The sequence below is a fragment of the Edwardsiella piscicida genome, from assembly GCF_021733145.1.
Taxonomy (GTDB): domain Bacteria; phylum Pseudomonadota; class Gammaproteobacteria; order Enterobacterales; family Enterobacteriaceae; genus Edwardsiella; species Edwardsiella piscicida.
The window spans coordinates 1,493,605-1,550,411 of the sequence record NZ_CP090968.1; the positions used below are offsets into that span (position 1 = coordinate 1,493,605).

General features: G+C 57.8%; 54 protein-coding genes, 2 tRNA genes and 1 pseudogene (2 of these 57 only partly in view). 28 read left to right on the plus strand and 29 right to left on the minus strand.

Annotation, left to right across the window (positions count from 1 at the left end):
• The 3 genes from L1P05_RS06750 to nanQ form a co-directional block, all read left to right on the plus strand.
• Positions 1–569, plus strand: partial view of an MFS transporter gene (locus L1P05_RS06750; protein ID WP_012848238.1) — the end only. 922 nt of this gene lie to the left of the window's left edge; 569 of the gene's 1,491 nt are visible here — the last part of the coding sequence; the start codon falls outside the window, past its left edge; its stop codon occupies positions 567–569.
• A 119-nt stretch (positions 570–688) separates the two neighbouring features.
• Complete coding sequence (nanK, locus tag L1P05_RS06755; protein WP_012848239.1) at positions 689–1,558, plus strand: N-acetylmannosamine kinase; 870 nt, start codon at positions 689–691, stop codon at positions 1,556–1,558.
• A 2-nt stretch (positions 1,559–1,560) separates the two neighbouring features.
• Positions 1,561–2,028, plus strand: a complete 468-nt coding sequence (gene nanQ, locus L1P05_RS06760) for an N-acetylneuraminate anomerase (protein WP_012848240.1) — start codon at positions 1,561–1,563, stop codon at positions 2,026–2,028.
• A 46-nt stretch (positions 2,029–2,074) separates the two neighbouring features.
• Here nanQ and L1P05_RS06765 read toward each other — a convergent pair whose 3' ends face one another.
• From L1P05_RS06765 to L1P05_RS06780, 4 genes are all read right to left on the minus strand, one after another.
• Complete coding sequence (locus L1P05_RS06765) at positions 2,075–2,653, minus strand: TetR/AcrR family transcriptional regulator (RefSeq protein ID WP_012848241.1); 579 nt, start codon at positions 2,651–2,653, stop codon at positions 2,075–2,077.
• 495 nt (positions 2,654–3,148) lie between these two features.
• Positions 3,149–4,284, minus strand: a protein-coding gene (locus tag L1P05_RS06770; RefSeq protein WP_202944265.1) for an IS3 family transposase whose coding sequence is annotated in 2 segments (ribosomal slippage) — positions 3,149–4,038 and positions 4,038–4,284 — 1,137 coding nt in all. Because the reading frame shifts where the segments join, the coding sequence is not laid out codon by codon here.
• 36 nt (positions 4,285–4,320) lie between these two features.
• The gene (locus L1P05_RS06775; RefSeq protein ID WP_041692503.1) at positions 4,321–5,154 is read right to left on the minus strand and encodes a PHP domain-containing protein; all 834 of its coding nucleotides are present in this window, start codon (positions 5,152–5,154) and stop codon (positions 4,321–4,323) included.
• A 234-nt stretch (positions 5,155–5,388) separates the two neighbouring features.
• The gene (locus L1P05_RS06780; RefSeq protein WP_012848244.1) at positions 5,389–6,531 is read right to left on the minus strand and encodes a hypothetical protein; all 1,143 of its coding nucleotides are present in this window, start codon (positions 6,529–6,531) and stop codon (positions 5,389–5,391) included.
• A 210-nt stretch (positions 6,532–6,741) separates the two neighbouring features.
• Here L1P05_RS06780 and istA point away from each other — a divergent pair, with 210 nt between their 5' ends.
• Complete coding sequence (istA, locus tag L1P05_RS06785; RefSeq protein WP_012846921.1) at positions 6,742–7,764, plus strand: IS21 family transposase; 1,023 nt, start codon at positions 6,742–6,744, stop codon at positions 7,762–7,764.
• Complete coding sequence (gene istB, locus L1P05_RS06790) at positions 7,761–8,543, plus strand: IS21-like element ISSen3 family helper ATPase IstB (RefSeq protein ID WP_012846920.1); 783 nt, start codon at positions 7,761–7,763, stop codon at positions 8,541–8,543. The genes istA and istB overlap by 4 nt, the downstream gene beginning before the upstream one ends.
• A 50-nt stretch (positions 8,544–8,593) precedes the next feature.
• Here istB and L1P05_RS06795 read toward each other — a convergent pair.
• Positions 8,594–9,174 (minus strand): annotated as a pseudogene (locus L1P05_RS06795) (tyrosine-type recombinase/integrase).
• Positions 9,175–9,382: 208 nt separating this feature from the next.
• Between L1P05_RS06795 and L1P05_RS06800 the strand changes: the two are divergent.
• From L1P05_RS06800 to L1P05_RS06810, 3 genes are all read left to right on the plus strand, one after another.
• Positions 9,383–9,850 carry a gamma-glutamylcyclotransferase gene (locus tag L1P05_RS06800; RefSeq protein WP_231295887.1) on the plus strand — a complete coding sequence of 156 codons (468 nt, stop codon included), beginning with the start codon at positions 9,383–9,385 and terminating at the stop codon, positions 9,848–9,850.
• A 405-nt stretch (positions 9,851–10,255) separates the two neighbouring features.
• Positions 10,256–11,608, plus strand: a complete 1,353-nt coding sequence (locus tag L1P05_RS06805; RefSeq protein WP_012848247.1) for a hypothetical protein — start codon at positions 10,256–10,258, stop codon at positions 11,606–11,608.
• 729 nt (positions 11,609–12,337) lie between these two features.
• A complete protein-coding gene (locus tag L1P05_RS06810) occupies positions 12,338–12,826 on the plus strand; it encodes a hypothetical protein (protein ID WP_109963485.1) in 489 nt (162 codons plus the stop codon).
• A gap of 299 nt (positions 12,827–13,125) precedes the next feature.
• Here L1P05_RS06810 and L1P05_RS06815 read toward each other — a convergent pair whose 3' ends face one another.
• The 5 genes from L1P05_RS06815 to pth form a co-directional block, all read right to left on the minus strand.
• On the minus strand, positions 13,126–14,019 hold the full coding sequence (locus L1P05_RS06815) for a TIR domain-containing protein (protein ID WP_012848249.1): 894 nt from the start codon (positions 14,017–14,019) through the stop codon (positions 13,126–13,128).
• Positions 14,019–14,306, minus strand: coding sequence for a hypothetical protein (locus L1P05_RS06820; protein WP_012848250.1), 288 nt, complete (start codon positions 14,304–14,306; stop codon positions 14,019–14,021). Before L1P05_RS06820 ends, L1P05_RS06815 begins: the two co-directional genes overlap by 1 nt.
• Positions 14,307–14,581: 275 nt before the next feature.
• Positions 14,582–15,757: a tyrosine-type recombinase/integrase gene (locus L1P05_RS06825; protein WP_012848251.1), complete on the minus strand. Its 1,176-nt coding sequence runs from the start codon at positions 15,755–15,757 to the stop codon at positions 14,582–14,584.
• Between the two features lie 214 nt (positions 15,758–15,971).
• Entirely contained in the window at positions 15,972–17,063 is a 1,092-nt protein-coding gene (gene ychF / locus L1P05_RS06830; protein ID WP_012848252.1) for a redox-regulated ATPase YchF, read from the minus strand.
• A gap of 149 nt (positions 17,064–17,212) precedes the next feature.
• Positions 17,213–17,803, minus strand: a complete 591-nt coding sequence (gene pth / locus L1P05_RS06835) for an aminoacyl-tRNA hydrolase (protein WP_012848253.1) — start codon at positions 17,801–17,803, stop codon at positions 17,213–17,215.
• A gap of 351 nt (positions 17,804–18,154) precedes the next feature.
• On the opposite strand from pth, the gene ychH reads away from it, so the two are divergent.
• Positions 18,155–18,433: a stress-induced protein YchH gene (ychH, locus tag L1P05_RS06840; protein WP_012848254.1), complete on the plus strand. Its 279-nt coding sequence runs from the start codon at positions 18,155–18,157 to the stop codon at positions 18,431–18,433.
• 50 nt (positions 18,434–18,483) lie between these two features.
• Here ychH and L1P05_RS06845 read toward each other — a convergent pair whose 3' ends face one another.
• The 4 genes from L1P05_RS06845 to lolB form a co-directional block, all read right to left on the minus strand.
• Complete coding sequence (locus L1P05_RS06845; protein ID WP_012848255.1) at positions 18,484–19,620, minus strand: DUF1214 domain-containing protein; 1,137 nt, start codon at positions 19,618–19,620, stop codon at positions 18,484–18,486.
• Positions 19,621–19,836: 216 nt separating this feature from the next.
• Positions 19,837–20,784, minus strand: a complete 948-nt coding sequence (gene prs / locus L1P05_RS06850) for a ribose-phosphate diphosphokinase (protein WP_005293094.1) — start codon at positions 20,782–20,784, stop codon at positions 19,837–19,839.
• A 184-nt stretch (positions 20,785–20,968) separates the two neighbouring features.
• Positions 20,969–21,850: a 4-(cytidine 5'-diphospho)-2-C-methyl-D-erythritol kinase gene (gene ispE / locus L1P05_RS06855; protein WP_012848256.1), complete on the minus strand. Its 882-nt coding sequence runs from the start codon at positions 21,848–21,850 to the stop codon at positions 20,969–20,971.
• The gene (gene lolB, locus L1P05_RS06860; RefSeq protein WP_015461336.1) at positions 21,847–22,473 is read right to left on the minus strand and encodes a lipoprotein insertase outer membrane protein LolB; all 627 of its coding nucleotides are present in this window, start codon (positions 22,471–22,473) and stop codon (positions 21,847–21,849) included. The genes ispE and lolB overlap by 4 nt, the downstream gene beginning before the upstream one ends.
• Before the next feature lie 212 nt (positions 22,474–22,685).
• On the opposite strand from lolB, the gene hemA reads away from it, so the two are divergent.
• The 5 genes from hemA (at position 22,686) to kdsA (ending at position 27,820) form a co-directional block, all read left to right on the plus strand.
• Positions 22,686–23,948, plus strand: a complete 1,263-nt coding sequence (gene hemA / locus L1P05_RS06865; protein WP_012848258.1) for a glutamyl-tRNA reductase — start codon at positions 22,686–22,688, stop codon at positions 23,946–23,948.
• 40 nt (positions 23,949–23,988) lie between these two features.
• Complete coding sequence (prfA, locus tag L1P05_RS06870; RefSeq protein ID WP_012848259.1) at positions 23,989–25,071, plus strand: peptide chain release factor 1; 1,083 nt, start codon at positions 23,989–23,991, stop codon at positions 25,069–25,071.
• Entirely contained in the window at positions 25,071–25,910 is an 840-nt protein-coding gene (gene prmC, locus L1P05_RS06875; RefSeq protein WP_012848260.1) for a peptide chain release factor N(5)-glutamine methyltransferase, read from the plus strand. Before prfA ends, prmC begins: the two co-directional genes overlap by 1 nt.
• Before the next feature lie 80 nt (positions 25,911–25,990).
• Positions 25,991–26,800, plus strand: coding sequence for a transglutaminase family protein (locus L1P05_RS06880; RefSeq protein WP_034168283.1), 810 nt, complete (start codon positions 25,991–25,993; stop codon positions 26,798–26,800).
• Between the two features lie 165 nt (positions 26,801–26,965).
• A complete protein-coding gene (gene kdsA / locus L1P05_RS06885) occupies positions 26,966–27,820 on the plus strand; it encodes a 3-deoxy-8-phosphooctulonate synthase (protein ID WP_012848262.1) in 855 nt (284 codons plus the stop codon).
• A gap of 56 nt (positions 27,821–27,876) precedes the next feature.
• Here kdsA and L1P05_RS06890 read toward each other — a convergent pair whose 3' ends face one another.
• From L1P05_RS06890 to L1P05_RS06915, 6 genes are all read right to left on the minus strand, one after another.
• Positions 27,877–28,014, minus strand: a complete 138-nt coding sequence (locus tag L1P05_RS06890; protein WP_012848263.1) for a hypothetical protein — start codon at positions 28,012–28,014, stop codon at positions 27,877–27,879.
• Positions 28,015–28,116: 102 nt separating this feature from the next.
• Entirely contained in the window at positions 28,117–29,817 is a 1,701-nt protein-coding gene (gene dauA, locus L1P05_RS06895) for a C4-dicarboxylic acid transporter DauA (RefSeq protein WP_012848264.1), read from the minus strand.
• Positions 29,818–30,058: 241 nt separating this feature from the next.
• A complete protein-coding gene (locus L1P05_RS06900) occupies positions 30,059–30,544 on the minus strand; it encodes a heme-degrading domain-containing protein (protein ID WP_012848265.1) in 486 nt (161 codons plus the stop codon).
• Between the two features lie 140 nt (positions 30,545–30,684).
• Positions 30,685–30,774, minus strand: a tRNA-Ser gene (locus L1P05_RS06905).
• Positions 30,775–31,179: 405 nt separating this feature from the next.
• Positions 31,180–31,269 (minus strand) — tRNA-Ser (locus L1P05_RS06910).
• A gap of 173 nt (positions 31,270–31,442) precedes the next feature.
• Positions 31,443–32,612, minus strand: coding sequence for an ABC transporter substrate-binding protein (locus tag L1P05_RS06915; RefSeq protein ID WP_012848267.1), 1,170 nt, complete (start codon positions 32,610–32,612; stop codon positions 31,443–31,445).
• A gap of 343 nt (positions 32,613–32,955) precedes the next feature.
• On the opposite strand from L1P05_RS06915, the gene L1P05_RS06920 reads away from it, so the two are divergent.
• Together L1P05_RS06920 and ghrA are read left to right on the plus strand one after the other, a co-directional pair.
• Positions 32,956–34,431, plus strand: a complete 1,476-nt coding sequence (locus tag L1P05_RS06920; protein WP_012848268.1) for a peptide MFS transporter — start codon at positions 32,956–32,958, stop codon at positions 34,429–34,431.
• Between the two features lie 124 nt (positions 34,432–34,555).
• On the plus strand, positions 34,556–35,497 hold the full coding sequence (ghrA, locus tag L1P05_RS06925; RefSeq protein WP_012848269.1) for a glyoxylate/hydroxypyruvate reductase GhrA: 942 nt from the start codon (positions 34,556–34,558) through the stop codon (positions 35,495–35,497).
• Here ghrA and L1P05_RS06930 read toward each other — a convergent pair.
• On the minus strand, positions 35,491–36,819 hold the full coding sequence (locus tag L1P05_RS06930) for a GGDEF domain-containing protein (RefSeq protein ID WP_226064217.1): 1,329 nt from the start codon (positions 36,817–36,819) through the stop codon (positions 35,491–35,493). The genes ghrA and L1P05_RS06930 overlap by 7 nt on opposite strands.
• 514 nt (positions 36,820–37,333) lie before the next feature.
• Between L1P05_RS06930 and L1P05_RS06935 the strand changes: the two genes are divergently transcribed.
• Positions 37,334–38,071 (plus strand): phosphatase, encoded by a 738-nt coding sequence (locus L1P05_RS06935; protein WP_012848272.1) that lies wholly within the window; start codon positions 37,334–37,336, stop codon positions 38,069–38,071.
• Between the two features lie 48 nt (positions 38,072–38,119).
• Positions 38,120–38,704, plus strand: a complete 585-nt coding sequence (locus L1P05_RS06940; protein ID WP_012848273.1) for a TorD/DmsD family molecular chaperone — start codon at positions 38,120–38,122, stop codon at positions 38,702–38,704.
• A 103-nt stretch (positions 38,705–38,807) separates the two neighbouring features.
• On the opposite strand, the gene L1P05_RS06945 is transcribed toward L1P05_RS06940, so the two are convergent.
• Complete coding sequence (locus L1P05_RS06945) at positions 38,808–39,371, minus strand: lipoprotein (protein WP_015461344.1); 564 nt, start codon at positions 39,369–39,371, stop codon at positions 38,808–38,810.
• Between the two features lie 173 nt (positions 39,372–39,544).
• On the minus strand, positions 39,545–40,753 hold the full coding sequence (gene mdtH / locus L1P05_RS06950; protein ID WP_012848275.1) for a multidrug efflux MFS transporter MdtH: 1,209 nt from the start codon (positions 40,751–40,753) through the stop codon (positions 39,545–39,547).
• Positions 40,754–41,070: 317 nt separating this feature from the next.
• Here mdtH and rimJ point away from each other — a divergent pair, with 317 nt between their 5' ends.
• The 3 genes from rimJ (at position 41,071) to murJ (ending at position 44,041) form a co-directional block, all read left to right on the plus strand.
• On the plus strand, positions 41,071–41,655 hold the full coding sequence (rimJ, locus tag L1P05_RS06955) for a ribosomal protein S5-alanine N-acetyltransferase (protein WP_012848276.1): 585 nt from the start codon (positions 41,071–41,073) through the stop codon (positions 41,653–41,655).
• 38 nt (positions 41,656–41,693) lie between these two features.
• Positions 41,694–42,344 carry a DUF480 domain-containing protein gene (locus L1P05_RS06960; RefSeq protein ID WP_012848277.1) on the plus strand — a complete coding sequence of 217 codons (651 nt, stop codon included), beginning with the start codon at positions 41,694–41,696 and terminating at the stop codon, positions 42,342–42,344.
• A gap of 158 nt (positions 42,345–42,502) precedes the next feature.
• The gene (gene murJ, locus L1P05_RS06965; protein ID WP_012848278.1) at positions 42,503–44,041 is read left to right on the plus strand and encodes a murein biosynthesis integral membrane protein MurJ; all 1,539 of its coding nucleotides are present in this window, start codon (positions 42,503–42,505) and stop codon (positions 44,039–44,041) included.
• Positions 44,042–44,161: 120 nt separating this feature from the next.
• On the opposite strand, the gene argS is transcribed toward murJ, so the two are convergent.
• A complete protein-coding gene (argS, locus tag L1P05_RS06970; RefSeq protein WP_012848279.1) occupies positions 44,162–45,895 on the minus strand; it encodes an arginine--tRNA ligase in 1,734 nt (577 codons plus the stop codon).
• Between the two features lie 278 nt (positions 45,896–46,173).
• On the opposite strand from argS, the gene L1P05_RS06975 reads away from it, so the two are divergent.
• On the plus strand, positions 46,174–46,737 hold the full coding sequence (locus L1P05_RS06975; RefSeq protein ID WP_012848280.1) for a VOC family protein: 564 nt from the start codon (positions 46,174–46,176) through the stop codon (positions 46,735–46,737).
• 7 nt (positions 46,738–46,744) lie between these two features.
• Here L1P05_RS06975 and L1P05_RS06980 read toward each other — a convergent pair whose 3' ends face one another.
• Complete coding sequence (locus L1P05_RS06980; protein ID WP_012848281.1) at positions 46,745–47,887, minus strand: MalY/PatB family protein; 1,143 nt, start codon at positions 47,885–47,887, stop codon at positions 46,745–46,747.
• Between the two features lie 215 nt (positions 47,888–48,102).
• Here L1P05_RS06980 and cutC point away from each other — a divergent pair, with 215 nt between their 5' ends.
• Positions 48,103–48,858 carry a copper homeostasis protein CutC gene (gene cutC, locus L1P05_RS06985; protein WP_012848282.1) on the plus strand — a complete coding sequence of 252 codons (756 nt, stop codon included), beginning with the start codon at positions 48,103–48,105 and terminating at the stop codon, positions 48,856–48,858.
• A 106-nt stretch (positions 48,859–48,964) separates the two neighbouring features.
• Here cutC and cmoB read toward each other — a convergent pair whose 3' ends face one another.
• Together cmoB and cmoA are read right to left on the minus strand one after the other, a co-directional pair.
• Entirely contained in the window at positions 48,965–49,936 is a 972-nt protein-coding gene (gene cmoB, locus L1P05_RS06990; protein ID WP_012848283.1) for a tRNA 5-methoxyuridine(34)/uridine 5-oxyacetic acid(34) synthase CmoB, read from the minus strand.
• The gene (cmoA, locus tag L1P05_RS06995; RefSeq protein WP_012848284.1) at positions 49,933–50,703 is read right to left on the minus strand and encodes a carboxy-S-adenosyl-L-methionine synthase CmoA; all 771 of its coding nucleotides are present in this window, start codon (positions 50,701–50,703) and stop codon (positions 49,933–49,935) included. Before cmoA ends, cmoB begins: the two co-directional genes overlap by 4 nt.
• 271 nt (positions 50,704–50,974) lie before the next feature.
• On the opposite strand from cmoA, the gene L1P05_RS07000 reads away from it, so the two are divergent.
• Complete coding sequence (locus tag L1P05_RS07000) at positions 50,975–52,342, plus strand: amino acid permease (protein ID WP_012848285.1); 1,368 nt, start codon at positions 50,975–50,977, stop codon at positions 52,340–52,342.
• 45 nt (positions 52,343–52,387) lie between these two features.
• Here the strand turns inward: L1P05_RS07000 and L1P05_RS07005 are convergent, their stop codons facing one another.
• A complete protein-coding gene (locus tag L1P05_RS07005; RefSeq protein ID WP_012848286.1) occupies positions 52,388–52,786 on the minus strand; it encodes an MAPEG family protein in 399 nt (132 codons plus the stop codon).
• 131 nt (positions 52,787–52,917) lie between these two features.
• Complete coding sequence (locus L1P05_RS07010; RefSeq protein WP_012848287.1) at positions 52,918–53,739, minus strand: DUF72 domain-containing protein; 822 nt, start codon at positions 53,737–53,739, stop codon at positions 52,918–52,920.
• A 170-nt stretch (positions 53,740–53,909) separates the two neighbouring features.
• Here L1P05_RS07010 and L1P05_RS07015 point away from each other — a divergent pair, with 170 nt between their 5' ends.
• The 4 genes from L1P05_RS07015 to L1P05_RS07030 form a co-directional block, all read left to right on the plus strand.
• The gene (locus L1P05_RS07015; protein WP_015461350.1) at positions 53,910–54,176 is read left to right on the plus strand and encodes an FmdB family zinc ribbon protein; all 267 of its coding nucleotides are present in this window, start codon (positions 53,910–53,912) and stop codon (positions 54,174–54,176) included.
• A gap of 25 nt (positions 54,177–54,201) precedes the next feature.
• The gene (gene aspS, locus L1P05_RS07020) at positions 54,202–55,977 is read left to right on the plus strand and encodes an aspartate--tRNA ligase (RefSeq protein WP_012848288.1); all 1,776 of its coding nucleotides are present in this window, start codon (positions 54,202–54,204) and stop codon (positions 55,975–55,977) included.
• Positions 55,977–56,411, plus strand: a complete 435-nt coding sequence (gene nudB, locus L1P05_RS07025) for a dihydroneopterin triphosphate diphosphatase (RefSeq protein ID WP_012848289.1) — start codon at positions 55,977–55,979, stop codon at positions 56,409–56,411. The genes aspS and nudB overlap by 1 nt, the downstream gene beginning before the upstream one ends.
• Before the next feature lie 98 nt (positions 56,412–56,509).
• Positions 56,510–56,807, plus strand: the 5' portion of a protein-coding gene (locus L1P05_RS07030; protein WP_015461351.1) for a YebC/PmpR family DNA-binding transcriptional regulator. 449 nt of this gene lie beyond the right edge of the window; only the first 298 of its 747 coding nucleotides appear in the window; it begins with the start codon at positions 56,510–56,512; the stop codon falls past the right edge of the window.

The window sequence follows — 56,807 nt, forward strand, 5'->3', positions numbered from 1 at the left end:
ATAGCCCGGCCATCGTGGCGCAGGTTCTGTTCTTCAGTGGCTTCGGCGCGGCGGTTGGCTGCTGTGTCGGCGGTTTTCTCGGTGACTGGCTGGGTAGCCGTAAGGCATATGCCTACAGCCTGCTGGCCTCACAATTACTGATTATCCCGGTGTTTTCCATCGGCGGGACGCAGGTTTGGGTACTGGGTATCCTGTTGTTCTTCCAGCAGATGTTGGGGCAAGGTATCTCAGGGATCCTGCCAAAGCTGATCGGCGGTTACTTCGATACCGATCAACGGGCGGCCGGTCTGGGCTTTACCTACAACGTCGGGGCACTCGGGGGCGCATTGGCACCGATCCTCGGGGCGCTGATCGCCCAGCGTCTGGATCTCGGTACCGCCTTGTGTTCCCTCTCTTTTAGCCTGACCTTCGTGGTGATCCTGCTGATCGGTCTCGACATGCCCTCGCGGGTACAGCGTTGGCTGCGTCCTGAGGCACTGCGCACGCACGACGCTATCGACGGCAAGCCTTTCAGCGGCGCGGTTCCCTTCGGTCGCTACAAGGGCAACGTAGCGAAGAGTAAAGGGTAAGTGGCGTCATCGGCCCGGCAGCACGCCGGGCCTCATTGTTAGGGGCGAGTAGGGACATTACGTATGTCATTTCTTGAACAGGGTTTTGGACATCACTCCGCGCTAAGCGGGGTAGCACGATGAATACGTTAGCGATCGATATCGGCGGGACGAAGCTGGCCTGCGCCTTGGTGGGGGCGGATCGACAGATCCGTGAGCGACGAGAGCTGCCGACACCGGCCAGCCAGACGCCGGATGCGCTACGCGCCGCGCTCCAGACGCTGGTGGCGCCGTTGCAGCGCCAGGCGTCCCGCGTCGCCATCGCCTCCACCGGCATCATTCATCAGGGGATACTGTTGGCGATCAACCCCAGCAATTTGGGCGGATTGCTGCGCTTCCCCCTGGTCGAGACCCTACGTGAGCTGACGGGGTTACCGACATTGGCGCTAAACGATGCCCAGGCCGCGGCCTGGGCGGAATATCAGCCCTTGGCGGCGCAGGTGCGCGACATGCTGTTTATTACCGTCTCCACCGGTGTCGGCGGCGGTATGGTGCGTGATGGGCATCTGGTGCAGGGGCCCGGCGGGCTGGCGGGCCACATCGGCCATACCCTGGCCGATCCTCAGGGGCCGCGCTGTGGCTGTGGCCGGGTGGGCTGTGTCGAGGCGATCGCCTCAGGACGCGGGATCGCGGCGGCGGCACGCGGGGCGTTGGCCGGCTGTGATGCCAAGGCGATCTTCGCCCAGGCGGCGGCCGGGAATGTGCAGGCGTGTCAGTTGCGCCAGCGCTCGGCGCGCTGTCTGGCGCGGCTGATCGCTGATATCAAGGCGGTGACGGATTGTCAGTGCGTGGTGATCGGCGGCAGCGTTGGGTTGGCCGCGGGCTATTTGCAGCAGGTGGCCCAGTATTTAGCGGAAGAACCGGCGCCATATCAGGTGGCGTTACGCGCGGCGTATTATCGCCACGATGCGGGATTATTGGGCGCAGCATGGCTGGCGCAAGGAGAGTGACGATGATGTTGGGCGATGTGCAGGAGCTGAATGGGGCCGGGCTGCACCCGCAGCTACAGTCGGCGTTGTCCCGAGCTTTGGCGGCGACGCCAGCGGATAAGGCGCCGGGGCGCTATGCGTTGGATGGCGACGATATCTTTATGAATGTCATGCAGCTGACCACGCAGTCTCCGCAGGAGAAGGCGGCGGAGTTGCATGCGGACTATATCGATATTCAGCTGCTGTTGCGCGGAGAGGAGCGCATTTTCTACGGGGGGGCCGGTACGGCGCGCGTCTGCGAGGCGTGGCATGAGGAGGAGGATTATCAGCTATGCCAGCAGATTGCTCATGAACAGCGTGTCACGCTGTATCCCGGGATGTTTGCCATCTTTATGCCGGGCGAGCCGCATAAGCCGGGCTGCCGGGTGGGGGAGGCGCAGGCCATCGCCAAGGTGGTGATCAAGGTTCGTGCCCGCCTGCTGACCGCCTAAGCCGGGCCGCCGTAGGCGGCCGGTTGTCCGACCGAGCGTGCTACGCTTAGTGGATCAGGAGCTGCACGACGTCCATGATCTCCTGCTGCGCCAGCGCGACGCGTTCGGGGGTCGGATCCAGGATTAGCTCATCGGCATAGCCATTGATCAGGGCGATGATTTGGCGCGCGCTACGCGAGGTGTCGGCAATGTTAAACTCGCCCACCTGCACGCCGCACAGCAGGAGGTTCTCCAAGGAACGATGCCAGGCGGTGATGATTTGGCTGTAGCTGGCGGCAAACCGTGGATCGCACAGCGAGGCGTTCCAGGCATCCAGGTAGATACGCCAGGAGGCGTCTTGGCGGGCGGGCAGGTTATCGTGAATAAATACGCTGAGTGCCTCGCTGGGCGTCAGGGGCGCCAGACAACGCTCCAGTTCGGCGATCTCATGGTGAAAGAAATGCTCCACCGCACAGATGGATAGGGCGTTCCAGTCCTTGAAATAGTGGTAGACATGACTGCGCGCCAGCCCCGCTTTTTCGGCGACGTCGCGCGTCGATACCGCCGCCATTCCCTTCTCCTTAAACAGGGCCAAGACCGTCTCGATAATCATGTTTTTTCGTTGTTCGGTGGATGGACGCGCCATGGTAACCTCGTTCGTCATACCTCTACGGAATGCCATGCTCTGCACGGCGTTGACGCGTATTATTACATGTCCGGCCGCGAAAACTAATGGTTTGCTATCGCTTGCGCCGCCCGTCAGCCGGAGAGCAGGGCGCCGTGGGCGGTGCGGCGAGGAGTGGCGGTCAAAAGGCCCGGGTCTTGGATTTAGCCAAGCCCTAATGTGGGGGAGAGGTCACTGGTCGCTATGAGCGAGAAGCGGAGGTTGACTCTTTTAACTTCCACCAAACTGATTACAGAAGGAATGACAATTCACCATGAGTGGCAGTCATTTCTGAAATCACACGGACTGGAGGGCAGTATGAGCCGGCGTGGTAACTGTTGGGCGTCAATGCCGTAGCCGAATCGTTCTTCAGTTCGTTGAAAAAATAGCGTATCAGAAAACACGGCTATAAAACTCGAGATCTGGCCTGGGCGGATATCTTTGGACTGCCCCCAAAACCGTAGACAAATTCTGTCCTCACGACGAGGCCCGTTCAAAGGCCTGCGGACTGACGCCGCCAAGGTGACTGTGGCGCCGGGCCCGGTTGTAGAACACTTCAATGTAATCGAAGATATCCGCCCGGGCCAGATCCCGGGTTTTGTATATTCTCTTCCTGATGCGTTCTTTTTTCAGTGAACTGAAGAACGATTCGGCCACCGCGTTATCCCAGCAGTTGCCACGCCGGCTCATGCTCGGTGCCAGGTTATTGGCCCGGCAGAAGCGCTGCCAGTCGTCACTGCCGTACTGACTACCTTGATCGCTATGTACGATGACCTCGCCGTCTGGTTTTCGGCGCCAGACCGCCATCATCAGCGCGTCGAGCGCCAGTTCGCGTGAGAGAGTGGGTTTCATCGACCAGCCGACCACATTACGGGCGAAGAGATCGATAACCACCGCCAGATACAGCCAGCCCTGCCAGGTGCGGATATAAGTAATATCGGTGACCCAGACCTGGTTGGCCCGGACAACGGTGAACTGCCGCTGCACGCGATTAGGAGCAACGACTGAAGGCCTGCCAACGATACGACGTGGAGCTTTATAGCCGCGCACAGCTTTAATCCGGTTCAGTTGCATAATCCGACCCACCCGGTTTTTACTGCAGGTTTCCCCGATTTCGTTCAGATCGCCATGAACCCGCCGATAACCGTATACGCCTCCGCTCAGGGAATATGAGTCGCGGATAAGCATCAGCAGGCGCTGGTTATCTTTATCACGCGCCGAGACAGGGTTATGCAGCCACGCATAGAACCCGGCCCGGGCGACATTCAGTACCCGACACATCGTCATCACACCCCATACAGTGCGGTGCTCATTGATAAAGCGGTACTTCAGTCGGGCTCCCTTGCAAAGTACCGCGCGGCCTTTTTCAGGATATCCCGTTCTTCTTCGGTGCGTTTTAGCTGCGCCCGGAGTTTCAGGATCTCGCTTTTAGCTTCCAGTAAATCCCGGGCATGCTGCTCGCTGTTATCGGGTTTGATGGCCCGTAACCATTTATAGAGGCTGTGCGCCGATACGCCCAGACGCTCAGATACTTCAGTAACGGAGTAACCGCGCTCGGTAATTTGACGAACGGCTTCTTCCTTAAATTCAGGTGTAAATCGTGGTGTGCCCATACGCTCTCCTATGCTCAAACTATAGGGCAAGATCGTCTACTGGGGTGGGGTCAGTCCACTTTCGATGGCGAGTTGTCCATGGATATTGGGGTCACCAGTGAAGTTGTCCGACCGCTTCAGTGAAAGAGCCCCATCAATGAGCGCCAGCCGTAATCCGTCATAAGATGGCTCCGACATTTTTACCCAAGTAAAATGGCTACCCGGGTAGCGTTGATTTCCGGTACCGGACGGATGATGGGAATCGGTTCCAAGAACCTCTGCCCAATTCAAATTCTTGCCAATGTAAAGCTGCGGTTTTGATTTAGCAAGGTCCGTTACTTCCATAGCAAAAACACATTTATTGTCAAGAACCTGCTCTAGTGTGTTGCCCGTACAGACCGTAAAAAGTCCGCTAGCCTGATCTACATGAGCAGGTATTGCAAGCCCTCCTGACCTAGCAATTTCGTCGATCACCTCAACTGCCGAGCATTCAGAGCAGCCATCGCTCTTTCCTTTGGTGGCGCGATACCTGACCGCACCAAGCAGTGAGTCGATATCAGAGGTTGTCTTGTCTTCTCCGAAAATGGCCAGAATATGGATATTCCCCTGAACAGTAAGCTCAACGCCAGGGAATAAGTAGAGTGGTCGATAATCCTCATGACTCTCAGATGCCAGTTCCTTGAGTGCCTGCTTGAGCGGATCAATCCAGGCGCCTGAATTATGGTCCGTCACAGCAACACAATCGATGCCTTGTCGCATGTAGTTGAGCAGCCAATCTTTATGAGTGATCTGCATATACTGGGCCTGATTAGGGCCTTTTCCATAATCGTCCGATGCCGGAGTGTGATTATGGAAGTCGAATTTCCACCACCGAGAACCAATCCAGTTCATTTGTACCGTTCCTGTTCTTTTTATTAGTGCGGCTGCGCGAGGTCGCTAACTTTGCAAACTAGATTACCTTGTAAGGTTAGAAAGTCCAACGTCCGCTGTTCGCTGTGAGTTCAAAACGGACGTGGATCACTTGCTGGATATGCACATCGTGCTCCAATGCGCATATCCCATTATGATTGACAACGTAATACGCCCTTATCAGAGATCGCAGATAGTTAAATTCAAGAAAGCAAGCTAGTCCTTCACCTTCATCGTGAAACCCCGCCAGTCCGGCAGTGAAAGCGCGCCCGTTGCCACTACCCCATCGTGATCGAGCATGCAGACACGACCAGGGTTCAGACTGACTACCTCACGGATATACGCCTGCTCCACACCACAGATCATAAACGCCAAGAGTGCCTTATCCCGCGCATATTGCTGATGGTGAGTCTTTTCACGCTGATACACCTCACTATTCAGATCCAGTATTAATCCGGCTTCATTAGCGTACCTGTGATAGTTCCGCGGTGATGAACAATTCTTGCGGTGCGTGCCATGCACACGTTCCAGCAATGACTCAAGCGCAGATTTCAATGGACCAATATAACGGTTCCACCAACGCAAAATCTTTAGCGCCTCTTTTTTGCTGTTACCGCACCACTTATACACTTTTGCCCCAAGGCCATCATTAACACCAATAGTCACACGCCCAATTCTGTAGGTAGTGGTATGGACCATCTGTTTGCACTGTTTACGGGTCAGTCCGGTATGTTCCATCATGGTTTTATATATCGATGACTTCACACGATAATCGACGTCATACTGTCTGAACAGATGGTTCAGACAGGCCAGATTGCACGCTTCGATGTCATAGTTGAGTAACCCGGTCCGAAATTTAGCTTTGAACTCATTGGGCAGATTCTGGAAAGCTTGATCATAATACCGCCCTCCAAACGTCAGACGATAATGATGGTCGTAAGTGACATATTGTCCCTCAATACGGCCATTGTAGAGATGGTTAAGGCTGCGTATTCCTGCGCGGTAATAGGTATCAGGCTCCCGGATACGTAATGCCTTTACTAGGTTGATGTGCATGTGTCCCCGCGTAACCTTGCCCAAGAACGCCTTTTCCCTTTGTTTTAGGTCAGTCTGACGTTTCTCAACATCTATCGCATGCCCGGGAGCTTTCCCATTCCCCTTAAGTAAAGTGGTGAAACTGACAGACTCACCGGTATCCGCGTCAACCAGATTTAACTTACCCCGGGCAGACTTACACACAGGCCTCCTGGGATTGAACTGCCATGCACTGGTTCTACGCTTTTTCGGGTCTTCACTCGCTTTCCCTTTACGAAACTCAATATCCGGCAGTGTCGGCAGGAAATCAGTCAGCGTGGACATAAAGCACTCCCCCTGGTAACTGATTTCACACTGTCCCAGGAGGCTGGCGTAACTGCTCCGGATATCTCGGACAGTGCATATAGTCCAGCCATCATCGTCTGTTTCCAGCCATATGTGGGCCAGGTGTTACCAACGGTGCGAAAGTGATCCATATCCGACGCCTGAAATTAGATCCAGGGGTTAATCTGCTCTCCTGATTCGGGAGAGCTTATGGTCACTTTTGAGACAGTTATGGAAATTAAAATCCTGCATAAGCAGGGTATGAGCAGTCGGGCGATCGCCAGGGAACTGGGTATCTCCCGTAACACCGTAAAGCGTTATCTGCGTGCGCAGTCTGAGCCGCCAAAATATACGCCGCGTCCCGCAACCGCTTCACTCCTGGATGAATACCGGGACTATATTCGGCAACGCATCGCCGATGCTCATCCTTATAAAATCCCTGCAACGGTCATCGCCCGCGAGATCACGGAGCAGGGTTATCGTGGTGGCATGACCATCCTGAGAGAGTTCATACGTTCACTTGCCATTCCTCAGGAACAGGAGCCTGTCGTGCGCTTCGAAACAGAGCCAGGACGACAGATGCAGGTTGACTGGGGCACCATGCGTAATGGCAAATCACCACTTCATGTGTTCGTTGCCGTTCTGGGGTTCAGCAGAATGCTGTATATCGAGTTCACTGACAATATGCGCTACGACACCCTGGAAGAATGCCACCGTAATGCGTTCAGCTTCTTCGGTGGCGTACCGCGTGAAGTGCTCTACGACAACATGAAAACGGTAGTGCTACAGCGCGATGCTTATCGGGCCGGGCAACACCGGTTCAACCCTTCACTGTGGCAGTTCGGCAAAGAGATGGGCTTCTCTCCACGGCTGTGCCGCCCCTTCAGAGCACAGACTAAAGGCAAGGTGGAGCGGATGGTGCAGTACACCCGCAACAGCTTCTACATCCCGCTAATGACTCGCCTGCGTCCGTTGGGGATCACCGTCGATGTTGAAACAGCCAACCGCTACGGCCTGCGCTGGTTGCACGATGTCGCTAACCAGCGCAGGCACGAAACAATACAGACCCGTCCCTGCGATCGCTGGATCGAAGAGCAGCAGTCCATGCTGGCTCTACCGACGGAGAAAAAACAGTATGACGTGCAGGTAGACGAAAGCCTGGTGACCTTCGACAGGCAGCCACTGCACCACCCGCTATCCATCTATGACACGTTCTGCAGAGGAGCCGCATGATGGTGGAACTGCAACATCAACGGCTGATGGTGCTTGCCGAACAGCTGCAACTGGACAGTCTGATCAGCGCAGCGCCAGCCCTGTCACAGCAGGCAGTGGAGCAGGAATGGAGTTACATGGACTTCCTGGAGCATCTGCTTCACGAAGAGAAACTGGCCCGACATCAGCGTAAACAGGCAATGTATACCCGGATGGCGGCCTTCCCGGCAGTGAAAACGTTCGAAGAATACGACTTTACCTTCGCCACCGGTGCGCCGCAGAAGCAGATCCAGTCGCTGCGTTCACTGAGCTTCATAGAGCGCAACGAAAACATCGTGTTGCTGGGGCCATCCGGCGTGGGGAAAACGCATCTGGCAATAGCAATGGGCTACGAAGCGGTACGGGCGGGTATCAAGGTTCGCTTCACTACGGCGGCGGATCTCTTGCTTCAGCTGTCCACGGCACAACGCCAGGGGCGCTATAAAACAACGCTTCACCGTGGCGTGATGGCACCAAAGCTGCTCATCATCGATGAAATAGGCTACCTGCCGTTCAGCCAGGAAGAAGCCAAGCTGTTCTTCCAGGTCATCGCCAAACGTTATGAAAAGAGCGCGATGATCCTGACCTCCAACCTGCCGTTCGGGCAGTGGGATCAGACGTTCGCCGGTGATGCGGCGCTAACATCCGCGATGCTGGACCGGATCTTACACCACTCACACGTTGTTCAAATAAAAGGAGAGAGTTATCGACTGAAACAGAAACGAAAGGCCGGGGTTATCGCTGAAGCTAATCCTGAGTAAAACGGTGGATCAATATTAGACCGTCGGTGGAGATGTAAGTGGATCACTTTTTACCCGTCGTTGACATCTACTTCAATGCCCAGATAACGGACTGTGCTTTCCAGTTTCTTATGGTCTAACAAAAGTTGAATCACCGGGAGATGCTTAGTTTTCTTGTAGATCAGGTAAGGTTTTGTTCTTCTCATGGAATGTGTGCTGTAAAGCGAATCTTCGAGACCAAGTATTGCTACCCACTCATGAAAAATTCGGTTGTATTTCCGGGTTGATATGTGCTGGTTAGTACCGACCCGAGATCTGAACAAGAAGTCTTTACTGTGAAATTGCCAAGCTTTATCAATGCAGTAACAGCTTCTCTTGTCCCTTTGGTTATCTCAAATTGGACAGGGCTGCCTGTTTTCTGTTGTAGCACCGTAGCTCTGCTTGAAACAGAGCAACCATATGCAACATCAGATACTTTGAGTTTTACCAGCTCACAGCCTCTTAACTTACTGTCCAAGGCCATATTGAACAGAGTCAAATTGCGCGTTTTACCTTCCAGTTCAAGCCTGATTCGAATCCCCAAGATACGAGATATCTGAAGTGGTCTTTTTTGGCCAATGATACGCTCCTTGTTCCACGGTAACGTGTTCATATTCAAATCTCCTGCAATGTGGGAAATTTGAGTATGGTTGTCCCTGATGAGCTAGGAGCTGACGGTATCCGCCACATTCAGCTCTTAAAATATTGATAATTAATAGATAAGAGCAATTTTATTGGATGAACTGTATGAATATATAATCCACCAAAGATATTTTTAATTTTGCGGGAAAACTATGTACTACTTCGCTTACGGATCTAATATGTCAACTTCTCGATTACGAGAAAGAGTCCCCAGTGCAGAGGCTCTTGGATGCTTCGCGCTAGGAGGACACGACTTAAGGTTTCACAAGCCTAGCAAGGACGGTTCTGGAAAATGTGATGCATATTTAACCAAAAACGCTGTCGACATCATTTACGGCGTTTTGTTCAAAATTGATCCAAAGGAAAAGCCAGCCTTAGATAAGGCAGAGGGGCTTGGATATGGTTACAATCAGAAAGAAATAACTGTTACAGCTTCTGATGGATCTTTAGTAACGGCAGTAACCTATGTGGCAACGAAAATAGACAATAACCAAAAACCCTATTCTTGGTATGTGAATCACGTATTAGTTGGTGCTAGGGAGGCCTCACTTCCACCACAATACATTGAAGAAAAAATAGCGTCAATTGAGTCAATCGAAGATAGCAATAAAGAAAGAGACATGAAGCAACGTGCTATACATAGCTAATCATAATTGTCACGGCAAGGGAATTCTGTTCGAGAGAAGCATAATGTCTGCTATGACCTGTGAGTTCAACGGGTCGATGCAACGCCATCCACTCAGTAAAATTGTGTAATCTCAGTGAGCAGGAGAACCTTCAGTATGCTCTAGTTTCTCACTCACATCTGCTCATGCTTTAACTATGTACAATGTAGATAAACTCTTATGTTGATTTATCGCCATGATCACATTTCCGACAGCAAAATTTTGTATATAACCTTACTAGCTGAGATAGTATAGACATAATTACATATGAAGCAGTACCTTAGGGAACACAGAAGGCCGTAACTTGAAAAAAATAAAATTAATTGCACATGATTTTATAGTCATTAAGATGATGGCAATCATATAAGTAATAATAAGGGTTGATAAATGATCAAATTCACAGAAAAGGAAATACAAAATCACATATGGGAAAATAGGAACAATTTCTCCGACCTGCTTATTGAACCTGCAGGTCTTGAGATAATTGAATTCAGCGAAGATCTCTCTAATGTAACAGCACAACTGCTAATAAAAAACAGAATAAATAGTAAACTATCCAATCTTCACTCTAAGCTTTATGGACTGGAATTTATCGGCTGTGAAGTTCCTTTAGAACAAAATTCAAACTCAACAATTAGAGCCGATTTTTTGGCTATATTCTGTGATGATACTGGGCTTGCTGTCATAGAGCTTAAAAAAAGTGAACAAACTGAAAGGCAAGCATTCACTGAATTGTTAGCATATTCAAACCATATGACAACATTATTTCCATCCATGACGAAAAATGACAGTGTGTATATTTTAATATCACCAATGGAAACCAGAATAGCACGTGATGCTGGTTTCCAAAGTTTAATATTTGACAATAGGGATATCATTGCTTTAATTCCAACATTCTCTGATCCTCTTAATATCACATCTCTTAAACTTGAATTATGGATTCCTGATCAAACAGAGTTAGCGACCTTCTCAAATATTGCATTCAGGGAAGATAATTTTAGTGTCTGTAAATTATCCTGGGAATATGACGCAGAGCGATGGGATGCAGCTAAAGGAGAAGAACTTTTACATTCATTTGTTAGTCAATTTGATAACATTTCCTGCCTTGCAGCTCAGTATATGGAAGAATCTGGAGTTCATGGTTTTGCTTATTGTTCTCAGTTATGGCCTGAATTATCTCAGGTATTACCTTTTACGAATTCATTAGTACTGGTTGGCATGAATCCTTATGCTGTCGGGAGCGTCCAGCATTTATCCACAGAATACGATAACTATGATGATATTCCAGACCCAAATGCTTACACTCCTCACATATCTGAACTAATTGGTAAGCTAGGTGAAGGAGAACTATATGAGGCTAATATTGATGTACTAAGTGGCTTGCATCGTATATGGAACTCTCAGTTATATCGTATAGGTAGGCAGGTAATTGAACTCACAACTAGAAATACAGATGGAAAATACGTCCACGTTGAATATGGGTTTATGAATTGGGAACTCTATCAAAGGTCACTACTTGAGGATGTTTTCTGTAAAAACTTCGCTATTAGGTCTACAGGTTTAATACGACATCTCTATACTGACATTCTTAAATTAGATTATGAATTTTGTAAAAATAACGGCTTGGAAAATCATCCTATTCATGGAGACATGCCATACTTAGGCGTCAATTTCCTTAAATCCCACCACCACTTTAGAAAGTTTATTTTGAGAATGTTCTATGCTGAAATGGATGCGTAATGAGATTTTTTAATTTATGTCTGTTGGCGAAAATTCATGGGTGAGGAAAGTAATAGTCAGTATTGAAAATGAAATTTTCAAAAAATGTAGACATAAAAAACATGATCCAAATTATTTTGGCGTTCATTTCATATGAAATAGCCATTCTAAAAATATATACAGGCATAGGTAGAATCTTCTCCTAATTTTGTAGTTATAAATTATCTTTACTGCATAATATATGGGGGTATTGTCGCTGGCTATTTACCGACTATCAAATCTCAATAACTCCTAGTAGTCCTGCAAGGTATAAACATACAAATCGGCCTGAAGATTACGGATAGTTTCCTAAGGTCCGCTTCTGGCACGCAACGGACAGGCTACGTGGTCATTGGGTCGGCTTTGAGCGAGGTGCGGAACTTGGCAATTATTTTCACAGCTGATAAAGGTATTGCTAACATCACGTATGTATTAATCAACGGGGAGCAGGCCAGAGGTGAAGGACAGTAAAAATATGTAAAACCTTTATTTTTCTTAGTGGAAAGATGAAAGTATAGGGCCCAAAATACGGAGAGATATATGAACGTATCAATGCCTTGGAGTTTAGCTGGACGCCTTTTAAAGTGGATATGGGGCAAAATTACTCGGTTATGGTTACTAAAGACCTATCAAAAATCTCACGAGTACAAAGCTAGTCGCCTTCGGTTAGGAGCGCGTTGGGAACCACTTGGTGAGCACCTGGAGTACTAGTTGCGGCTTTCTAGTCCTGCTGATCATGAAACGGTAAAATCCTGTATAGCTTTTCGGGCAAAAGAAATTCTGGTAGAGAATGTTAAACTTTATTTTGAAGCGTCTGGACACGGTATTCGTTACCAGCAAAGAATTGAGTTGGTAAATCTGGACCAATCTGTCCTGATTGTTTACTTAGATCAAATTCCTCGGCAGGAGCTTGTGGAGGCTTCTGAGCGCGGTATATTCTTTTCAATTACCGAAATGCAGTTCCTTCAATGCATCATTACGTTAGCCGGGGGTCAACAACAGCAACCCTTTGATTCAATAAGGTCCCACCTAATATATAACTGGTTGCTTAATGACAAATGGGTGCGACGTTGGGGAGAGTTATGGAACTGTAATGCCATTGAGCATGCGAAAACCGAAATGAAGTCTTACTGGCGTTGGCGATTGGGAGAATTTAAACATTTTTCCCTTTACAGTGCCGGGCTCGGGTCTTATCCCTAGAATGGAATATTACGCAAAAGCCTGTGCAAGCTTTTGATCAACAATCATATTATTGCATTACAGTTCTGGCTGGCGGTACATTCTGGGCGGTATGTTCTTGGAGATGGAAAACTGAAGCTTAATCAGCGACGAATTAGAAAAGTCAAGTCCAGCAAAGCTTCGAACCTTTGAGCTGAGTTACATTGTTCATTCCGAGTCCTAGGCGCTGGGGGACTGACAAAGATATTACCGTGAATAATAGCCTTCACTGCAGATACTGCCAGTCCTCCTGTAAGCACCTATGATGATTACATGGTGCTTTAACGCATCACTTTGTTCCAGTCGATTAGATGACCAGCAGCCTCGAGTTCACGAGAAAGAGATTGCTTCCATCCATTATTATCATCCATCGGTTCCCAAACAACACCGGCGAAATCACTGGGTATTTCTACTGCTCCTTTTTTAAGGGCGCAGACTTTATCCCGTCCAAGGTGACCAATAAAAAAACCTAACTCCAGAAGCACATTTTGGCGTGCTCTGGGTTCAAGCGTACCACCTTTTACACACCCTTCATCATCCGGGGTAAGTAGGACAACCGCAAATCCCACATTGCCGTATTCAATAACTTTCTCAATAACAGTTCGTCCCCGATTAGCCTGTTCATGCAATATAATTGCTTCCAGACCAAGGCGTTCCAGAAAGCGAGCCACTTTTTCACGGGAACCCTCATCGTGACCATGCACAATAAATACTTTCTTAGATAGAGGGGGAGTTAACATGGTCTGGGGAATTCCCTTCGATTGAATGTAGTTTTTGTAGTCCCGAATAAAGGGAATGATTAACTGACCGGTGAGCGCATGGATATTGCTGATGATTTTTTTACCAGAATAGAAAAAATTAATACTGAAGTGGACGGCATAGCTAGGATCTGCACCTAATTTCCAGATTAAAAGTAGTGTTAGGCCTAGCTCTTTTCTGGGATCTTCTGGCCAGTCAAGAGTTGCACTTCCGACCATTGAACTCGCAGATTGTGCACTCTTTTCAAGAAAACTCTCTAAGTCAAGATCTGCAACTAAGTCTTTATTGTAAGGCTCAAGATCAGGATGTTTTAGAAGTTGAGCAAGCTTTTTTAAAGGACGTTCATAGGTTTGTGCCTGTGAAGCCTGTAAGTCCAGAACGACATTATTAATATCTGCAAATATATCTTTTGACATCAATTTTCCTCGTTATTTTTAATTCTGAACTCTGTAGCTTTTTGGATCAAATTTTCACGATATGCTTGCTTCATTTGCTCGGCCAATGGACCAATAATCGAATTGGATGAGTATTGAGAGACACGTTCGTCAACTATTTGATTTATTTTTTGAATTGCATTTTCAATACTGGCTGGATCTTGGGGGTCAAAATGTACAGTACCTAAATTTCCATCCAACCCACTCAGTGCCAACTGGGCCACTTTCAACTCTTTTTGTAGTTTGTCTAAACCGGTAATTTTTAACATGGTTGCAACCTACTGTTTTATTGATAATTTAGAGGTATTGAAGATTATACCTCGGCCTGGAAGATTATTCACACTGGAGTGGTCGATAAAATTTATTCACGACATAAGAAATTTCTAGAACAGTTGGAAGTCCCCTCTGGCGCAAAGCTGCTATGTTGATGTGATCTGCTCCCCTTAAACGAATGCAGCATGATGTTAGGAACTTCCGCTCTTGGCACAAAAGTGGACCCTGAGGAATGAGTTCTATCCTCGTGGTTCACTAAGTGCAGCAAGTTCTACTCGAATCCTGCTACCCATTTGTCCAACATATCAGCCCATTCCTGCATCATCACTTTACGCTCATCAAGATAAGTCGCATGGTTGTATGTGCGACGAACATTGTTGGTGTCAGCATGAGCAAGTTGGGCCTCAATAGCATCAGGTCGATAGCCCATCTCGTTTAAGCGGGTACTTCCTGTGGTTCTGGTTGCATGTGGGCTATAAGTACCGCTCCAGCCGAGGCTTTTAAGTAGTTGACGCAGAGAGTGTGATGTCATTGGACCTAGCGGATTATCCCTGCCTGGAAAAAGGTGCTGTCGATGCCCGGTTAATCCCTGTAGCGTTCTGAGCATGTTGACGGCTTGGGAGGGGAGGGGAATAACATGTTCTCTGCGGGCTTTCATCCGCGCTGCCGGAATGGTCCACAGGGCGTTATCAAGATCGAACTCTGTCCATTCAGCTTCGGTGGCTTCTGCAGGACGCGCTAATGTCCACCACATGAGCCACATGCAATAGTTAACCTGGTATGAGCCACGACTGTTATCAAAACAGCTTAATAGCTTCCCGATTTGTTGTGGGTTTAATGCCTGTTTGTGCTGTGTCTTATTCGCCGGAATCGCCTTACGCACTGGCCAGACAGGATCGCTATCTGCTCTGAGCGTCGCCACCGCCAGTTCAAAAACGGATGAAATGGTGCGGCGGGCTTCAGCGGCAACGGTCGGAGCGCCACGCTTAGCCGTTTCCTGAAGAATTTTAAGAATGTGATGTGGAGTGATCTCTCTGACTGGGAGCTTACCGATTGCAGGGAAAACCACTCGTTCGAGCATATCCAGTCGCCGCGTTTTGGTAATTTCGGCCCAGTCTTTCATCTGCAACCACTCTTTAGCGATCAGCTCAAAGGTGTTGGATGCGTCGTTGACCTTGCGGATCTTATCTAACTGGCGAGCCTGTGTCGGGCTAACTCCATCCGCGACCTGCTTTCGCGCTTGCTCGCATTTCTCGCGGGCTTCGGCAAGTTTGACCGTCGGGTACTCACCTAGCGCAAACATACTGGATTTACCGTTGAGTTTAAATCGATAACGCCATGCCTTTTTGCCATTAGGTTTCACTTCGAGGTAGAGACCATTGAAATCATTGAGCCGATAGAGTTTTTCTTTCGGCTTGGCAGTGCGGCATTGCGTATCGGTGAGCATAACGGGGCCTTGTGTATTTATTATACCGTTATTGTACTCACTTAAAATGAAGATGGAAGAATATTGTACTCATCCATGTACTCATTTTTAATAGCGTTGTTACGAGATGAATTGAGACAGTATGAAATGAAAAATCCACGCAATTGCGTGGATTTTATAGAGTTTTATCGATGTCATGAGATCCAGCGAAACCTCATGAGACGACAAATTTTAATTAGACGTTAAACAGGAAGTTCATGATATCGCCATCTTTGACGATATAGTCCTTACCTTCAGAACGCATTTTACCGGCTTCCTTGGCGCCCTGTTCACCCTTATAGGTGATGAAGTCGTCAAAGGCGATGGTCTGGGCGCGGATAAAGCCTTTCTCAAAGTCAGTATGGATTTTACCGGCGGCCTGCGGGGCGGTAGCGCCGACGGGAATAGTCCAGGCGCGCACCTCTTTTACCCCAGCGGTGAAGTAGGTCTGCAGGTTCAGCAGCGTGTAGCCAGCGCGGATCACGCGGTTCAGCCCCGGCTCTTCCAGACCCAGCTCGGCCATGAACTCGTCGCGATCGGCGTCGTCCAGCTCGGCGATGTCGGCCTCAACGGCGGCACATACCGGAACCACAACGGAGCCCTCTGCGTCGGCGATGGCGCGCACCTGATCCAGGAACGGGTTGTTCTCAAAGCCATCTTCGTTGACGTTGGCAATATACATGGTCGGTTTTAGGGTCAGGAAGCTCAGGTATTTGATGGCCCCTTTCTCTTCGTCGCTGAGATCCAGCGCGCGCAGCATGCCGGCCTGCTCCAGGTGCGGCAGGCATTTTTCCAGCGCGGAGAGCTCCAGCTTGGCGTCTTTGTCGCCGCCTTTGGCTTTCTTCTGCACGCGGTGAATCGCACGCTCACAGGTATCCAGATCCGCCAGCGCCAGCTCGGTGTTGATCACCTCGATGTCTTCCGCCGGGTTTACGCGGCCGGAAACGTGCACGATATTGTCGTTTTCAAAGCAGCGAACCACGTGGCCGATGGCTTCGGTTTCACGGATGTTGGTCAGGAACTGGTTACCCAGGCCTTCCCCTTTAGAGGCGCCCTTTACCAGGCCGGCAATGTCGACAAACTCCATGGTGGTCGGCAGGGTGCGCTGGGGTTTCACGATCTCGGCCAGCTGATCCAGACGCGGATCCGGCATCGGTACTACGCCGGTGTTCGGCTCAATGGTACAGAACGGGAAGTTGGCTGCTTCGATTCCCGCTTTGGTCAGCGCATTGAACAGCGTGGATTTACCGACGTTGGGAAGCCCGACGATACCGCATTTAAAACCCATGTTTAATCACCTTAACTCATTGAATTTTTAGCGATTTATAGATTAACCGCCAAAGAAACAGGAAAATATCGCCCGATTATACACGCAACGCGTCATTTTCTCGACTTATCCGTAGGGCGCGTGTGGCGGACGGCGTTACTGCGTCGCGTTTAGCGGACGCTGGCCTTGAAACCGTTGAGGCGATTCATCGCCCTATCCATGCCTTCCTGCATCAGCAGATCGGTGCAGCGCAGCGCCTCGTCGATGGCTTCATCGATCAGAGGCTGCTCGCTGGCCAGCGGTTTACCCAGGACAAAGCCGACGACCTTACTTTTGTCGCCGGGGTGGCCAATGCCGATGCGCAGGCGATGAAAGTTGGGGTTGTTGCCCAGCTTGCTTTGAATATCCTTCAGGCCGTTATGGCCGCCGTTACCGCCGCCAAGCTTCAGTTTGGCGACGCCCGGCGGCAGATCCAGCTCATCGTGTGCGACCAGAATTTCATCTGGGGCGATGCGGTAAAATCCGGCCAGGGCGGAAACGGCTTTGCCGCTCAGGTTCATAAAGGTGGTCGGCACCAGCAGGCGCAGGTCATGGCCTGCTAGGCTGAGGCGGGCGGTATAGCCAAAAAATTTGCTCTCTTCTTTCAGGGACTGGCCGTGGCGTTCGGCGAGGGCGTCAACGAACCAGGCGCCGGCGTTATGGCGGGTCTGGGCGTATTCAGCGCCAGGGTTAGCCAGGCCGACAATCAGTTTAATCGTCATCTGTGCATTCAGTCTTTATGTGATAGGCGCGGGCAGTGCCGCGGCAGATAGTAGGCAAAGCGCCAAAGCGTAATTAGACCATAATTTGACGCCGCTCACTACCCTGTCGGCGTCCGCAGGGGGGAGACGAGCGGCGGCATTTTCCCGTTTTTCGGCGGCGCGCGGCGCGGTGTCTCCGGGAGTATCGCATCGGGAATGTAAAATCTGTGTGATTTGTCAAGATAAAATGTGAGCTGTAACCAAGCAGATGAATATCAAGGGGCTATACTATCACTAACGGGATAGATGAGCGCTCTTAATGAGTCGCTGGCTATACATCAGTAGATTTGACTGATACGGGGGAGGTGACCAATGAAACGTAAAGGCGCGGAGCTGCTTGGTAACGTTCTAATGGGGCTGGGGCTCATTACCATGGTCGGTGGTGTGGGCTACTCTGTGCTGTCCCAGTTACCCCAACTGGATTTACCCCACTACTTTTCTCACGGCGCCGTCATGAGCATCTTTATCGGTGCGCTGTTATGGCTGGTCGGTGCGCGCGTTGGCGGTCGTGAACGCGTCGCTGACCGCTATTGGTGGGTACGCCACTACGATAAACGCTGTACCCGTAAAACGCGTGAACGTCATCCTTAAAACAACGACGTGTCATTAACGTTTGAACGCCGCCGGGAGGGCGGCGTTTTTTATGGGCGCGCGTCGGAGCCGTGCGGCAGCAGCTGGACGTCAAACTCGGGGTACTGCTGAGATCCGAGGTAGCGGATGACGACGATCCCCTGATCATAGCCGGCGCTGGTTAGGTTGTTGCTCAGATCGCGCGGCTGGCGTGACAGGTGAATTTGGTAGCGCCCGTCCGCCTGACGAACAATCTCTTGCCCGGTCAGGTAGGTTTTGGCCACTCGATAGTCTGGAGTTATATAGTAAGGCGTATAGAAAACGACGGAGATATAGGTTGCATCCCGGGGCAGGGTACCGCTGATGCGGATCACGCTGTCGTCATGGGGAAGCGCGGCGTAAAAGCCGTCGTAGCGGTTATCCGTGGTGGGGTATAGCGCGTCGGACAGGCTGCGATCGACCTCGACCTCTTGGCTGCTGTTGCGTACCCGACTCATCTTGGCGGAAAGATCCAGCGAGCTGAGCACCAGGCTACGGTAGAAGCTGGCCGCCAGGGCGCTGCGGTGCGGCGCATCGGCGATGGGCGGCGCGGGGTGCCCCGTCAGGCGGCGAATACGGTAGCGTGCGGGGCGCTGCACCTTTTGCTGTCCGCTGTGATAATACTCACGCACGATGACCATATAGTCATCCGGTGTGGTGACGATCGCCTCTTGCCCCGGCGGGGGCGTCGTCGGCGTCAGGCGCAGGCTAAAGTTTCCCTGTCGGTCGATCGGCATATCTTTGGTTGACCGGTTCTGCTGCGCCCGGGCAACGTTACGGCCATCGCGCATGGCGTAGACCTGAAAACCCACATAGTCGGCTGCGCCGACGTTGCCGCTGATGACATAGTCGCTGCGGCTGTCAAACAGGGCGGAGTTGTAGGTTGTCCAGGGGTTGTCACCGGCGACCTTCCGGGTTCCGCTCATCCAGTTGACAAAGTAAGGGGTTGCCTCCGCCGCCTGGCGTAGAAAGATCGCGCTGGAAAGCGAGGCGGCGCTGTGCAAGAACTGCTGGGTGGCGGCGTCGTACGGCTGACCGAGCTGCATACGCTGGTTAAAGCGGTCGACCTGTCGAGCCATCTCGGCCTGGGGCAGCGGGCTGGCAAACAGGGGGGCGCAAAGCACCGTGGTTGATAGGGTAAACAGGGTGGCGCGTAATACGCTGTGCATGATGGCATCCGTTGCAGGCCGTGGCGTCGGCGATGAAAGAAGCCTATCACAGGGGGCGGGACGGCGACGGGGATGTCGGCGCGGCGTATAGGGATGGTTTAACGTTGGCGCCGGTCTCTTGAGGGAGGGCGACGTGCGGTGGGCCCTACCCAGCCCACCGCGCGACAGAAACGAAAAACGGCGGATAAATCCGCCGTTTTCATCTGGCGCAAGCTATCAGTGTTCAAACATCGCAGAGATGGACTCTTCGTTGCTGATGCGGCGGATGGCCTCGGCCAACATGCCGGACAGCGTCAGGCTGCGGACCTTGTCCAGCGCCTTGATCTCCGGTGCCAGCGGAATGGTGTCGCACACCACAAACTCATCGATTACGGAATTCTTGATGTTGTCGATGGCGTTGCCGGAGAAGATCGGGTGGGTCGCATAGGCAAATACGCGCTTGGCGCCGCGCTCTTTCAGCGCTTCGGCCGCTTTGCACAGGGTGCCGCCGGTATCGATCATGTCGTCGACCAGGACGCAGTCGCGATCGGCAACGTCACCGATGATGTGCATCACCTGAGAGACGTTGGCGCGCGGACGACGCTTATCGATGATGGCCATGTCGGTATCGTTGAGCAGTTTAGCGATGGCGCGGGCACGTACGACGCCGCCGATGTCCGGAGAAACCACGATCGGGTTTTCCAGCTTCTGCTGCAGCATGTCTTCCAGCAGGATCGGGCTGCCGAATACGTTATCTACCGGTACGTCGAAGAAGCCCTGGATCTGTTCTGCATGCAGGTCCACGGTCAGTACGCGGTCAACCCCTACGCTGGACAGGAAGTCTGCGACGACTTTTGCCGTGATCGGCACACGGGCGGAGCGCACGCGGCGATCCTGGCGCGCATAGCCGAAGTAAGGAATTACCGCCGTGATGCGGCCGGCGGAGGCGCGGCGCAGTGCGTCAACCATGACAACCAGCTCCATCAGGTTATCGTTGGTCGGGGCACAGGTGGACTGGATGATGAAAATATCACCACCGCGTACATTTTCGTTGATTTGCACGCTCACTTCGCCGTCACTAAAACGGCCTACAGCGGCGTCGCCGAGGCTGGTGTACAAACGGTTGGCAATACGTTGTGCTAGTTCCGGGGTAGCGTTACCAGCAAAAAGCTTCATATCAGGCACGAGAAGAACCTCAGGCTTGCGTCCAGAGAAGTTGATAGTACGGCGCGCTAACTAGGAGTGGGCTGACGCGCCGCATTACCCTACGGGTATTGTTTGAGTCACGGCAGACTCTGCATTCGTTCGGCGAACAAATGGCCGCGCAGCACGTAAAGCTATTGTCAAACACAGCATAATGCTTTAAACGTTAACCAGTTACGTGCATAGAGGCCAGCAGCTCGGAGCGGACACGGTGCAACGGCGACGTATTGACGCCACGCGCCACGAATCCCTGCATCCACTCGGGGGCAATGCTGAGCACCTGACGGGCCGCCTGCTCGGTGTCGAATTCCGCAAACACGCAAGCGCCAGTCCCTGTCAGACGCGACGGCGCGTATTCTAGCAGCCACGAAAGCGCCTGTTCAACCTCACGAAAACGTTTTCTTGCTATTGGCTCGCAATCATTACTGTACGGTGTTGCCAACAGTTCAGCCAAAGTTCTTACCGGAGAGTCTCTTTTCAGTGCAGGATCGGCGAAGATCGCCGGCGTGGAAATGCTGACGCCCGGGTGTGCAACAAAGTACCATTTTTCTTCAGGATGTGCGGGTTGTAACAATTCTCCAACACCCTGCGCAAAGGCGGCAACGCCATTAACAAAAACCGGTACATCTGCGCCCAGGGTCAATCCAATCTCAGCCAGACGTGCGTCGCTTAACCCGGCCTGCCACAGGGTGTTCAGCGCGATCAGGGTGGTGGCCGCATCCGACGAGCCGCCGCCGAGCCCGCCCCCCATAGGCAGGCTCTTTTGCAGCGCAATGTCGGCGCCGCATCCGGCAAAGGCGGGCGGCAGCGCGGTGCGCAGCGCTCGCGCCGCGCGGATGATCAGGTTGTCTTCATCCGCCACTCCCGCCACCGGCGTCAGCAGACGCAGCTGGCCATCGCTACGCGCCTGAATACTGAGCGTGTCGCCGTAGTCCACAAACTGGAATAGGGTCTGCAGCAGATGGTAGCCATCGGCCCGGCGCCCGGTGATGTAAAGAAACAGGTTTAGCTTGGCCGGCGCCGGCCAGTGGGTCAGCGCGGCGATCATGGCCGTAGCGTCCAGCTGTCCATCTTCAGCTTGATCCGCTGACCGCCCTGGGTCAGCTCCAGCTGGGCCGGCAGGGCCGGGACGCTGGCGCTATCATACTTCAGGTAGTCCACCTGCCAGGTCTGGCCCGCGTGGCGGTAGGTCGCCTGGCGCAGGCGGTGCGCGCTGTCCAGCTGGATACTCTGCGCCTGGCCGGGCAGCCCCAGCATCCACTGACGCAGGTTATCCAGCGGGATCTGCATGCCGGTGAGCTTTTCGAGCATGACGGCGGCGTTGTCGCTAACGTAGCGGCGCCCCTGGCTATCGGTGATCTGCGCTACGCCCGGCTGAACGTTCAGCTCCAGTTCAGTGCTGCCGAGGGGGTTGGTCAGCAGCAGGCGATAGTGCCCGGCGGCCGTCTGCTGCCAGAAGAAACGCGCATACACCTTTTGCTTATCGGAAAGATAGGCAAATGCCCCACGAGTCTGATAAACCGTGATATTTTCCACCTGCTGCTGGTGAGCCTGCCACTGCGGCGAGCTGACGCTGCCGCCGCTATTTTTATCGGGCAGCGTGCCGCAGGCAGCGAGCAACAGACAGCTAACTGGCAGTAAACGCAGGAGATTTACCTTTTTCATCCTCATAATCCATGGTGAGTATACTCTGGGGCTAACGCTAGCCTGCTTGTCGGGGAGCGTCAATGGGCGCGGTGGTCTATCCGGGGGAAAAGGGTAAAAAAATGTCTGTTGGCGCACGTGCTCCGGCGGTGCGGTGGCTTTTATTGCTTCGGTGCATCAAGTAGAATGCAGCGATAACCGATAACCCTAATGAAGTCGCGACTACTTGACGGTTTTTCATGAGTCTTCTTGCACTTGGAATCAATCATAAAACGGCGCCGGTCTCCCTGCGGGAACGGGTAACGTTTTCGCCTGATACGCTGGATCGGGCCATTGAAAGTCTGCTGCGACAGCCGTCGGTGCAGGCCGGGGTAGTGCTGTCGACCTGTAACCGCACCGAGCTCTACCTGAGCGTAGAGCAGCGTGCCGATCTGCGTCAGCAGATCGTTGACTGGCTGTGCAGCTACCATCAGCTGACGCCGGAGGAGGTGAGCGACAGTCTCTATTGGCATCAGGATAACGACGCGGTCAGCCATCTGATGCGGGTAGCCAGCGGTTTGGACTCGTTGGTGCTGGGCGAGCCGCAGATCTTGGGCCAGGTGAAGAAAGCCTTTTCGGAATCTCAACGTGAGCAGGCGCTGTCTGCTGACCTGGAGCGTCTGTTTCAAAAGACTTTCTCGGTGGCCAAGCGGGTACGCACGGAAACGGAAATCGGCGCCAGCGCGGTATCGGTGGCGTTTGCCGCCTGTACGCTGGCGCGCCAGATCTTTGAGTCGCTGGCCCGGCTTAACGTACTGCTGGTCGGGGCGGGCGAGACCATTGAGCTGGTGGCCCGTCATCTGCATCAGCACCAGGTGCAGCATATGATGATCGCCAACCGCACCCGCGAACGTGCCCAGGCGCTGGCCGATGAGGTCGGGGCCGAGGTGATCCCGCTGGCGGATATCGACGCTCGCCTGGCGGACGCCGATATCGTCATCAGCTCGACGGCCAGCCCGCTGCCGATCATCGGTAAAGGGATGGTTGAGCGCGCGCTGAAGGCGCGGCGCAACAGGCCGATGCTGCTGGTGGATATCGCCGTTCCGCGCGACATCGAGCCGGAGGCCGGGGATCTGGCCAACGCCTATCTGTACAGCGTGGACGATCTGCACGCTATTATTCAGGGCAATATGGCCCAGCGGCAGGCGGCGGCGGTGCAGGCCGAGCATATCGTGCAGCAGGAGTGCGCCAACTTTATGGCCTGGCTGCGCGCGCAGGGGGCCGTCGATACCATCCGTGAATACCGGGCCCAGGCGGAGCAGGTACGGGCCGAGGCCGAAGCCGAGGCGCTGGCGGCGCTGGCGCAGGGCGTCGAGGCCGAGGCGGTGATCCGCCGCCTGGCGCATCGCCTGACCAACCGCCTGATCCATGCGCCGACCAAATCCCTTCAGCAGGCCGCCGGCAGCGGCGATGCCCAGCGTCTGCAGACGCTGCGCGACAGCCTTGGGCTGGATCATAATTAGTTCTCTCCTTTCTTACATATTTACAGGTAAATAGCCACGCATGAAGCCTTCTATTGTTGCCAAACTAGAAGCATTACAGGAGCGCCATGAAGAAGTTCAGGCACTGCTCGGTGATGCCGGAGTCATTGCCGATCAGGACCGTTTTCGCGCGCTGTCGCGTGAGTACGCGCAGCTGACCGACGTATCGCACTGTTTTCTGGACTGGCGCCAGGTGCAGGACGATCTGGCCACGGCGGAGATGATGCTGGACGATCCGGAAATGCGTGAGATGGCGCAGGAGGAGATTAAAGCGGCGCGCGGGCGCTTGGCCGATCTGGAGCAGCACCTGCAGATCCTGCTGCTGCCCAAAGATCCTGACGATGAGCGCGACTGTTTCCTTGAGGTGCGCGCCGGTACCGGCGGCGATGAGGCTGCGCTGTTTGCCGGCGATCTTTTCCGGATGTACAGCCGCTACGCCGAGGCGCGCCGCTGGCGCATTGAGATCATGAGCGCCAGCGAGGGCGAGCACGGCGGCTACAAAGAGGTGATCGCTAAGGTGAGCGGCGACGGCGCCTATGGGCGTCTTAAGTTTGAGTCCGGCGGCCACCGCGTGCAGCGGGTGCCGGCGACGGAGTCCCAGGGGCGTATTCACACCTCTGCCTGCACCGTGGCGGTGATGCCGGCGGTGCCGGAGGCCGAGCTGCCGCAGATCAATCCGGCGGATCTGCGTATCGATACCTATCGCTCATCCGGGGCGGGCGGGCAGCACGTTAACACCACCGACTCCGCCATCCGCATTACCCACCTGCCGACCGGGATCGTGGTGGAGTGTCAGGATGAGCGTTCACAGCATAAGAACAAGGCCAAGGCCATGTCGGTGCTGGGCGCGCGCATCCGCGCTGCCGAAATCGCCAAGCGCCAGCAGGAGGTGGCATCGACCCGCCGTAACCTGCTGGGCAGCGGCGATCGCTCCGATCGCGTCCGCACCTATAACTTCCCGCAGGGACGGGTGACCGACCACCGTATTAACCTGACCCTGTATCGCCTGGATGAGGTGATGGAGGGCAAGCTGGACAACCTGATCGAGCCCATCGTGCAGGAGCACCAGGCCGATCAGCTCAGCGCACTCGCCGAGCAGGAGTGATGCGCTACGATCAATGGCTGCGTCAGGCCTGCGCGCGCCTGATGCCGGGCGAGAGCCCACGGCGCGATGCGGAGATCCTGCTGGAGTACGTGACCGGCAAGGGGCGTAGCTTTCTGCTGGCCTTTGGCGAGACGCGACTGACGGCGGCGCAGCTGACGCAGCTGACGTCTCTGCTGGCACGGCGCGAGCAGGGAGAGCCGGTGGCTTACCTGATCGGCGAACGTGAGTTTTGGTCGCTGCCGCTGGCGGTTTCCCCGGCGACGCTGATCCCGCGTCCGGATACCGAATGCTTGGTCGAGCAGGCGCTGATGCGTCTGCCGGCGGCGCCGGCGCAGATTGTCGATCTGGGCACCGGTACCGGCGCCATCGCGTTGGCGCTGGCCAGCGAGCGCCCCGACTGCCGCGTGAGCGCGGTGGAGTTCAACCCCGACGCCGTGGCGCTGGCGCAGCATAACGCCGCCCGTCTGGGCCTGTCGCGGGTCGAGATCCTGCAGGGCAGCTGGTTTACGCCGCTGGCCGGGCGACGTTTTACCCTGATTGTCTCTAACCCGCCCTATATCGACGCCGCCGATGGTCATCTGAGCCAGGGTGACGTGCGCTTTGAGCCCGCCAGTGCGCTGGTGGCCGCCGAGCAGGGGCTGGCCGATCTGCGGGCGATCGCCCGTCAGGCGCCGGACCATCTGGAGCCGGGGGGATGGCTGCTGCTGGAGCACGGTTGGCAGCAGGGGGCCGCGGTGCGCGCTCTGCTGACGGAGTATGGCTTCTGCTGCGTGGAGAGCGTGCGGGACTACGGCGATAACGAGCGGGTGACCTTAGGACAGTACCGCCCGTCGCGCTGAGGCGACGGGAGATGCCGGGTGTGATAATGAAACAGACGATCAACGGGCTGCCGCTGATGGCCGCTGATGATGGAATGGGTATGAGTGTAATAGCCGATTTTGCCTTTGATGAGGCGTTGCTGAGCGACGGCGTACTGCAGATGCAGCATGCCGTCCGCCCCGAACTGGATCCGGTGCGCCTGCGCGCCGAGCTGGATGGCCTGGCCACGCAGGCGCAAACGGCGCTGCGGGGGGTATACGGCGAACAGGCGCGTCTGCAGCGTCTGCTGACGCTGTTTTTCGGTGAGTGGGGATTCGGCGGGGTAAGCGGCGTCTATCGCCTTTCCGATGCGCTGTGGCTGGACACCGTGCTGGCGCGTCGCCAGGGAACGCCGGCCTCGCTGGGGATCATCCTGCAGCATATCGCCCAGGCGCTCGCGCTGCCGCTGCAGGCGGTGGTGTTCCCGACGCAGCTGCTGCTACGCGCCGACTGGCCGCAGGGCGGCTACCGGCTGATCAATCCCCTGAACGGTGAGACGCTGGAGTGCGCCCTGCTGGCCGTGTGGCTTAAGGGTCATCAGGGTATGCAGGCCCGCATGAGCAGCGGAGACATTGAGGCGGCGGACAACAGCCAGGTGGTGCGCCGTCTACTGACGACGCTGAAGGCGGCGCTGATGGAGGAGCAGCAGGTTGAGCTGGCGCTCAACGCCTGCGAGGCGCTGCTGTGCTTTGAGCCGGAGGATCCCTATGAGATCCGCGATCGCGGGCTGCTCTATGCCCGCCTGGAGTGCCCGCACATCGCGCTGTCCGATCTGAACTACTTCATCGAGCAGTGCCCGGAGGATCCGGTGGCCGAGGTGATTAAGCTCCAGATCCATGCCATTGAACAGTTTGAGGTGGTGCTGCATTAGCGATATGAGCGACGGCGGCCCCCTTCGGGGCAGCGGCGCCGCGTTGCGTCGTGACCCGGGTTTTCTTTTGCCTGCGCAGGAGCGGCGACAGGCGGCGGAGTATGGCATACTCTGCGCGTTCGCTGTTCGGTCAGCAGGGTTTTTCTCAAAATTTAAGGCGCAAGCATGAAACAGAAAGTTGTCAGCATTGGTGATATTCAGGTCGCAAACGATCTGCCGTTTGTTCTGTTTGGCGGGATGAACGTGCTGGAGTCGCGCGATCTGGCGATGCGCATCTGTGAGCACTACGTCACCGTGACCCAAAAGCTGGGCATTCCCTATGTTTTTAAGGCCTCCTTCGATAAGGCCAACCGCTCTTCTATCCACTCTTACCGCGGCCCGGGCCTGGAAGAGGGGATGAAGATTTTCCAGGAGCTCAAGCAGACCTTCGGGGTGAAGATCATCACCGACGTCCATACGCCGGAGCAGGCGCAGCCGGTGGCTGACGTGGTGGATGTCATTCAGCTGCCCGCTTTCCTGGCGCGCCAGACCGATCTGGTTGAGGCGATGGCCAAAACTGGCGCGGTGATCAACGTGAAGAAGCCGCAGTTCTTAAGCCCGGGCCAGATGGGCAACATCGTGGACAAGTTCCAGGAGGGCGGCAACGAGCAGGTGATCCTGTGCGATCGCGGCAGCAACTTTGGCTATGACAATCTGGTGGTCGACATGCTGGGCTTTGGGGTGATGAAGAACGTCAGCCACGGGGCGCCGGTGATTTTTGACGTGACCCACTCCCTGCAGTGCCGCGATCCGTTTGGCGCCGCCTCCGGTGGCCGTCGCGCCCAGGTGACGGAGCTGGCGCGCTCCGGGATGGCCATCGGCCTGGCCGGGCTGTTTATTGAGGCGCATCCGGATCCGGCCCACGCCATGTGCGACGGCCCCTCCGCGCTGCCGCTGGCGAAGCTGGAGCCGTTCTTGGCGCAGATGAAGGCCATCGACGATCTGGTGAAGAACTTCCCGCCGCTGGATACCGCCAACTAAGGCGCGGGCCGTACGGTCCACATACGCATCGGGGGAGCCTTGGCTCCCCCGTTTTTTTATCCGCGCTCGCAGAATATCCCCTGTACGCGCCCGCCGGCGTCCAGGCAGGCGTCCTGCATCAGGAAACGTTCGGCCTTGATACCGGCATAGAAGGCGGCGCACAGGGCCAGAAGGGCTATCAGGCCTCTTTTCATGGCGTTCTCTCTCGGTGTGGGCGCGCGATCATAGCGGTGAGCAGGGCGGGGAGATAGGGAAAAATGGCGCCCGTTTGGACGCCATTGCAGGAACGGGTGGCGTTAGCGTTCCTCCTCCAGACTGCGCAGGGCATCCGGTAGGGTGGCAAAGAACGCCATGCGTCCTTCGATCGGCACCACGCGCGCGCGCGCCAGGGTCTTCAGCGGCTGGAACGGCATATCGGTGACGATCAGGCGCTTGCCCTGCGGCAGCGTGTCGACGAAGCGCAGGAACGCGTTCAGGCCGCCGGCGTCCAGCACCGGCACGGCGTCCCACTGCATGACGACGGTCTGGTATTTATCCCCCATCGCCAGGATCTCGTTAAAGATACGCTCGGCGGCGGCGAAGAACAGCGGACCGCTGACGCGCAGCACCAGTACCCCGCGCGCATCGTCATGGCTCACCTCGCTGATGCGGGTCATCCGCGCAATGCGGCGCATAAACAGCAGTGAGGCCAGCACGATACCGACGGTGATGGCGATCACCATATCAAACAGCACCGTCAGCGACATGCACAGCAGCATGACGATGATGTCATCCTTGGGAGCCCGGCGCAGCAGGTAGACGACTTTGTGGGCCTCGCTCATGTTCCAGGCAACGATCAGCAGCAGGGAGGCCATGGCCGCCAGCGGCAGATAGGAGAGCCAGGGGGCGAGGACCAGCAGCGCCAGGATCACCAGCAGGGAGTGGATCACCGCGGAGACGGGCGAGGTAGCGCCGGCGCGGACGTTGGCCGCCGAGCGGGCAATCGCCGCGGTTGCGGTAATGCCGCCGAAGAAGGGCGCGGCAATGTTGCCCAGGCCTTGACCTATCAACTCGCCGTTAGAGTGGTGCTTTTTACCGGTCATGCCATCCAGCACCACGGCGCACAGCAGCGACTCGATCGCCCCCAGCATCGCCATGGAGAACGCCGCGGGCATCAGGGCCGACAGGCTGTGCCAGCTCAGGTGGATCGCTTCTCCCCCCGGGGTAGGAATGTTCCACGGCAGGACAAACTGCGGCAGGATCGGCGGGATGCCCTGGCCGTGGCTACCGTCGGCCAGCACATAGCTAAAGCGGGAGCCAATGGTGGCCACGTCGTGGCCGAACAGTGAACAGATCCCCATCACCGCGCTACCGGCCAGCAGCGCCGGCAGATGTCCGGGCAGGCGTAGCCCCAGCTTGGGCCAGAAGATCAAGACCGCCAGCGTGGTGGCACCGATCAGGGTGTCCGCCCAGTTGATGGTCGGCATGGCCTGCGCCAGCGCCGCCACCTTAAACAGGTAGCTTTCCGGCACGTGCTCTAGATGCAGGCCGAAGAAATCCTTGATCTGCATGGTGCCGATGGTAATCGCGATCCCCGAGGTAAAGCCAAGGGTAACGGAAAGCGGAATGTACTCAATCAGGCGGCCAAAGCGCGCCATCCCCATCAGCAGCAGGAAGATCCCCGACATCAGCGTGGCCACCAGCAGCCCGGAGAGGCCGAACTGCTGTGAGACAGGATACAGGATGACGACAAAGGCGGCGGTGGGGCCGGAGACACTGTAGCGCGATCCCCCGGTCAGCGCGATCACGATACCGGCCACGGCCGAGGTATACAGGCCGTACTGCGGCGGTACGCCGCTGCCGATGGCCAGCGCCATGGCCAGCGGAATGGCGATGATGCCAACGGTGATGCCGGCGATGAGATCCTTAGTGAAACGCTGGAGCGAGTAAGGATCGCGCCAGCAGGATTCAATCAGCGCGCTGAACGGCATAACGCCGCCAATTTTATGGGTTTTCATTATGCGATTAAACCAACTATAGAAAAATCAAAGAAAGGCGGGCCATAGGCGGTCCGTCGCGAAGAGGAACAATACGATACGCCTTTAGTAAAGCGGAAATATAGATATATATCAAATCAGATTGGCAAACTGGGTAGGCGCTAAAAAAACAGGTTTTTATTCTGGCGTATTCCGGCGGAGAGCAGGCGGGAGCTGGGCTGTTCGATCTCCCGCCGTTGGAGAAGTAAAAGACTTTTACCCGTTAGGCATGGTTTTGTTGGTTAATGCCAAGAAAGCGGGCAATAACCTCGCTGACCAACAGATGGTCGTCCAGCTGGGGGGCGCCGGACACGCTGATGGCGCCGACGCAGCCGCAGTTGGCGATACGCAGCGGGAAGCTGCCGCCCTGGGGGGCATAGTCGGCCGGGCTCAGGCCGTAAAAGGCCTCTAGCGTGGTATTTCGCAGGGTCAAGCGCATCCCCATCGCATAGGAGCTGCGCTGGAAGCGCAGTACGACGTTGCGCTTGCGGCGGATCCATTCGGCGTTGTCCGGCGAGGTGCCGGGCATGGCGCAGTGAAATAGGGTTTGATCGGCGAACTGGATATCGATGGTGACGTGCAGGCCGCGCCGCTCGGCCTCCTGACGCAGCGCACAGCCTAGCTGCCAGGCGGTATCGGGGTTGAATAGGGTAAACTGGAGCTGCTGCTCCTCGGCGGCCAGTCGCGCCAGCGCTTCTTCACTGCTCATAGGCGTTCCTTCTCTTTCGGTGTCATAGCGTAACTATCGGCAATCGAGCAGGGGGGAGACGCGACGGGGATCGGATTTTGTGATAAATCCGGGTGATGAAATGCAAAAAGCCCGGCCATAGGCCGGGCTCTTCTATAATCTGGCGGTGAGGAAGGGATTCGAACCCTTGATACGTTTTCACGTATACACACTTTCCAGGCGTGCTCCTTCAACCACTCGGACACCTCACCAAATTTTCCGCTGCGGCGTTGTACGCTGCAACGGGGCGCTACTATAGGGATAGAGCCTCGCAGGGTCAAGCATATTTTTTTACGCCGCGCGCAGATGCCGATTGTGTATACAGTCTGCTGATTTTATCGGCGCTTGGCCATTTCTTGCGGTGTGCGACGCTCTCCGCCTTGGCCCGACGCCGCAGACGGAGAGCGCCTCTCGGCCGCTCTCCGTGCCGCAGGCGACGGTATTCCGGCGTCAGATCGGCCGTGCGCTATTGGGCGCCGATGGCGCGGGGGAGAGGAGGACGGATGCCGATGGCGTGGGGAAGCGGGGCCATCTCGTCAGGCTCCGATCGTCAAGGGCGTTTGGGCGCGGCGCGGAAATGCAAAAAGCCCGGCCATAGGCCGGGCTCTTCTATAATTTGGCGGTGAGGAAGGGATTCGAACCCTTGATACGTTTTCACGTATACACACTTTCCAGGCGTGCTCCTTCAACCACTCGGACACCTCACCAAATTGTCTTCGCCGTCGCGTAGTGCGCTGCGATGGGCGCTAATGTAGGGAAAAGCCGTCGCGGCGTCAATACTCTTTTTTCGTAAAACCAACCGTTTAGCTAAACATTCAACAAATTGGTGAATTACGCCGCATTCGGCGGCGTAATTTACAGCATCTGCGGCGTCGGGGCTTTAGTGGCCGTAGCGTTTTTGCCACTCGGCCTCCAGCGCCTCTTGCCACGAGGGGTGCGGTTCGGCCAGCGCGTGGAACAGGGTTGGCGCCTGGCCAAAGGCGCGCCGCTGCTCAGGCGGCAGGCGGGCAACGTCCACAATGGTCGGATCGCCCCAGATGCGGCTGTCGGCCTTACGCGCCTGCGCCTCGGGCGAGATCAGGAAGTTAATCACCACCTGCGCGGCGTCTTTGGCCGGGGCGTTGAAGGGGATAGCCAGAAAGTGCACGTTGCTCAGGGCGCCGGCCTTAAAGGCATACGCCTGGGTATCGGGCGGCACCTCTCCGGCGGCAATCGCCGCGGGCGCCATGCCGGGGTTGAAGCTGATGGCCAGATCGAGGGCGCCGTCATTGAACAGCTGTAGCTGCTGGGCATCGCTGGTCGGGAATACGCGTCCCTGGCGCCATAGATAGGGGTGGATCTGATCCAGCCAGGCCCACAGCGGAGCGCTGTCACGGGCAAAGATCTGTGGATCCACGGGCTGGCTCAACGGTAGCGCCGGATTGAGCTGCATCAGGATGCTTTTTAGAAAGCTGCTGCCGTGAAACTGCGGCGGCCGCGGATAGGTCACCCGGCCAGGATGCTGTCGGGCATACGCCAGCAGGGCCTGAGGATCGGCCGGCGGCGTCGGCAGCGCGGCGGCATCGTGGAGCAGCACCAGTTGACCGACGCCCCAGGGCGCCTCATAGCCTTCGGTGGCGACGGTGAAGTCGCTGCGCACCGGCAGCGACAGGTTTACCCAGCGCCAGTTGGGCAACTGTTCGGCAAAGGGGCCATACAGCAGGCCCGCGCGCTTCATCGCAGTAAAGTTTTTTCCGTTGATCCAGAGCAGATCCACGCTGCCGTGTTCAAGGTTGCCCGCGGCTTTCTCTGCCCGAATACGGCCGACGGTTTCGGCGATGTCGCCCACCTTAACCTGAACCAGATTGATGCCGTAGCGTTCTTTAACCTGCTGGGCGGCCCAGACCAGGTAGTCATTGACCTGTGGGCTGCCGCCCCAGGCGTTGAAGTAGACGGTTTCACCGCGCGCGCGCTGCAGGTGGGTGTCCCAGGGCGTAGCGGCGGCATGGGTGTTGAGGGTTAACGCCAGGCACAGCGCCGCGGCGCCGCGGAGCAGAGAAGAGAGTCGCATGGGTCGCCTTATCGAAGGTAGGTAAAGGCGTCATTGTAATCGCTGGCGGGGGCGGCGCCTAGCGGGGGAAGCCAAAGGACGGCGAGCGAGGGGGCCCACGCCTATTCCGAATTAAACAGCACAAAGTATGGATAAAAGTGAATAGTTACGCTTATAAATTGCTTAAATAATAGCTAAACGGGCAATTAATTAAGATTAAGGCTGGCCTTTTGGTCGTTTATCCCGCTAAATGTGAATGCGGCCTACACAAACGGTATGGAACAACAACAAAGGCCGACCGGCACAACACCGGGAAGTTCTCAGGATGAGTCGTAACCAGCCCTTTCGTTCAAGGAGAAAAGCGGTGAGCGCTTCAACCACCCCCTCTCACCCAGGTGCCGTCCCATCGGGAACCGGCGCTCTGTTTTTTATTCAAACGTTTGCCACGCTCGGCTTTGCCGTGCTCTATTCCACCCTGGTGCTGTATGCCACGAAACGCCTCGGATTCAGCGAGACACAGGCTAACGCCATGATGGGGATCTTCGGCGCCTTTAACTATGGCCTGCATCTGTTCGGCGGCTATTTGGGCGGGCGCTGTCTCAGTAACCGTAACCTGTTTGTGCTGGGGATGGTGCTGCAGGTGATCGGCTGTTATCTGATCGCCGAGATGGGCGTGACCGGCCTGTATTGGGGACTGGCCATGTTTCTGACCGGCAGCGGGCTGAACGTGACCTGTATCAATATGATGCTGACCCAGCGTTTTGCGCCGGACGATAATCGACGGGAAAGTGCGTTTTTATGGAACTATGCCGGGATGAACCTGGGCTTCTTCATCGGTTTTTCCGTGGCGGGGTATTTCCAACTGACGGAGAACTATCGGGCACTGTTCCTGTTTGCCACGCTGGGTAACGCGGTGGCGATCGTGGTGACCCTGTCCCGCTGGCGCATTTTGGCCGACATTAATACGCCGCTGCGCCAGATCCGCGGTCGCGCCTTCTACCGGCGAATGCTGGTGGGGCTGCTGATCCTGGTGGCGCTGGTCCCGGTGCTGCGGATACTGCTGACCCACGCTGATTTCAGCAGCAACTTCGTGATCCTGCTGGGGATCTTGGTTTTCGTGCTGCTGTGCGTGATGACGGCGCGGCATCGTCAGGCGGATGAGCGTCGCCGCATGGTGGCCTACCTGATCCTGGCGCTGGGATCGCTGGTATTCTGGTCGCTGTATCAGCTGGCGCCGATGGGGCTGATGCTGTTTTCTGAGCACAACATCGATCTGAACGTCTATGGCTGGCGGGTCGCGCCCCAGTGGATTCAGAATATCAATACGCTGGTGATCGTCATCGGTGGTCCGCTGATGGCCTGGCTGTTTAAGTACCTGCGCGAGATCGGCCTGCGCATCGATATTCCCTCGCAGTTCGCCGCTTCGCTGTTTTGCATGGGGCTGGGTATGCTGGTGCTGCCGCTGGGGATTTCGCTGGCCGGCGCCGACGGGCTGGTCGCGTTTAAATGGATCGCCATCAGCTATCTGCTGCAAAGCCTGGGCGAGCTGCTGATCTCACCGATCGGCTATGCCATGATCGGCAAGCTGGCTCCCGCCCGTCTGCAGGGAATGATGATGGGGTGCTGGATGATGGTGACCGGGGTCGCCTCCGTGCTGGCGGGCTATGTCTCTGGGCTGATGCCGCAAAACAGCGGTAATACGCCGCTGGAAACCAACCCGGGCTACAGCGCGGTATTTAATGCGCTGGGCTGGGGCTCTATCGCCACCGGGGTGATCCTGGTGCTGCTGGTGCCGTTGCTGCGTCGGCTGATTGCCTATAGCAAGAGGTCAACCGCCTGAGCGATAGGCAATAATGGCGCTTGACGTTGACAGACGGCGGAGATCCTGACAAAAGGGTATTCGCCGTTTTTTTATCCGCGAGGCAAACGGCGGAGAGCGCCGTCAACACGATCAGGAGGCCGTCATGGAGATCATCTACTACCACCCTTTTTTCACTGCCCAGACCTGGCTTGACGGTATGCGCCAGCGTCTGCCGCAGGCCCATATTCGTCAGTGGCAGCCGGGCGATGATAAGCCCGCCGACTATGCGCTGGTCTGGCAGCCCCCCTATGAGATGCTGGCCCAGCGCCAGGGGCTGCGCGCCATCTTTGCCCTTGGTGCCGGCGTGGATGCCATTCTGGCGCAGGCGCGCGCGCACCCCGGGATTTTGCCGGCGGGGGTGCCGCTGGTGCGCCTGGAGGACACCGGAATGGCTCAGCAGATGGAGGAGTATGCCGTCGCGGCGGTGATGCGGTATTTCCGCCGCTTTGATGAGTATGAGCTGCAGCAGCGTCAGGGGATCTGGCGTTATCTGGCGCCCCATGCGGCGAGTTCGTTTACCGTGGGGGTGCTCGGCGCCGGGGTGCTGGGGGGAAGAGTGGCGCGTCGCCTGGCCTCCTTTGGTTTGCCGGTGCGCTGCTGGAGTCGCACGGTGAAGGATTATCCGCAGGTGCAAAGCTTTTACGGTAGCGAGCAGCTGCCCGCCTTTTTGCAGGGGCTGCAGCTGCTGATCAACCTGCTGCCGAATACGCCGCAGACCGTGGGCATACTGAATCAGCCCCTGTTTGCTCAGATGAACGCCGGCGCCTATATCATCAATCTGGCCCGCGGAGTGCACCTGGATCAGGATGCGCTGCTGGCGGCGCTGGGTAACGGTCAGGTGGCGGCGGCGACGCTGGATGTCTTCGCGCAAGAGCCGCTGGCGGCGGATCACCCGTTCTGGCAGCATCCGCGGGTGACCATAACGCCGCATATCGCGGCGATCACCCTGCCGCAGGTGGCGATGGACTATATCGCCGACAATATTCATGCGATCGAGGCCGGGCGGCGCCCAGAAGGGGTGGTCGATGTCGCGCGCGGCTACTGATCCGCCTGCGTCGGCGCAGGTGAGGACGGCGCGCCCTCCGCGCGCCGGGGCGGCAGGGTCACGCAGTGTTTGCCCCGGTGCTTGCTGATATACAGCCGATTGTCCGCCAGGGTCTTTAGCACCAGCAGCTCGCTGGCTTCGTCGCTGTCGCTGACGCCGATGCTAAGGCGCGCGCCGTAGCGTTCGGCCTCGGCCAACAGCGCGTTGCAGCACTGTGCCAGCGCGCCGATGTCCGGCACGTGTTTCTTATCGAGCAGGGCGGCAAACTCATCGCCGCCGATGCGGTAAAAGCGCCAGCCCTCCTGACGGCGGGCAAAGGCCGCCGCCAGCTGCGCCAGCAGGCGATCGCCCTCATCCTGACCCAGATCATCGTTTACCTGACCAAAGGCATCCAGATCCAGCAGCAGCAGGTAAAAGGGCTGCTGCTGATAGAGGCGCTGGGCGATGTCATAATCATACTTACGCCGGTTATACAGCTTGGTCAGCGGATCGCGCAGCAGCGCCTTTTTGTCCAGCTCGACGCGTCGTTTGACGGCGTCATTAAAAAAGAGGCCGTTTTGGCGCGATGGCGTTTTCCCGGAGAGAAACTCCTCGCGCTCGCGTTCGATTTCACGCTTGATTTTTTTATAAAAGTAGCGCAGGAAAAAGATGGCACAGCCAAATGACAGAATAAAATAGAGCAGGTTAAATCCAATCAGCTTTAACAGATAGATGAAGGGGATATAGCCGACCAGCGTTGCCTTTTTCCCGTTAAGTAATTCGTTCTGTTGGATTACCTTTATTTCCAATGGTCTGTTACGCCACAGATTTTCACCGCGGATGCTGTCCGGCAGCAGCTGCGGCGCATTGGCTGAGCGGGCGATGAGTTTATTGTCGTCGTCAAACAGATAAAGATAAATCGGGGTGGTGGCGCTGTGTTGATCTAATACCTTTTCCAGACCATAAATATCCAGAAGGAATACCATGACCTTGCCGTCACCGGTGGTATATTTCAGATAAGGCAGCACGGTTTCGCCCCGATCCAGATGGCCATACCATTGACGCTGCTGGTGTCCGCGCATCTGCGCGATCAGCCGCTGCTTCTTATCATCAGAGAGCCAGTCGTGGGCGCGGTCATCCAGCAGTCGCAGGTGATCGCCATCCAGCAGATAGACGCTGTTACCCCAGTGCAGATCGCGGGCGACGGCAAAGAGATCGGGGATCTGGCTGCCTTTTTTAGAGACATATTCAATAATTTTACTGCGCCGTTGGATATTGCGATTATCGTTATCCAACTGACTTTTTGAAATGCCATTGACAATGGCAGAGGTCACTAGACGCATATTCTGCCATTCGCGGGCGCTGCTATAAATAACCAATGCGCCGGAGCTGATAAATAAAATAACAAACAGACCTGCTACGGCTCTGCGTAAAGTCCTTTCCAGAACCATCCCACGCTCCTGATAAAGACAGTCATCCTACGCTAGCGTTGGCGAGCCGCTGCTGGGGCAACGACCTGCGACCAATAGGACTATTTCGAGAGGCGCATGGTAAAGCAAAAATCATACAGTGACAATTTTTTCAATAGGCGATTGGGCATGACGTTATATCGTGATTAATGTAATAGATTGGATGCTAACGGCTATCCGATCCGGGCGCGGCGATCGCTCACGTCGCGTTCGATATTACGCCGGGATATCCGGCGCGGCGGCGGCTGAAGCTGCGCCGGATCTTTGTTACAGTATGACCATGCCTCGCCGCCGTACAGGGCGTCGATGCCACGACCCGTAACGAAACGCCGATGAGGGTGCGTCGCCGAGGCGGCCCGATGCAGATTCAAGGAGAGGTGAGAGGTTTATGTATTCTGTCGATTTACATATGCATACCGTGGCCAGTACCCATGCCTACAGCACGCTGCATGACTATATCGCCCAGGCGGCGACGCGCGGCCTGCGCCTGTTTGCGATTACCGATCATGGCCCGGATATGGCCGATGCTCCGCACCCCTGGCACTTTATGAATATGCGCGTCTGGCCGCGGACGGTAAACGGCGTCGGCATCCTGCGCGGGATCGAGGCGAATATCAAGAACCGCCAGGGTGATATCGACTGCCATGGCCGTATGCTGGCGGAGATGGACGTGGTCATCGCCGGCTTTCATGAGCCGGTGCTGGCGCCGGTCGATCGCGCGTTTCATACCGAGGCGCTGCTGGCGACGATCGCCCGCGGCGAGGCGGATATTATTTCGCACCCCGGCAATCCAAAGTATCCGTTAGATATTCCGGCGGTGGCTCGCGCCGCCGCCGAGCATGGGGTGGCGCTGGAGCTGAATAACTCCTCGTTTAGCCACTCGCGCGCGGGCAGCGCCGATAACTGCCGGGCGATCGCGGCGGCGGTGCGCGACGCCGGCGGCTGGCTCTCCCTGGGCTCGGATGCGCATATCGCGTTTGATATGGGAAACTTTAGCCACTGTATCCGGGTGCTGAATGAGGTAAACTTCCCGCCGGAGCGGGTGCTGAATGCCTCACCGCGGCGTGTGCTGGACTTTTTGCAGCGGCGGGGCAGACCGGCGATCCCTGAATTTGCCGATTGGTGATGCGTATTGGTGACAATGTCACTTTTACGCTATTGGTCAGGAACGGATATGAACGATTTTTCCATAGTGTGTCGCCTGCTGGGCTCTCTGTTTGCCCGTCAGCCTCAGGATCCCCTGTTGGATCCGCTGTTTACCCTGCTACAGAATAACCAGCTGCAGCAGTACTGGCCGCTGGAGCAGGATGCCCTGCTGGCGCGTTTGCAGGCCGCTGCAGGCGATCGCGGCGCGCTGGCGCAGGATTACCAGGGGCTGTTCGCCGCCGAGGGCGCGGTGGCAACCCAGCGCAGCGCCTACCTGGCGGACGCCGAGGAGCAGCAGGTGCGCGACTTTTTGCTGCAGCGCGGTATGCCGCTGGGGGCCGGGGCGGCGGACAGCTTTGGCCAGCTGCTGCTGGCGGCCTCGTGGCTGGAGGATCAGGGGCAGCGTGACGAGGTGTTGGCCCAGGCCAGCCTGTTCGATGTGTATTTGATGCCGTGGGCTGCCCAGTTTCTGGGCAAGGTCGAGGCCCATGCGCGCACGCCGTTTTACCGTACGCTGGCGGAGCTGACCCGTGAGGCGCTGCAGGCGCTGCGCGACGATCTGGCGGAGGACGAAGAGGGAACGGCGGACGACGAAGACGGTGACGCTGCCTGACGCGATCTTCGCTATCCACCGGCGTCGCCGGGGGCAACAAGACAAAAAAACGGCGCCGCGTGGCGCCGTTTTACCGCAGGGTGAAGCGCTGCGCGACCTGATATCAGTCGGTCAGCGGGATCACCAGCTCACCGGGCTTGACCTCTAGCCCTTTGGCCAGTTTCCGGGCGATAGCCTCGGTCTTGCTGTTCTCCGGATTGAGCACATAGGCCGGCTGCTGATCAAAATAGCTGCGCAGGGACTGGTTCAGGTAAGGCACCAGCGCCTTCATCAGCGTCTCCATTTTCTCCGGCTGCACCTTATAGTCCACCAGGGTTAAATCGCGTAGGTAGATGGCGCCCTCATCGCGCTGGTATACCGGCTTGGCGCGCAGCGTCAGCTGCAGTTCGCTCTGCTGGGGACCCAGAATGGAGCTGATGGCGACGTTGGCGTGGCCGCTCAGCGTAATGGTGTTGGGCTCACTGCGGCCAATTTGGCTGCTGAGCTGATCCAGCGTGATGCGAGCATCGACCAGGCCGGGGACCCCGATCTGTTTTTCAAACTGGCTGTGCTTATCCAGGTAGGTATTGATCTGCTGCTCGCTGACGCTGTAGCTGGTCAGCTTATTACAGGCAGTCAGCACCAGACCGGCGACCAGAACCGCAGCGGTAAACCCTAGTTTTCTCATGAATGAAGCCTCGGCGACGGGAACAACCCGATACATAAAACGCTGATTGTGACACAGATAACCGCGGGGAAAAACCGCCGTAACGGGATGAAGCGCCACGCAGCACGTACCTTACAGCATAAATGCTGGGGGCTGCGGCGGGGATCGGATAAGACTGAATTCCCGCCGCCGCGTTAGCTGGAGCGGGGCTGGCGCGTGGTGCAGAGTGCCCGTAGTGAAAACTGCCAGTAGAGCAGCGCCAGCGTCAGCAGACCGATGATCCCCAGCAGCGCCCAGGGGAGCTCGGGCATGGCCAGGCTGCGACCTATATCATACATCCAGCCGCCGCCGGTGTAGCCGAGGGCGCCACCCAGCGCCAGTCCGAGGCGACTAAAGCCCATGTAGCTGCCGCGCGCCCGGGCATCGGCCAGCGAGGCGCTGAGGGTTTCGCGCGCTGGCTCGGCGATAATCGAGCCGAGATAGAAGCAGCAGATCAGCGCAAACAGCGACTGTAGCGTGGTGCTCAGCCCCAGAGGGAACAGGCTGAGGGTCATCAGCAGCAGGCCGAACATCAGGCGCTGCTCCAGGCTGAAGCGCTTTTCACTCCAGCGGGCGATAGGGTAGAGCAGCGTCAGCGACAGCGCCGCCTCAATGGCGTACATCCATTTCACTGCGCCCGGTCCGCCGGCGATGTCGTTGACCACGATCGGCAGCATCAGCATGACCTGCACCGCCAGCATATAGTAACCGGTGAGGGTGAGCACATAGGTCAAAAAGCGCCGATCGCGCACCACGCGCAGCATGCCTTCGCGCACCGGCGCCCGGATGGTCGAAATACGGTAGGCCGGCAGCAGCCAGGCGTTCCACGCGGCGGCCAGCACAAAGAGGGCGGCGCCGGCCCAGCACACGTAATGGAAGTCATAGGCCAGCAGCCAGCTGCCGATCAGGGCGCCGATCACCGCGCCGGCGCTGTCCTGCATCATCAACAGAGAGTAGAAGCGGCCGCGCTCATGGGGACGGGTGAGCTTGATCACCAGCGCGGTTCGTGGGGGATCGAACAGCGTACCGCCCAGGGCGGAAAGTGCGCAGGAGGCCCAGAGGATCCACGGCTCGCTGGCGACGGCCATCGTGGCGAACCCGGCGGCGCGCAGCAGCATGCCGCTGACGATCATCGGCTTGGCGCCGACGCGATCGGCGATCGCCCCGCCGAAGATGCCCAGCCCCTGCTGCAGCAGCTGGCGCAGGCCGAGGGCGATGCCGACCATCAGAGCGGCCCAGCCCAGCTGGTCGACAAAGCGGATAGAGATGAGGGGAAAAACGACAAAGAAGCCCAGCACGACCAGCAGATTATCGATCAGGAGAAAGTACTTCCCCGATCGCCTGGCCTGTAATACCAGCGACATGTTCCACCATTGAGCGCGAGTAAAGCGATAACGTACGGTACGTTCATTTTCGCCGTTTCACGAAAGCAAAAACAGAGAAATGATAGATTGGCTGAATAAACAGTAAATTGTATGGTCGGGATGACAAGTTGTGGAATATAGCGTTAAGCGACTAGCAGATCCGGGAGAAATTACTGAGCGCGGAGCGCGTTTGTATATTATAACGCCAGTCAATGACTTACCGACCATGGACAGAGAGGTTATAGTTATCGGTACGGCGCCGGGGACCGAGAGGGGGCCGGTACCATTCGATGACTGCAATGCACACGGAGGGATTCATGTTTGGCTATGGCAATGCGGGCCCCAGGGTTCGCCTGACCACGGATCGGCTGATCGTGCGGCTGGTCAACGAACGCGACGCGCACCGGCTGGCCGATTACTATGCGGAAAACCGCGACTTTTTGCGCCCTTGGGAGCCGATCCGCGATGAGAGTCACTGCTACCCGACCGGCTGGCAGGCCCGGCTGTCGATGATCCGTGAGCTGCAAAAGCAGGGCGGTGCGTTTTATTTCATCCTGTTAGGCCACGATGAGCAGGAGGTGCGCGGGGTTGCTAACTTCAGCAATGTGCTGCGCGGCGCATTTCACGCCTGCTTTCTGGGCTATTCGGTGGCGGCCCAGTGGCAGGGGCAAGGGGTGATGTATGAAGGGCTCCAGGCGGCGATACGCTATATGCAGCGTCAGCAGCATATGCACCGTATCATGGCTAACTATATGCCGCACAACCAGCGCAGCGGTGCCCTGCTGCAGCGCCTGGGGTTCGAAAAAGAGGGATATGCCAAAAACTACCTGTTAATCAATGGAAAATGGCAGGATCATGTCTTGACCGCCCTGACGAATCCCGAGTGGACCGTGGGGCGCTGACGCCGCAGAATGGATGAACGACCTGGAGATAGTCCCGCATGATTAAACATATTCTTTCCCCGCTGGAGGCGCGCGTCATCGGCTGCTTTTTGGAAAAGCAGATCACGACGCCGGAGCAGTATCCGCTGTCGCTCAACGCGCTGACGACCGCCTGTAACCAGAAAACCAACCGCGAGCCGGTGCTGGAGCTGAGCGAGAGCGAGGTGCAAAACGCGCTGGATCTGCTGATCCGTAAGCACCGGATCCGCAGCGTGAATGCGCCGGGCAGCCGGGTGGTGAAGTATGAGCACCGCTTCTGCAACTCTGAGTTCGGCGATCTGCGCTTTAGCGCGGCGGAGGTCGCGCTGATTTGCTGCCTGCTGCTGCGCGGCCCGCAGACGCCGGGTGAGCTACGTACCCGCTGTAACCGTCTGTATGCTTTTGCCGATGTGACTGAGGCGGAGCAGGCGCTCAATCGCCTGGCTGAGCGTGAGGATGGGCCGTTTGTGCAGCGCCTGGCGCGTGAGCCGGGACGGCGGGAGAGCCGCTATGCCCATCTGTTCTGCGGCGAGGTGGCGGCGGATACGCTGCCGTCGACGCCGCTCGCCGCGCCGGAGGCGCTCGGTGAGCGGGTGGCCGCGCTGGAGGCCGAGGTCGCCGCGCTGAAGCAGCAGCTGGCCCGCCTGCTGGGCGACGATCAGGCTTCATAGCCGCACTTTCGGCCGCGCTGCGCTGAATTAATCGTCGGGCGGTCGGGGAACTCGCCTTTTGTTACATCCTGCGCTGGCTATTCATCATGGGATAAGTAGACTAGTTGGCCTGTTTTCCCCGCCGCCCGCGGCGGGGCCGCAACCCTGACGATGAACCGATGAATCTACTTAAATCACTGGCTGCGGTCAGCTCAATGACCCTCTTTTCGCGCGTGCTGGGGTTTGCCCGCGACGCGCTGGTCGCCAGGATCTTTGGCGCTGGGATGGCGACCGATGCCTTTTTTGTGGCCTTCAAGCTGCCCAACCTGCTACGGCGGATCTTTGCCGAGGGCGCCTTTTCCCAGGCCTTTGTGCCGATCCTGGCGGAGTATAAAAACCAGCAGGGCGAGCAGGCGACGCAGACCTTTATCGCCTACGTCAGCGGTCTATTGACCCTGATTTTGGCGCTGGTGACGCTGCTCGGTATGCTGGCGGCCCCCTGGGTTATCTATGCCACCGCGCCCGGCTTCGCCGATACGCCGGACAAGTTTGCGCTGACCAGCGCGCTGCTGCGCATCACCTTTCCCTATATCTTGCTCATCTCCTTGGCCTCGATGGCCGGCGCGGTGCTGAATACCTGGAACCGTTTTTCGGTACCGGCCTTTGCGCCGACGCTGCTGAACGTCAGCATGATCGGCTTTGCGCTGTTTGTGGCGCCGTACTGCCATCCGCCGATCCTGGCGCTGGCCTGGGCCGTGCTGGTGGGTGGCGTGCTGCAGCTGGGGTATCAGCTGCCGCACCTGAAGAAGATAGGCATGCTGGTGCTGCCGCGCCTCAACCTGCACGATCGCGGGGTATGGCGGGTGCTCAAGCTGATGGGGCCGGCGATTGTCGGGGTTTCTGTCAGCCAAATCTCGCTGATCATCAATACTATTTTCGCCTCTTTCCTGGTCTCGGGCTCCGTTTCCTGGATGTACTATGCCGACCGCCTGATGGAGCTGCCGTCGGGGGTGCTGGGGGTCGCGCTGGGGACGATTCTGCTGCCGTCGCTGGCCAAAAGCTTCTCCTCTGGCCGCTTGGACGACTATAACCGTCTGCTGGACTGGGGGCTGCGCCTCTGCTTTCTGCTGGCGCTGCCCTGCGCCGTGGCGCTGGGAGTGATCGCGAAGCCGCTGACGGTGGCGCTGTTCCAGTATGGTAAATTCAGCGCCTTTGATGCGGCGATGACCCAGCGAGCGCTGGTGGCCTACTCCATCGGCCTGCTCGGGATTATCATGGTGAAGATCCTGGCGCCGGGCTTTTACTCTCGCCAGGATATCAAGACGCCGGTGAAGATCGCCATCGTCACGCTGATCCTGACCCAGGTGATGAACCTGATCTTTATCGGTCCCCTAAAGCATGCCGGGCTGTCGCTCTCCATCGGCCTGGCCGCCTGCCTGAATGCCGGTCTGCTGTACTGGCAGCTGCGGCGTCAGCGTCTGTTCACGCCGCAGAAGGGGTGGTTGGGATTCCTGGGTAAGCTGGTGCTGGCGGTGCTGGTGATGACGGCGGTGCTGATCGGCATGATGTGGCTGATGCCGGCGTGGGATATCGGAAATATGCCTTATCGCCTGCTGCGTCTGGTGGGGCTGGTGGTGGCCGGCGCGGTCAGCTACTTTGCGGTGCTGGCGCTGCTGGGATTCCGCCTGCGCGACTTTACCCGCAGCGCGGTGCTATAAACGTCGGGGCAGCGGCTGCCCGCGATCGCGCTCATAAAAAAGCCACCTGCGGTGCGGGTGGCTTTTTGCTATCAACCTCAGATCGCCGCCCGTGGCGGCGGCGATCGTGTCGGCGCGGCGTTACATACGCTCGACCGTCTTGATCCCCAGGGTGTCCAGACCGGTTTTCAGCGTACGGGCCGTCAGGGCGGCCAGCTTCAGGCGGCTGGCGCACACGCTCTCCTCGTCGGCGTTGAGGATCGGGCAGGCCTCATAGAAGCTGGAAAACAGGCCGGCGACTTCGTACAGGTAGGCGCACATGACGTGCGGGGTTCCCTCACGCGCAACGCTCAGGATCGTCTCTTCAAACTGCATCAGGCGGGTGGCCAGCGCCTTTTCACGATCTTCCGTCAGCGTAATGGCGCCCTGCAGGGCATTTTCATCGATGCCGGCGCGCTTGAAGATGGAGGCGACGCGGGTATAGGCATACTGCATGTAAGGGGCGGTGTTGCCCTCGAAGGCCAGCATGTTGTCCCAGTCAAAGATATAGTCGGTGGTGCGGTTTTTGGAGAGATCCGCATACTTGACCGCACCGATACCGACCACTTCTACCAGCGCCTTCAGCTCGTCGCCGCTCAGCTCCGGGTTCTTGGCGGCGATCAGCTTGGCGGCGCGCTCGATGGCTTCATCCAGCAGATCGGCCAGCTTGATGGTGCCGCCGGCGCGGGTCTTGAACGGCTTGCCGTCTTTACCCAGCATCATGCCGAACATGTGGTGCTCTAGGCTGACGGAGTCCGGCACATAGCCGGCCTTGCGTACGATGGCCCAGGCCTGCATCAGGTGCTGATGCTGGCGGGAGTCGATGTAGTACAGGATACGGTTGGCGCCGAGGGTCTCATAACGGTACTTGGCGCAGGCGATATCGGTGGTGGTGTACAGGTAGCCGCCGTCCTTCTTCTGGACGATCACCCCCATCGGCTCACCTTCTTTGTTCTTGAACTCGTCCAGGAAGACGACGGTGGCGCCTTCGCTTTCGGTCGCCAGCCCTTTGGCTTTCAGATCGGCGACGATCCCCGGCAGCATCGGGTTGTACAGGCTCTCGCCCATGACGTCATCGTCGGTCAGGGTCACGTTGAGACGGTCATAGTTGCGCTGGTTCTGACGCATGGTGATATCCACCAGCTTGCGCCACATTTCGCGGCAGTATTCATCGCCGCCCTGCAGTTTAACCACGTAGCCGCGCGCGCGCTCGGCAAAGGCCGCGTCTTCATCGTAGTGCTTTTTGGCTTCGCGGTAGAAGGCTTCCAGATCGGCCAGCGCCATGTCGCCGGTTTTGCTGCTGCCCTGCACCTTTTCCAGGTAGGCGATCAGCATACCGAACTGGGTGCCCCAGTCGCCGACGTGGTTGGCGCGGATAACGTTGTGGCCCAGGAACTCCAGGGTGCGTACGGCGGCGTCGCCAATGATGGTGGAGCGCAGATGACCGACGTGCATCTCTTTGGCGACGTTCGGCGCGGAGTAGTCAACGACGATGGTCTGCGGCTCGACGCGAGCCACGCCCAGGCGCGGATCGGCCAGCGCGGCATCGGCCTGCGCAGCTAGCCAGGCGGCATCGAGGAAGATATTGATGAAACCCGGACCGGCAATCTCTACCTTGCTGGCGATCCCATCCAGCGCCAGATTGGCCACGACTTGCTCGGCGAGCTGTCGCGGAGGCAGGCCCATTTTTTTCGCCGCGGCCATAATGCCATTGGCCTGATAGTCGCCAAACTGGACTTTCGCGGAGGGACGGACCAGGGCCTCGCTGTCGGCCGGCGCACCGGCAGCAACCAGCGCCTGCGTGACTTTATCTGAAATAATTGCCTGAATATTCACGGGATTACCTTAAGCTATTCGCACCGGCCGCGCGCGGCGCCGGCGTCGTGAATGTGAAAACCGAATCATGGCCGCCGGGGCATCTCACCCGGCGGAAAACAGCCGGTCATTATAGGGGAAATCGGCTCCGCCGTCAGCACCCGCCGCACCGGCATTCTCGATGGGGCTGCGCTGGGATGGATGTTACGCGCCGGGCAGGGTAGAGTACCCGCCGCGAAGGGGCTCCGTTGGCCGTGTGCGGCGGCGAGAGGCTCCACTGGGGATGAGAGGAGAAGGGCATGAACGGTTTGGCCGATATTGATGAGCTGCGTGAGCTGGCGGCGGATCTGGTGCGCTTTGAGCAGGCGCTGGCGCAGCTGGCATCGGCGCTGTCGTTGGATTTGGCGCAGTTTACGGCGGATCACATCTCGCTGCGCTGCCACCAGACGGAGACCGCCGACCGCTGGCGGCGGGGCTTTTTGCGCTGTGGGACGCTGCTGGCGGAGAATATCATCAACGGGCGCCCGATCTGCCTGTTTGATCTGGCGCAGCCGCTGCGGGTGGGGCCCTGGCGTATCGACTGCGTGGAGCTCCCCTATCCAGGGGAAAAGCGCTACCCGCATCAGGGATGGCAGCACGTTGAGCTGGTGCTGGCGGGGCCGCCGGAGACGCTGCACCGCCGGGCGCTGGCGCTATTGCCGGATGAGGCCCTTCTGGCGCCGGGGATCCGTCTGACCTTCAGCCATCCGCGCGGCGAGGGAGAGCGGCTGCCGAATCCGACGCTGGCGGTCGGCGATCGGCTGACCACCCTAAAATTTCACCCCTATACCCTGCGCGAGATCGTCGCCAGCGAGCGGCGCTGACGGGCCTCTACAGCCGGGCGACGGCGTCCGCCATGCGGTCCAGCGCGCGATCCAGCAGCGCCCTGCGGCAGGCGAAGTTAAGGCGGATAAAGCGCGGCGCGCCGAAGTCGGCGCCGTCGGAGAGACCCACGCCGGCGCGTTCGAAAAACGCCTGTGGGTTGTCGACGGGAAGCTCGCTGGCGTCGATCCAGGCCAGATAGGTGCCCGCGGCGCTGACCGTGTGCAGCCCCGGTATCGCGTTGATCCGCGCCGTGACGCGATCCCGATTGGCGCGCAGGTAGTCCAGCTGCGCATCCAGCCACGGCTGGCCGTGGCGATAGGCGGCCTCGGCGGCGGCAAAGGCCAAAATATCCACCTGCGGCACGATGCCGGCGCGGGCGTCGATAAAGCGGCGGCGCAGCTCGGCGTTGGGAATGATGGCGATCGAGGCGCCGAGTCCGGCGATATTGAACGTCTTTGACGGCGCCATCAGGGTTACGCTGCGCTGGGCGGCATCGTCGCTCAGGGCGGCGATCGGCGTGTGCCGGGCGCCGGGCTCCAGCAGCAGATCGCAGTGGATCTCATCGGAGCAGATCAGCAGATCGTGGCGCTGGGCAAAGGCCAGCTGGGCCTGCAGCTCCTCACGGTGGTATACCGTACCGCCCGGATTCTGCGGGTTACACAGCATGAGCAGGCGCTCATCGCCGCGGAGGGCCGCCTCGGCCTCGTCCAGCGAGACGACCCAGCGGCCATGGCGCAGCGCCATCGGCATCGGGGTCTGGGCTCGCCCGGCCAGGCGGGCGGACTTCATAAAAGGGGGATAGATCGGATGGGGGGCCAGGGTACTCTGCGCCGGGGTCGTCAGGGCGCGCACCGTCAGGTTGAGGCCGCAGACCAACCCGGGTAAAAAGACCAGCCAGTCGGGCTGTATCGCCCAGCGGTAGCGCTGCGCCATGCGGGCGACGAACAGCTCGATCAGGGCCGGGGGCACCATACCATAGCCAAAGACGCCGTGGGCGACCCGGGCCTGCAGCGCGTCGATCACCGCTGGAGGCGAGCGAAAGTCGCTGTCGGCCACCCAGAGCGGAATTGTGTCCTGCTCCGCATATTTACCCCATTTCTCGCTGTCACTGTGACGGCGGTCGATCACTTCATCGAAATTGAATGTCATCGCGATTATCCTTTAGTAGGCTAACTACGTCCCTGAGACTGAAACCGGTTACCGTCGGAGCGCGGCGCTCTGTCAGTCCGCGCGATTCTGCGGCGCGCATCGCGCCCGCGTCGCCTACAGAGTAGGCGAGATGCGGGGATATTCTCAATATTTGGGCTGTGGATATGAGTATTTTTCACATCCGCACCGTTTTGGCTGTTGATTCGGAGGTTTGAATGCTGACGTTAGAGGTATGCTGCTACTCCTTGGCCTGCGCCGAGATAGCGCAGGCGGCGGGGGCAGACCGCATTGAGCTGTGCGCCAGCCAGCAGGATGGCGGGATCACCCCCAGCTACGGCACGCTGGTGGGGTGCCGGGAGCGGGTGACCGTGCCCGTGCACCCGATTATCCGGCCGCGCAGCGGCGATTTTTGCTACAGCGACAGCGAGTTTGCGCTGATGAAGTGCGATCTGGCGCTGGTGCGCGATCTGGGGTTTCCCGGTGCGGTGATCGGCCTGCTGGATGAAGAGGGGCACATTGATTTGCGCCGCATGCGCGAGCTGATGGCGCTGGCCGGTCCGATGGCGGTGACCTTCCACCGCGCCTTCGATATGTGCGCCAATCCGCTGCTGGCGCTTTCCCAGTTGACCGATCTCGGTATTGCGCGCATTCTGACCTCAGGGCAGCAGCAGACGGCGGAGGCCGGGCTGCCGCTGCTGCGTCAGCTGCAGCAGGCCAGCCGCGGGCCGCTGATCATGGCCGGCGCCGGGGTTCGCCTCTCCAACCTGCATAAATTCAGCGAGATTGGCCTGCAGGAGGTGCATACCTCCGCCGGTCACAGCGTGCCGTCGACGATGCGCTACCGCAAGGCGGGCGTCAGCATGAGCCATGCGGAGAACGACGAGTTTAGCCACTACTGCGTGGACGGCGGTATGGTTGAAGCGATGAAGTCCGCGCTGCAGATGATGGAAAACGTCGGCTGCAGCGCCTGAAGAACCGGTCTCCAGTAGAAGTAAGTACGACCTTGTAGCGGAGGGTTCGCTAAAAAGTACGGCCCCATACCTCGCTGGTTGGGGCCCTTTTTTATGGCGCGGGCGCTCAGGGCTTGCGGGCGATGAAGGCCGCCCGCAGCGGTGCCGGATAGCCTTCGATGGTTTTCCGCGCATCCGCCGGATCCAGGAAGTCGGCCAGGGACTCGCTGGTCATCCAGTCGGTACGCCGCTGCTCCTCGACGCGAGTGGGGCACTGATCCACCAGACGGACGTCGCAGAAGCCGCACTTCTCCAGCCAGCGGATCAGCATGGCGGCAGAGGGAATAAAGTAGACGTTGCGCATCTGGGCGTAGCGCTCACCGGGGATCAGCGCCTGCTGTTCGTCGCCCTCGATCACCAGCGTCTCTAGCAGCAGCTCGCCGCCGCTGACCAGCTGGTTCTTCAGCTGGTACAGATGATCCAGCGGTGAACGGCGGTGATAGAGCACGCCCATAGAGAACACCGTATCAAAGGCCGCCAGCGTCGGTAGCTGCTCGATCCCCAGCGGCAGCAGATGGGCGCGGCGATCGCCGCCGAGCAGCTTACGCACCGCCTCAAACTGACACAGAAACAGCTGCATCGGATCGATGCCGACCGCCAGGTGCGCGCCGGCGCCAACCATACGCCACAGGTGGTAGCCACTGCCGCAGCCGACGTCGAGGATGGTGCGCCCGGCCAGCGGCGACAGGTGCGGCAGAATGCGCTGCCATTTCCAGTCTGAACGCCATTCGGTATCGATGTGAATGCCATACAGATCGAAGGGGCCTTTACGCCAAGGCATCAGCGCGCGCAGCATTTTTTCAATGCCGATGCGCTGCCCCTCGCTCAGCGGGGTCTCCGCCTCGGCGCAGACCCCGTGCAGCAGATCCAGGCGGTGCGGCGTCAGCTCCGGCAGGCGTTCGACCGCATTATTCCAGTCGCGAAAGTAGCCGTGCAGGGAGTCGCGCTGCCAGGCCGCCAGCTGTGCCGGCAGCACCTCCAGCCATTTGCTCAGCGGACCGTGGGCTATTTGGGCATAGAAATTACCAAAGTCGATCATGGCTGAGCCTCCTTGATGGCCAGCAGCGAGCCGAAGTTAAAGCACTGAAACCAGGTCTCGGCGTGGCAGAAACCCGCCTGGCGCAGGCGCTGCTTATGGGTTTCTACGCTGTCTGTCAGCATGACGTTTTCCAGCATGCTGCGCTTTTGGCTGATCTCCAGCTCGCTGTAGCCGTTGGCGCGTTTGAAGTCGTGATGCATATCGAACAACAGTTCGCCGACGGTGGCATCGGCAAAGTTGAATTTTTCTGACAGGACGAGCGCGCCGCCGGGCAGCAGGCCGCGGTAGATGCGATCCAGCAGGGTCTGGCGATCGTCGGGGGCCAGGAACTGCAGCGTGAAGTTCAGCACGACCAGCGAGGCGTTGCTGATCTCGACCTCGCGGATGTCGGCCTCAAGCACCTGCACCGGGGTCGGGCTGCGGAAGGCGTCGATATGACGACGGCAGCGGCTGACCATCGCCGGGGAGTTGTCGATGGCGATGATTTCGCACCCTGCGGCCTGGATGTTACGGCGCATGGAGAGCGTCGCCGCGCCCAGGGAGCAGCCCAGATCGTATACCCGGGTTCCCGGCTGCACGAAGCGCTGCGCCAGCATGCCAATCATGGCGATGATGTTGGAGTAGCCGGGCACCGAGCGCTGGATCATGTCGGGAAACACTTCGGCCACGCGCTCATCGAAGGTCCAGTCGCCCAGCTTGGCGATCGGGGCGGAAAATAGCATATCGCGCCCGGCGCCCAGCGCGGGATTTTTATCGCAGTCAGACATAGCGGATGTAGGGAGTTTCAATAAGGGGCGCATATTCTAGCAGATAATACCCTCCGACGGCTATGCGCCATTTCGTCCAGCGCGCACTCTGTCAGCGCCGCGCCGAGCGCTGTATACTCTGCGCGCAGTCGCATCTGCTAGCATGGAATTTACCTTGATTGCAATAGTGTCGAGTGATACAAAGCTCGACGCGTTGTAAACAAAATAATACGATACGCCACGGAGACCGCAGTTAATTCAGTTGCCATGACGCTATCGCACAGAGGAAGAAATGGGCGATTCGCAGCACACCAGCACTACTCTTGAGAGAGGGCTAAAAAACCGGCACATTCAACTGATCGCCCTGGGCGGCGCAGTGGGCACCGGTCTGTTTCTGGGGATCGGCCCGGCCATTCAGCTGGCCGGACCGGCGGTTTTACTGGGTTATGCCATCGGCGGCGCCATCGCGTTTCTGATCATGCGCCAGCTGGGGGAGATGGTGGTACAGGAGCCGGTTGCCGGTTCGTTTGCCCATTTTGCCCATAAATATTGGGGGCCGTTTGCCGGTTTTGTCTCCGGCTGGAACTATTGGGTCATGTTCGTGCTGGTCGGTATGGCCGAGCTGACCGCGGCCGGTATCTATATGCAGTACTGGTGGCCGGATGTGCCGACCTGGATATGGGCCAGCCTGTTCTTTGTCCTGATCAACGCGCTGAATATGGTGAACGTGCGTCTGTACGGTGAAACCGAGTTCTGGTTCGCCCTGATCAAGGTGGCGGCGATCCTGGGGATGATCGTATTCGGCAGCTGGCTGCTGCTGTCCGGCGATGCGGGGCCTCAGGCCGGGGTCGCGAATCTGTGGGCGCACGGCGGCTTTTTACCGCACGGCTGGGGGGGACTGATCATGGCGATGGCGGTGATTATGTTCTCCTTCGGCGGTCTTGAGCTGATCGGGATCACCGCCGCGGAGGCCAGCGAGCCGGAGAAGAGCATTCCCAAGGCAACCAATCAGGTGGTCTACCGTATCCTGATCTTTTATATCGGCTCCCTGCTGGTGCTGCTGGCCCTGTATCCCTGGTCGCAGATCGGCGCCAGCAGCAGTCCGTTTGTGATGATCTTCCACCACCTGAACAGCAACACGGTGGCGGCGGTATTGAACGTGGTGATCCTGACCGCCGCGCTGTCGGTATACAACAGCTGCGTCTACTCCAATAGCCGTATGCTGTACGGGCTGTCGCTGCAGGGCAATGCGCCGCGCCGCCTGACTCGGGTCAATCGTCGCGGGATCCCGGTGTGGTCGATCGGCCTTTCGGGGCTGACGACCTCGCTGGTGATCCTGATTAACTATCTGATGCCGGGCAAGGCGTTCGAACTACTGATGGCGCTGGTGGTTTCTACGCTGGTGATCAACTGGGTGATGATCTGCATGGCGCACCTGAAGTTCAAGGCGGCGCTGGATCGTCTGGGCGTGACGACGCGATTTCGCGCGCTGTGGTATCCCTATGGTAACTACCTGTGCCTGGCGTTTCTTGGCCTGATCTTGGTGATTATGGTGCTGACGCCGGGGATCCGGGTATCGGTACTGCTGCTGCCGCTGTGGCTGGGCGTGCTGTGGGGCGGGTTCTGCCTGGCGCGGATGCGCCGCGGGAGATCGGCGTAGCGTTACGTTCGGTAAGGCGACCCGCGCGGCGGGCCGCCTATCGGTTTAATCACCGGTCTGCAGCAGCTGTCCCCAGGGCAGATAGTAGAGATTGGCCACCACCATCAGCAGCAGCGACAGATAGGTGGCGCTCATGCCGGAGCGGCGCCACTGCATTTCATGCTGACGCAGGCCCCAGGCGTGCATCAGGCGCCCGAGGATCAGCAGTACACCGCACAGGTGGACCATCCACACCCGTGCGCCGTTCATCTCCATCATCACCAGCAGTATGGCGGCGATAGGGATGTACTCCACGGCGTTGCCGTGAATACGGATGGCGGTCTGCAGCTCATAAAAGCCCCCGTCGCCATAGCTGACGCGGTAAAGCATACGCAGACGAACCACCTGCCAGGAAAACGTCACTAACAACAGTGCGCCGAGCACCACATAGAGCGCGCTTACCATTCTTTTTAGCTCCATTGCCTGAATCATATTGGCCTGTAAATGATAGCCGTAGGCCGGCGGAATGTCCTGCGTAATCTGTTGAGTATTGTCATTTTTTCAGACGATTGCTCCAGCGCTTGTGCGATGTGGGATCAAAATAGGGCCGTCTGCAGCGGCCAGTCCGGGCGCGGCGGTAGCCCGTCGATAGCGGCCTGGGACAGGGCATTCCACAGGAACTGCGCCTGCTGCGGCGCATCGCGGCAGTCCGGCGTATGGATAAACAGGTAGGGGGTAGCCTCCCGGCTCCAGGCCTGCAGGCGCGGCAGCCACGGCTGCAGCCAGCGCAGATTATCCTCGGGGCTGTCCCCGCCGACAAAGCGCACCATCGGTGCGTCGGCGGTTATCAGCGCGTGCGCCGGCAGGTGCGGCTTTTTACGCTGGGCCTCGCGTACGGCGTGGCTGTGGGGCAGGGCGTGGTGTACCGGCCGGCTGTCGAGGAGAACCCGATTGACCGCGCGCTGCCGCAGGCCGCGGTTAAGCTCGCGCTCGGCGTCGCCTTTAGCGAAGAAGGCCGGGTGGCGCACCTCGACGCCGTAGCGATAGCCGCTCGGCAGCGCGTCGAGAAATGCCCATAGGCGCGAGAGATGCTCGGGACCACAGGCGGCCGGCAGCTGTAGCCAAAGTTGCCCCAGCCGCTGATCCAGTGGTTGCAGCGCGCGGTAAAAAGCGCCAATCTGTTGATCGCAGTGCAGGAGCGCCGCCTGATGGCTGATGGCGGACGGAAACTTAAAGCAGAATCGGAACCCGTCATGGGTCATATCGCGCCAGCGGCGTACCAGCGCCGGCGTAGGCAGGGCGTAAAACGTGGTGTTGCCTTCCACGCAGTTAAAGTGGCGGCTATAGTCGGCCAGGTCATGCAGGCCTATCTTTGCCCACGCCGCGTGTTGCCACTGCGGCAGCCCCAGGTAGAACATGGCGTACTCCGTGGTGATGGTTGGTAAAATATAACATAAACATAACAAGTTAGGCAGAGGATGTCAGATGGCGAGAAACAGTGCAAAGTGCGCGCGCGCTCTTATCGCAGCGGGGAATTTCCAGTATAATAGCCCCCTTTTTTCACCAAGCATGTAAATCCGCCCGAGCTATGCCGATCTACGAATACGTTTGTAGCGACTGCAATCATCATCTAGAGAAATTGCAAAAAATGTCCGATGCACCGCTGGTTGATTGCCCGGCGTGCGGTCATCCTGCCCTGAAAAAACAGATTTCAGCCGCTGGTTTCCAGCTAAAGGGGACCGGCTGGTACGCGACCGACTTTAAGCCACGTACCGACAAAACACCGTCTTCAACAGAGCGCTGCGCAGGCAGCTCGTGTCCGGCCGGTTGTCCGGGCGCGGCGTCGGCAAAATAAATTAAGAAAGCCAAAGGATATCGTTATGCGTACTAATTATTGCGGGCAGTTGAATCTGTCCCATGTGGGCCAGGAAGTGACCCTGTGCGGTTGGGTACACCGCCGCCGTGATTTGGGCGGTCTGATCTTTATCGATCTGCGCGACCGCGAAGGGGTGGTTCAGGTGTTCTTCGATCCGGATCATCAGGATGCTTTCCGCCAGGCCTCTGAGCTGCGTAACGAGTTTTGCGTGCAGATCACCGGCACCGTGCGTGCGCGCCCGGAGAGTCAGCGTAACCGGGATATGTCCACCGGGGATATCGAGGTCTTCGGCAACGGTCTGAACATCATCAACCGTGCTGAGCCGCTGCCGCTGGACTTTAACCAGACCAACAGCGAAGAGAACCGTCTCAAGTATCGCTATCTGGATCTGCGTCGCCCGGAGATGGCCGAGCGTCTGAAGACCCGCGCCAAAATTACCGCCTTCGTGCGCCGCTTTATGGACGGACACGGCTTTCTGGATATCGAAACGCCGATGCTGACCAAGGCGACGCCGGAGGGCGCCCGCGATTACCTGGTGCCGAGCCGAGTGCATAAAGGCAAATTTTATGCGCTGCCGCAGTCGCCTCAGCTGTTTAAACAGCTGCTGATGATGTCCGGCTTTGACCGCTACTATCAGATAGTGAAGTGCTTCCGCGACGAAGATCTGCGCGCAGACCGTCAGCCGGAGTTCACCCAGATCGATGTGGAGACCTCTTTCATGAGCGCCGAGCAGGTGCGTGAGATCATGGAAGCGCTGGCCCGCGCGCTGTGGATGGAGATCAAAGGGGTTGATCTGGGCGACTTCCCGGTGATGACCTTTGCGGAGGCGATGCGCCGCTTCGGCTCAGATAAACCGGACCTGCGTAACCCGCTGGAGCTGGTCGACGTGGCCGATCTGGTTAAAAACGTAGACTTTAAGGTCTTCTCCGGCCCGGCTAACGATGCCAAAGGGCGGGTGATCGCGCTGCGCGTACCGGGCGGGGCGACCCTGACCCGTAAGAATATCGATGAGTACGGTCAGTTTGTCGGCATCTATGGCGCCAAAGGGCTCGCCTGGATGAAGGTCAACGATCGCGCCGCCGGTATGGAGGGCGTGCAAAGCCCTATCGCCAAGTTCCTTAATGATGAGGTGCTGGAGGCCATTCTGGCGCGCAGCGGCGCGCAGAGCGGCGATATCATCTTCTTCGGTGCCGACAGCGCCAAGGTAGCGACCGATGCCATGGGCGCGCTGCGTCTGAAGGTGGGTCGCGATCTGCAGCTGACCGACGAGTCACGCTGGGCCCCGCTGTGGGTGGTCGATTTCCCGATGTTCGAAGAGGACGGCGAAGGCGGTCTGGCCGCGATGCACCACCCGTTCACCTCGCCGCGCGATATCAGCCCGGAGGCGCTGAAGGCCAATCCGGTCGGCGCCATCGCCAACGCCTACGATATGGTGATGAATGGCTATGAGGTGGGCGGCGGCTCCGTGCGTATTCACAGCGGCGCCATGCAGTCTGCGGTCTTCGATATTCTGGGGATCAACGAGCAGGAGCAGCGCGAGAAGTTCGGCTTCCTGCTGGATGCGCTGAAGTTCGGCACCCCGCCGCACGCCGGCCTGGCGTTTGGCCTGGATCGTCTGGTGATGCTGCTGACCGGTACGGAGAATATCCGCGACGTGATCGCATTCCCGAAAACCACGGCGGCGGCCTGTCCGCTGACCGACGCCCCGAGCCGCGCCAACCCGGCGTCGCTGCAGGAGTTGTCCATCGCCGTCTGCGCCAAACAGGGCAGCGACGAGTAATGGCCTATAAGCGTCCGGAATCCATCCTGGTGGTGATCTATGCCCGCCAGGGGGGACGGGTGCTGATGTTGCAGCGGCGCGACGATCCCGATTTCTGGCAGTCGGTAACCGGCAGCCTGGAAACGGGAGAGTCGCCGTCGCAGGCCGCGCAGCGTGAAGTAAAGGAAGAAGTGGGTATCGACATCGTCAAGGAGCATTTGACGCTGACGGACTGCCAGCGCTGCGTGGAGTTTGAACTGTTTGCGCACCTGCGCCATCGCTATGCGCCCGGCGTAACGCGTAACCTAGAGCATTGGTTCTGTCTGGCCATCCCCGCGGAGCGGGCGATCCCGCTCAGCGAACATCTGGCCTACCGTTGGCTGGATGCCGCAGGCGCGGCCGGACTGACCAAGTCCTGGAGTAATCGGCAGGCGATCGAACAGTTCGTACCTTGATTACGTGCCTGTACGGGCGGCCATGCTGGCCGCTCGCATTGATTACAGGCGTGCATATTGACTATTTTAGGGCCTTTGCGCCTTTAGCGGAGATTTATATGGCAGGTCATAGTAAGTGGGCCAACACCAAACATCGTAAGGCTGCGCAGGATGCCAAGCGCGGTAAAATCTTTACCAAGATCATTCGCGAGCTGGTGACCGCCGCCAAGCTGGGCGGCGGCGATCCGGACGCAAACCCGCGTCTGCGCGCGGCCGTTGATAAGGCGCTGTCCAACAACATGACCCGCGACACCCTGAACCGCGCCATTGCGCGCGGCGTGGGTGGCGATGACGACGGCAACATGGAAACCATCATCTATGAAGGCTACGGCCCGGGCGGTACCGCGGTGATGGTGG

Coding starts and splice junctions, on each gene's coding strand:
- nanK (WP_012848239.1), top strand. CDS start 689: ATGAATACGTTAGCGATCGATATCGGCGGGACGAAGCTGGCCTGCGCC.
- nanQ (WP_012848240.1), top strand. CDS start 1,561: ATGATGTTGGGCGATGTGCAGGAGCTGAATGGGGCCGGGCTGCACCCG.
- L1P05_RS06765 (WP_012848241.1), bottom strand. CDS start 2,653: ATGGCGCGTCCATCCACCGAACAACGAAAAAACATGATTATCGAGACG.
- L1P05_RS06775 (WP_041692503.1), bottom strand. CDS start 5,154: ATGAACTGGATTGGTTCTCGGTGGTGGAAATTCGACTTCCATAATCAC.
- L1P05_RS06780 (WP_012848244.1), bottom strand. CDS start 6,531: ATGTCCACGCTGACTGATTTCCTGCCGACACTGCCGGATATTGAGTTT.
- istA (WP_012846921.1), top strand. CDS start 6,742: ATGGTCACTTTTGAGACAGTTATGGAAATTAAAATCCTGCATAAGCAG.
- istB (WP_012846920.1), top strand. CDS start 7,761: ATGATGGTGGAACTGCAACATCAACGGCTGATGGTGCTTGCCGAACAG.
- L1P05_RS06800 (WP_231295887.1), top strand. CDS start 9,383: ATGTCAACTTCTCGATTACGAGAAAGAGTCCCCAGTGCAGAGGCTCTT.
- L1P05_RS06805 (WP_012848247.1), top strand. CDS start 10,256: ATGATCAAATTCACAGAAAAGGAAATACAAAATCACATATGGGAAAAT.
- L1P05_RS06815 (WP_012848249.1), bottom strand. CDS start 14,019: ATGTCAAAAGATATATTTGCAGATATTAATAATGTCGTTCTGGACTTA.
- L1P05_RS06820 (WP_012848250.1), bottom strand. CDS start 14,306: ATGTTAAAAATTACCGGTTTAGACAAACTACAAAAAGAGTTGAAAGTG.
- L1P05_RS06825 (WP_012848251.1), bottom strand. CDS start 15,757: ATGCTCACCGATACGCAATGCCGCACTGCCAAGCCGAAAGAAAAACTC.
- ychF (WP_012848252.1), bottom strand. CDS start 17,063: ATGGGTTTTAAATGCGGTATCGTCGGGCTTCCCAACGTCGGTAAATCC.
- pth (WP_012848253.1), bottom strand. CDS start 17,803: ATGACGATTAAACTGATTGTCGGCCTGGCTAACCCTGGCGCTGAATAC.
- ychH (WP_012848254.1), top strand. CDS start 18,155: ATGAAACGTAAAGGCGCGGAGCTGCTTGGTAACGTTCTAATGGGGCTG.
- L1P05_RS06845 (WP_012848255.1), bottom strand. CDS start 19,620: ATGCACAGCGTATTACGCGCCACCCTGTTTACCCTATCAACCACGGTG.
- ispE (WP_012848256.1), bottom strand. CDS start 21,850: ATGATCGCCGCGCTGACCCACTGGCCGGCGCCGGCCAAGCTAAACCTG.
- lolB (WP_015461336.1), bottom strand. CDS start 22,473: ATGAGGATGAAAAAGGTAAATCTCCTGCGTTTACTGCCAGTTAGCTGT.
- hemA (WP_012848258.1), top strand. CDS start 22,686: ATGAGTCTTCTTGCACTTGGAATCAATCATAAAACGGCGCCGGTCTCC.
- prfA (WP_012848259.1), top strand. CDS start 23,989: ATGAAGCCTTCTATTGTTGCCAAACTAGAAGCATTACAGGAGCGCCAT.
- prmC (WP_012848260.1), top strand. CDS start 25,071: ATGCGCTACGATCAATGGCTGCGTCAGGCCTGCGCGCGCCTGATGCCG.
- L1P05_RS06880 (WP_034168283.1), top strand. CDS start 25,991: ATGAGTGTAATAGCCGATTTTGCCTTTGATGAGGCGTTGCTGAGCGAC.
- kdsA (WP_012848262.1), top strand. CDS start 26,966: ATGAAACAGAAAGTTGTCAGCATTGGTGATATTCAGGTCGCAAACGAT.
- L1P05_RS06890 (WP_012848263.1), bottom strand. CDS start 28,014: ATGAAAAGAGGCCTGATAGCCCTTCTGGCCCTGTGCGCCGCCTTCTAT.
- dauA (WP_012848264.1), bottom strand. CDS start 29,817: ATGAAAACCCATAAAATTGGCGGCGTTATGCCGTTCAGCGCGCTGATT.
- L1P05_RS06900 (WP_012848265.1), bottom strand. CDS start 30,544: ATGAGCAGTGAAGAAGCGCTGGCGCGACTGGCCGCCGAGGAGCAGCAG.
- L1P05_RS06915 (WP_012848267.1), bottom strand. CDS start 32,612: ATGCGACTCTCTTCTCTGCTCCGCGGCGCCGCGGCGCTGTGCCTGGCG.
- ghrA (WP_012848269.1), top strand. CDS start 34,556: ATGGAGATCATCTACTACCACCCTTTTTTCACTGCCCAGACCTGGCTT.
- L1P05_RS06930 (WP_226064217.1), bottom strand. CDS start 36,819: ATGCGTCTAGTGACCTCTGCCATTGTCAATGGCATTTCAAAAAGTCAG.
- L1P05_RS06935 (WP_012848272.1), top strand. CDS start 37,334: ATGTATTCTGTCGATTTACATATGCATACCGTGGCCAGTACCCATGCC.
- L1P05_RS06940 (WP_012848273.1), top strand. CDS start 38,120: ATGAACGATTTTTCCATAGTGTGTCGCCTGCTGGGCTCTCTGTTTGCC.
- L1P05_RS06945 (WP_015461344.1), bottom strand. CDS start 39,371: ATGAGAAAACTAGGGTTTACCGCTGCGGTTCTGGTCGCCGGTCTGGTG.
- mdtH (WP_012848275.1), bottom strand. CDS start 40,753: ATGTCGCTGGTATTACAGGCCAGGCGATCGGGGAAGTACTTTCTCCTG.
- rimJ (WP_012848276.1), top strand. CDS start 41,071: ATGTTTGGCTATGGCAATGCGGGCCCCAGGGTTCGCCTGACCACGGAT.
- L1P05_RS06960 (WP_012848277.1), top strand. CDS start 41,694: ATGATTAAACATATTCTTTCCCCGCTGGAGGCGCGCGTCATCGGCTGC.
- murJ (WP_012848278.1), top strand. CDS start 42,503: ATGAATCTACTTAAATCACTGGCTGCGGTCAGCTCAATGACCCTCTTT.
- L1P05_RS06975 (WP_012848280.1), top strand. CDS start 46,174: ATGAACGGTTTGGCCGATATTGATGAGCTGCGTGAGCTGGCGGCGGAT.
- L1P05_RS06980 (WP_012848281.1), bottom strand. CDS start 47,887: ATGACATTCAATTTCGATGAAGTGATCGACCGCCGTCACAGTGACAGC.
- cutC (WP_012848282.1), top strand. CDS start 48,103: ATGCTGACGTTAGAGGTATGCTGCTACTCCTTGGCCTGCGCCGAGATA.
- cmoB (WP_012848283.1), bottom strand. CDS start 49,936: ATGATCGACTTTGGTAATTTCTATGCCCAAATAGCCCACGGTCCGCTG.
- cmoA (WP_012848284.1), bottom strand. CDS start 50,703: ATGTCTGACTGCGATAAAAATCCCGCGCTGGGCGCCGGGCGCGATATG.
- L1P05_RS07000 (WP_012848285.1), top strand. CDS start 50,975: ATGGGCGATTCGCAGCACACCAGCACTACTCTTGAGAGAGGGCTAAAA.
- L1P05_RS07005 (WP_012848286.1), bottom strand. CDS start 52,786: ATGGTAAGCGCGCTCTATGTGGTGCTCGGCGCACTGTTGTTAGTGACG.
- L1P05_RS07010 (WP_012848287.1), bottom strand. CDS start 53,739: ATGTTCTACCTGGGGCTGCCGCAGTGGCAACACGCGGCGTGGGCAAAG.
- L1P05_RS07015 (WP_015461350.1), top strand. CDS start 53,910: ATGCCGATCTACGAATACGTTTGTAGCGACTGCAATCATCATCTAGAG.
- aspS (WP_012848288.1), top strand. CDS start 54,202: ATGCGTACTAATTATTGCGGGCAGTTGAATCTGTCCCATGTGGGCCAG.
- nudB (WP_012848289.1), top strand. CDS start 55,977: ATGGCCTATAAGCGTCCGGAATCCATCCTGGTGGTGATCTATGCCCGC.